51 protein-coding genes, 1 tRNA gene and 1 pseudogene (1 of these 53 cut by a window edge) are annotated in these 55,321 nt (G+C 67.3%); 24 read left to right on the top strand and 29 right to left on the bottom strand.

The window, feature by feature from the left end; genetic code table 11:
* From ACOMG5_RS03615 to ACOMG5_RS03575, 9 genes and pseudogenes are all read left to right on the top strand, one after another.
* Positions 1 to 1,088: the 3' portion of a glycosyltransferase family 2 protein gene (locus tag ACOMG5_RS03615; RefSeq protein WP_420342416.1), read on the top strand. The gene continues 805 nt to the left of window position 1, outside the view; 1,088 of the gene's 1,893 nt are visible here — the last part of the coding sequence; its start codon lies beyond the left edge, outside the window; it ends in the stop codon at positions 1,086 to 1,088.
* Positions 1,085 to 1,957 (top strand): hypothetical protein, encoded by an 873-nt coding sequence (locus ACOMG5_RS03610; RefSeq protein ID WP_420342415.1) that lies wholly within the window; start codon positions 1,085 to 1,087, stop codon positions 1,955 to 1,957. Before ACOMG5_RS03615 ends, ACOMG5_RS03610 begins: the two co-directional genes overlap by 4 nt.
* 186 nt (positions 1,958 to 2,143) lie before the next feature.
* Positions 2,144 to 3,037, top strand: a complete 894-nt coding sequence (gene galU / locus ACOMG5_RS03605) for a UTP--glucose-1-phosphate uridylyltransferase GalU (protein WP_420342414.1) — start codon at positions 2,144 to 2,146, stop codon at positions 3,035 to 3,037.
* Between the two features lie 6 nt (positions 3,038 to 3,043).
* Positions 3,044 to 4,030, top strand: a complete 987-nt coding sequence (gene galE / locus ACOMG5_RS03600; RefSeq protein ID WP_420342413.1) for a UDP-glucose 4-epimerase GalE — start codon at positions 3,044 to 3,046, stop codon at positions 4,028 to 4,030.
* A gap of 1 nt (position 4,031) precedes the next feature.
* Positions 4,032 to 4,163: a hypothetical protein gene (locus tag ACOMG5_RS03595; RefSeq protein ID WP_420342412.1), complete on the top strand. Its 132-nt coding sequence runs from the start codon at positions 4,032 to 4,034 to the stop codon at positions 4,161 to 4,163.
* Positions 4,164 to 4,184: 21 nt separating this feature from the next.
* Entirely contained in the window at positions 4,185 to 5,051 is an 867-nt protein-coding gene (locus tag ACOMG5_RS03590) for a glycosyltransferase family 2 protein (protein ID WP_420342424.1), read from the top strand.
* 139 nt (positions 5,052 to 5,190) lie between these two features.
* A pseudogene (locus tag ACOMG5_RS03585) lies at positions 5,191 to 6,135 on the top strand (glycosyltransferase family 2 protein).
* Positions 6,132 to 7,787, top strand: a complete 1,656-nt coding sequence (locus ACOMG5_RS03580; RefSeq protein WP_420342411.1) for a beta-1,6-N-acetylglucosaminyltransferase — start codon at positions 6,132 to 6,134, stop codon at positions 7,785 to 7,787. The pseudogene ACOMG5_RS03585 and the gene ACOMG5_RS03580 overlap by 4 nt, the downstream one beginning before the upstream one ends.
* Positions 7,788 to 7,794: 7 nt before the next feature.
* Positions 7,795 to 9,162, top strand: a complete 1,368-nt coding sequence (locus ACOMG5_RS03575) for a nodulation protein NodH (protein ID WP_420342410.1) — start codon at positions 7,795 to 7,797, stop codon at positions 9,160 to 9,162.
* Here the strand turns inward: ACOMG5_RS03575 and ACOMG5_RS03570 are convergent.
* The 7 genes from ACOMG5_RS03570 to ACOMG5_RS03540 form a co-directional block, all read right to left on the bottom strand.
* The gene (locus tag ACOMG5_RS03570; RefSeq protein ID WP_420342423.1) at positions 9,150 to 9,617 is read right to left on the bottom strand and encodes a PTS sugar transporter subunit IIA; all 468 of its coding nucleotides are present in this window, start codon (positions 9,615 to 9,617) and stop codon (positions 9,150 to 9,152) included. The genes ACOMG5_RS03575 and ACOMG5_RS03570 overlap by 13 nt on opposite strands.
* A 33-nt stretch (positions 9,618 to 9,650) precedes the next feature.
* Entirely contained in the window at positions 9,651 to 10,226 is a 576-nt protein-coding gene (gene hpf, locus ACOMG5_RS03565) for a ribosome hibernation-promoting factor, HPF/YfiA family (protein WP_420342409.1), read from the bottom strand.
* 216 nt (positions 10,227 to 10,442) lie between these two features.
* Positions 10,443 to 11,177, bottom strand: a complete 735-nt coding sequence (gene lptB / locus ACOMG5_RS03560; RefSeq protein ID WP_420342408.1) for an LPS export ABC transporter ATP-binding protein — start codon at positions 11,175 to 11,177, stop codon at positions 10,443 to 10,445.
* Positions 11,174 to 11,659 carry a lipopolysaccharide transport periplasmic protein LptA gene (gene lptA / locus ACOMG5_RS03555; RefSeq protein ID WP_420342407.1) on the bottom strand — a complete coding sequence of 162 codons (486 nt, stop codon included), beginning with the start codon at positions 11,657 to 11,659 and terminating at the stop codon, positions 11,174 to 11,176. Before lptA ends, lptB begins: the two co-directional genes overlap by 4 nt.
* A 7-nt stretch (positions 11,660 to 11,666) precedes the next feature.
* Positions 11,667 to 12,266 carry a hypothetical protein gene (locus ACOMG5_RS03550; RefSeq protein WP_420342406.1) on the bottom strand — a complete coding sequence of 200 codons (600 nt, stop codon included), beginning with the start codon at positions 12,264 to 12,266 and terminating at the stop codon, positions 11,667 to 11,669.
* Positions 12,266 to 13,225 (bottom strand): KpsF/GutQ family sugar-phosphate isomerase, encoded by a 960-nt coding sequence (locus ACOMG5_RS03545; protein WP_420342405.1) that lies wholly within the window; start codon positions 13,223 to 13,225, stop codon positions 12,266 to 12,268. Before ACOMG5_RS03545 ends, ACOMG5_RS03550 begins: the two co-directional genes overlap by 1 nt.
* Entirely contained in the window at positions 13,206 to 13,820 is a 615-nt protein-coding gene (locus ACOMG5_RS03540) for a ribonuclease D (RefSeq protein ID WP_420342404.1), read from the bottom strand. Before ACOMG5_RS03540 ends, ACOMG5_RS03545 begins: the two co-directional genes overlap by 20 nt.
* Before the next feature lie 120 nt (positions 13,821 to 13,940).
* Here ACOMG5_RS03540 and msrB point away from each other — a divergent pair, with 120 nt between their 5' ends.
* Positions 13,941 to 14,390, top strand: a complete 450-nt coding sequence (gene msrB / locus ACOMG5_RS03535; RefSeq protein WP_420342403.1) for a peptide-methionine (R)-S-oxide reductase MsrB — start codon at positions 13,941 to 13,943, stop codon at positions 14,388 to 14,390.
* Positions 14,387 to 14,890, top strand: a complete 504-nt coding sequence (msrA, locus tag ACOMG5_RS03530) for a peptide-methionine (S)-S-oxide reductase MsrA (protein ID WP_420342402.1) — start codon at positions 14,387 to 14,389, stop codon at positions 14,888 to 14,890. The genes msrB and msrA overlap by 4 nt, the downstream gene beginning before the upstream one ends.
* Positions 14,891 to 14,959: 69 nt before the next feature.
* On the opposite strand, the gene ACOMG5_RS03525 is transcribed toward msrA, so the two are convergent.
* The 7 genes from ACOMG5_RS03525 to ACOMG5_RS03495 form a co-directional block, all read right to left on the bottom strand.
* On the bottom strand, positions 14,960 to 15,313 hold the full coding sequence (locus ACOMG5_RS03525; RefSeq protein WP_420342401.1) for an MliC family protein: 354 nt from the start codon (positions 15,311 to 15,313) through the stop codon (positions 14,960 to 14,962).
* A gap of 11 nt (positions 15,314 to 15,324) precedes the next feature.
* Positions 15,325 to 16,065 (bottom strand): monofunctional biosynthetic peptidoglycan transglycosylase, encoded by a 741-nt coding sequence (gene mtgA, locus ACOMG5_RS03520; RefSeq protein WP_420342400.1) that lies wholly within the window; start codon positions 16,063 to 16,065, stop codon positions 15,325 to 15,327.
* Positions 16,066 to 16,142: 77 nt separating this feature from the next.
* Positions 16,143 to 20,681 (bottom strand): glutamate synthase large subunit, encoded by a 4,539-nt coding sequence (gltB, locus tag ACOMG5_RS03515; RefSeq protein WP_420342399.1) that lies wholly within the window; start codon positions 20,679 to 20,681, stop codon positions 16,143 to 16,145.
* 12 nt (positions 20,682 to 20,693) lie between these two features.
* On the bottom strand, positions 20,694 to 21,410 hold the full coding sequence (locus tag ACOMG5_RS03510) for a hypothetical protein (RefSeq protein ID WP_420342398.1): 717 nt from the start codon (positions 21,408 to 21,410) through the stop codon (positions 20,694 to 20,696).
* 8 nt (positions 21,411 to 21,418) lie between these two features.
* Positions 21,419 to 22,852 carry an NAD(P)-dependent oxidoreductase gene (locus ACOMG5_RS03505; protein ID WP_420342397.1) on the bottom strand — a complete coding sequence of 478 codons (1,434 nt, stop codon included), beginning with the start codon at positions 22,850 to 22,852 and terminating at the stop codon, positions 21,419 to 21,421.
* A 161-nt stretch (positions 22,853 to 23,013) separates the two neighbouring features.
* Positions 23,014 to 23,814, bottom strand: coding sequence for an undecaprenyl-diphosphate phosphatase (locus tag ACOMG5_RS03500; RefSeq protein WP_420342396.1), 801 nt, complete (start codon positions 23,812 to 23,814; stop codon positions 23,014 to 23,016).
* Between the two features lies 1 nt (position 23,815).
* The gene (locus ACOMG5_RS03495) at positions 23,816 to 24,802 is read right to left on the bottom strand and encodes a complex I NDUFA9 subunit family protein (protein WP_420342395.1); all 987 of its coding nucleotides are present in this window, start codon (positions 24,800 to 24,802) and stop codon (positions 23,816 to 23,818) included.
* Positions 24,803 to 24,983: 181 nt separating this feature from the next.
* On the opposite strand from ACOMG5_RS03495, the gene ACOMG5_RS03490 reads away from it, so the two are divergent.
* Positions 24,984 to 25,068 (top strand) — tRNA-Leu (locus ACOMG5_RS03490).
* 65 nt (positions 25,069 to 25,133) lie between these two features.
* On the opposite strand, the gene ACOMG5_RS03485 is transcribed toward ACOMG5_RS03490, so the two are convergent.
* From ACOMG5_RS03485 to ade, 5 genes are all read right to left on the bottom strand, one after another.
* Positions 25,134 to 25,658: a methylated-DNA--[protein]-cysteine S-methyltransferase gene (locus tag ACOMG5_RS03485; protein ID WP_420342394.1), complete on the bottom strand. Its 525-nt coding sequence runs from the start codon at positions 25,656 to 25,658 to the stop codon at positions 25,134 to 25,136.
* Positions 25,655 to 26,695, bottom strand: a complete 1,041-nt coding sequence (gene ada / locus ACOMG5_RS03480) for a bifunctional DNA-binding transcriptional regulator/O6-methylguanine-DNA methyltransferase Ada (RefSeq protein ID WP_420342393.1) — start codon at positions 26,693 to 26,695, stop codon at positions 25,655 to 25,657. The genes ACOMG5_RS03485 and ada overlap by 4 nt, the downstream gene beginning before the upstream one ends.
* 140 nt (positions 26,696 to 26,835) lie before the next feature.
* Positions 26,836 to 27,123, bottom strand: a complete 288-nt coding sequence (locus ACOMG5_RS03475; protein ID WP_420342422.1) for an HU family DNA-binding protein — start codon at positions 27,121 to 27,123, stop codon at positions 26,836 to 26,838.
* 140 nt (positions 27,124 to 27,263) lie between these two features.
* Entirely contained in the window at positions 27,264 to 28,739 is a 1,476-nt protein-coding gene (locus ACOMG5_RS03470) for an AMP nucleosidase (RefSeq protein ID WP_420342392.1), read from the bottom strand.
* Positions 28,736 to 30,538 (bottom strand): adenine deaminase, encoded by a 1,803-nt coding sequence (gene ade / locus ACOMG5_RS03465; protein ID WP_420342391.1) that lies wholly within the window; start codon positions 30,536 to 30,538, stop codon positions 28,736 to 28,738. The genes ACOMG5_RS03470 and ade overlap by 4 nt, the downstream gene beginning before the upstream one ends.
* A 75-nt stretch (positions 30,539 to 30,613) precedes the next feature.
* On the opposite strand from ade, the gene ACOMG5_RS03460 reads away from it, so the two are divergent.
* Complete coding sequence (locus tag ACOMG5_RS03460) at positions 30,614 to 30,898, top strand: SelT/SelW/SelH family protein (protein WP_420342390.1); 285 nt, start codon at positions 30,614 to 30,616, stop codon at positions 30,896 to 30,898.
* Complete coding sequence (locus ACOMG5_RS03455) at positions 30,895 to 31,743, top strand: SDR family oxidoreductase (protein WP_420342389.1); 849 nt, start codon at positions 30,895 to 30,897, stop codon at positions 31,741 to 31,743. Before ACOMG5_RS03460 ends, ACOMG5_RS03455 begins: the two co-directional genes overlap by 4 nt.
* Here the strand turns inward: ACOMG5_RS03455 and ACOMG5_RS03450 are convergent.
* Complete coding sequence (locus ACOMG5_RS03450; protein WP_420342388.1) at positions 31,680 to 32,933, bottom strand: MFS transporter; 1,254 nt, start codon at positions 32,931 to 32,933, stop codon at positions 31,680 to 31,682. The two genes, ACOMG5_RS03455 and ACOMG5_RS03450, sit on opposite strands and share 64 nt — an antisense overlap.
* Before the next feature lie 146 nt (positions 32,934 to 33,079).
* Here ACOMG5_RS03450 and ACOMG5_RS03445 point away from each other — a divergent pair, with 146 nt between their 5' ends.
* Positions 33,080 to 34,138: a dipeptidase gene (locus ACOMG5_RS03445; protein ID WP_420342387.1), complete on the top strand. Its 1,059-nt coding sequence runs from the start codon at positions 33,080 to 33,082 to the stop codon at positions 34,136 to 34,138.
* A 15-nt stretch (positions 34,139 to 34,153) separates the two neighbouring features.
* Here the strand turns inward: ACOMG5_RS03445 and ACOMG5_RS03440 are convergent, their stop codons facing one another.
* The 5 genes from ACOMG5_RS03440 to ACOMG5_RS03420 form a co-directional block, all read right to left on the bottom strand.
* On the bottom strand, positions 34,154 to 35,335 hold the full coding sequence (locus ACOMG5_RS03440) for a TIGR03862 family flavoprotein (RefSeq protein WP_420342386.1): 1,182 nt from the start codon (positions 35,333 to 35,335) through the stop codon (positions 34,154 to 34,156).
* Positions 35,332 to 36,357, bottom strand: coding sequence for a DNA polymerase III subunit delta (gene holA / locus ACOMG5_RS03435; protein ID WP_420342385.1), 1,026 nt, complete (start codon positions 36,355 to 36,357; stop codon positions 35,332 to 35,334). The genes ACOMG5_RS03440 and holA overlap by 4 nt, the downstream gene beginning before the upstream one ends.
* Entirely contained in the window at positions 36,354 to 36,824 is a 471-nt protein-coding gene (lptE, locus tag ACOMG5_RS03430) for an LPS assembly lipoprotein LptE (protein ID WP_420342384.1), read from the bottom strand. The genes holA and lptE overlap by 4 nt, the downstream gene beginning before the upstream one ends.
* Positions 36,825 to 36,834: 10 nt before the next feature.
* The gene (gene leuS / locus ACOMG5_RS03425; RefSeq protein ID WP_420342383.1) at positions 36,835 to 39,375 is read right to left on the bottom strand and encodes a leucine--tRNA ligase; all 2,541 of its coding nucleotides are present in this window, start codon (positions 39,373 to 39,375) and stop codon (positions 36,835 to 36,837) included.
* A gap of 74 nt (positions 39,376 to 39,449) precedes the next feature.
* A complete protein-coding gene (locus ACOMG5_RS03420) occupies positions 39,450 to 39,893 on the bottom strand; it encodes a DUF3576 domain-containing protein (RefSeq protein ID WP_420342382.1) in 444 nt (147 codons plus the stop codon).
* 268 nt (positions 39,894 to 40,161) lie between these two features.
* Here ACOMG5_RS03420 and ACOMG5_RS03415 point away from each other — a divergent pair, with 268 nt between their 5' ends.
* Together ACOMG5_RS03415 and ACOMG5_RS03410 are read left to right on the top strand one after the other, a co-directional pair.
* Entirely contained in the window at positions 40,162 to 41,133 is a 972-nt protein-coding gene (locus tag ACOMG5_RS03415) for a porin (RefSeq protein WP_420342381.1), read from the top strand.
* Between the two features lie 98 nt (positions 41,134 to 41,231).
* Positions 41,232 to 41,894 carry a YggS family pyridoxal phosphate-dependent enzyme gene (locus ACOMG5_RS03410; RefSeq protein ID WP_420342380.1) on the top strand — a complete coding sequence of 221 codons (663 nt, stop codon included), beginning with the start codon at positions 41,232 to 41,234 and terminating at the stop codon, positions 41,892 to 41,894.
* Here ACOMG5_RS03410 and ACOMG5_RS03405 read toward each other — a convergent pair whose 3' ends face one another.
* Positions 41,895 to 42,425, bottom strand: coding sequence for a L,D-transpeptidase family protein (locus tag ACOMG5_RS03405; RefSeq protein ID WP_420342379.1), 531 nt, complete (start codon positions 42,423 to 42,425; stop codon positions 41,895 to 41,897). It abuts the gene before it with no gap.
* Positions 42,422 to 43,489 (bottom strand): GTP cyclohydrolase II, encoded by a 1,068-nt coding sequence (ribA, locus tag ACOMG5_RS03400; protein ID WP_420342378.1) that lies wholly within the window; start codon positions 43,487 to 43,489, stop codon positions 42,422 to 42,424. The genes ACOMG5_RS03405 and ribA overlap by 4 nt, the downstream gene beginning before the upstream one ends.
* Before the next feature lie 142 nt (positions 43,490 to 43,631).
* Between ribA and ACOMG5_RS03395 the strand changes: the two genes are divergently transcribed.
* The 7 genes from ACOMG5_RS03395 to ACOMG5_RS03365 all read left to right on the top strand — a co-directional run bounded on the left by ACOMG5_RS03395 (position 43,632) and on the right by ACOMG5_RS03365 (position 52,805).
* Positions 43,632 to 44,318 carry a response regulator transcription factor gene (locus tag ACOMG5_RS03395; RefSeq protein WP_420342377.1) on the top strand — a complete coding sequence of 229 codons (687 nt, stop codon included), beginning with the start codon at positions 43,632 to 43,634 and terminating at the stop codon, positions 44,316 to 44,318.
* A gap of 376 nt (positions 44,319 to 44,694) precedes the next feature.
* A complete protein-coding gene (locus ACOMG5_RS03390; protein WP_420342376.1) occupies positions 44,695 to 45,141 on the top strand; it encodes a molybdopterin-dependent oxidoreductase in 447 nt (148 codons plus the stop codon).
* The gene (locus ACOMG5_RS03385) at positions 45,138 to 46,499 is read left to right on the top strand and encodes a sensor histidine kinase (RefSeq protein WP_420342375.1); all 1,362 of its coding nucleotides are present in this window, start codon (positions 45,138 to 45,140) and stop codon (positions 46,497 to 46,499) included. Before ACOMG5_RS03390 ends, ACOMG5_RS03385 begins: the two co-directional genes overlap by 4 nt.
* Positions 46,499 to 47,149, top strand: a complete 651-nt coding sequence (locus tag ACOMG5_RS03380; protein ID WP_420342374.1) for a response regulator transcription factor — start codon at positions 46,499 to 46,501, stop codon at positions 47,147 to 47,149. The genes ACOMG5_RS03385 and ACOMG5_RS03380 overlap by 1 nt, the downstream gene beginning before the upstream one ends.
* A gap of 63 nt (positions 47,150 to 47,212) precedes the next feature.
* Positions 47,213 to 48,721, top strand: a complete 1,509-nt coding sequence (locus ACOMG5_RS03375) for a VOC family protein (RefSeq protein WP_420342373.1) — start codon at positions 47,213 to 47,215, stop codon at positions 48,719 to 48,721.
* A 140-nt stretch (positions 48,722 to 48,861) separates the two neighbouring features.
* Entirely contained in the window at positions 48,862 to 51,453 is a 2,592-nt protein-coding gene (gene mprF / locus ACOMG5_RS03370; protein WP_420342372.1) for a bifunctional lysylphosphatidylglycerol flippase/synthetase MprF, read from the top strand.
* The gene (locus ACOMG5_RS03365) at positions 51,450 to 52,805 is read left to right on the top strand and encodes an AcvB/VirJ family lysyl-phosphatidylglycerol hydrolase (RefSeq protein ID WP_420342371.1); all 1,356 of its coding nucleotides are present in this window, start codon (positions 51,450 to 51,452) and stop codon (positions 52,803 to 52,805) included. The genes mprF and ACOMG5_RS03365 overlap by 4 nt, the downstream gene beginning before the upstream one ends.
* A gap of 128 nt (positions 52,806 to 52,933) precedes the next feature.
* On the opposite strand, the gene ACOMG5_RS03360 is transcribed toward ACOMG5_RS03365, so the two are convergent.
* The gene (locus ACOMG5_RS03360) at positions 52,934 to 54,169 is read right to left on the bottom strand and encodes a saccharopine dehydrogenase family protein (protein ID WP_420342370.1); all 1,236 of its coding nucleotides are present in this window, start codon (positions 54,167 to 54,169) and stop codon (positions 52,934 to 52,936) included.
* A gap of 48 nt (positions 54,170 to 54,217) precedes the next feature.
* On the bottom strand, positions 54,218 to 55,312 hold the full coding sequence (locus tag ACOMG5_RS03355; RefSeq protein WP_420342369.1) for a carboxynorspermidine decarboxylase: 1,095 nt from the start codon (positions 55,310 to 55,312) through the stop codon (positions 54,218 to 54,220).
* Positions 55,313 to 55,321 lie beyond the last annotated feature (9 nt).

The raw sequence follows: 55,321 nt of genomic DNA, 5'->3' as shown, positions 1-55,321 counted from the left end.
GCCTTCTGCCCGCGCCCCCCGATCCGCTGGAGCCGCTCGCGCGGCGCCGCGCCCGGGTGCCGGGCGGCGCGAACCGCTCGCGCCATGGCCGGGTGACGATCGTCACCATGGCCAAGGATGAGGGGCCCTATGTGCTGGAATGGGTGGCCTGGCACCATCTGCTCGGCTTCACCGATATCCTCGTTTATACCAACGACTGCACCGACGGCACCGACGAGCTGCTGGAGGCGCTGGCCGCGCATGGCCTGCTGACGCGCTGTGACAATCCGCCCTGGAAGGACCGCCCGCCGCAATCGCGCGCGCTGCACTGGGCGCAGGAGCATCCGCTGGTGCGCGCATCGGACTGGCTTCTGGTGATGGATTTCGACGAGTTCCTGACCATCCGGGGCGGCGGCGTGGATGCGCTGATCGACCGGGTGGAGGCGCAGGGCGCCAGCGGGATCTGCTGCACCTGGCGGTTCTTCGGCTCGGGCGGGCAGGTGGCTTTCGACCCTGCGCCGGTGACCGGGCGCCTGACGCGCGCCGCCCCCGACCGCTTCGGCAAGGGCCATGGCATCAAGACGCTCTACCGCAACGATCCGAACCTGGTGATGGCCATCCACCGGCCCTATCTGCGCATGCGCTTCGCGCGCAGCCCGGAGGGGCGGGCCTATCCGCTGCACTGGCTGAACGGCAGCGGCGCCGCGCTGGATGGGCGTGCGGTGCGCTGGAAGCTCTCGGTGCCCGAGGTGGGCTACGATCTGGTGCAGCTGAACCATTATGGGGTGAAATCGCGCGAGGAATATCTGCTGCGGCGGCTGCGGGGCGATGTGCTCGATAACCATTCGAAATATGATGCCGAGTATTTCGGCCTGTTCGACCGGAACGAGGAAGAGGACCCTCCCGCGCCGGAGATGGCCTTGCGCCTGCGCGCCTTCATGGAGCGGCTGCGGGCGCTGCCGGAAGTGGCCGCGGCCTGCGATCTGGTGGCCGCGCGGCAGGAGGCCAGGCTCGCCCGGCTGCGGGCGCAGCCGGACTATGCCGCGCAGATGGCGGCGCTGCAACCCTATGATTTCAGGCACGCCGCCCGGCTGAAGCGGGCGAAATGAGCGCGGACCTGGCCCTGCTGCGCGCGACGCGCTTCGGCCCGGCGGAGGCGGCGCTGGCTGCGCGGCTGGAGGCCGTATTCGGGCCGGGGAACGTGGTGATCTGTGCCGATGAAAGCCGGGGGCGGGTGGAGACCGGCCTCTGGCCGAAAGCGTCGCTGACGCGGGCCCGGGCCGAGGCGCTGGCTGGCGGGCCGGTGCCGGCGGACTGGGGCTGGCGGATGGGGGATCTGTGCCATCTGGCCGTGGCCGAGGCGTTCGGGCCGCGCCCGCGACAATGGCTGATCGAGAACGACGTGCATCTGCCGCAAGATGCGGCGGCGGCCTTCGCGCGGATGGCAGCGACAGAGGCGGATTTCATGGCCTGCGACCTGGCGCCGCGGCCGGTGAAGCCGATTGCGGAGGCGATGACGGCGGTTCTGCCGCGGGCGGACTGGGGCTGCATCTTCGCCTTCAATAGGCTGAATGGCGTGCGCATTCCGGAGCTGCGCGCCCTGCGCCGGGCGCTGGTTCTGGCGCTGCAGGGAACCCGGCGCAAGATGCCGAACGACGAGGCCGTGCTGGCCAATCTGGGCGCGGTGCGGGGCTGGAAGATGGTCGATCTCTATGCCGCGCTGCCCGATGTGTTCGATAAGGCCTGGTTTGCCACCAACCCGCCGATGCTGCGCGAGGCCTGGGCGCAGACCGAGGGACGGATCGCCCATCCGGTTCTGAGCCAGGGCGAAATCATGGAGCGTATCCGTGACGGGAGCGCTTCCGGCCATCCGCAACCCTACAGTGAAGGGCGGCTGCGGCGCGTGCTCGCGGCACTTCCGCCGGAGCAGGCGGAGGCGCTGCGCTTTGCGCTGTCCGGAAAAGCCGAAAACATCTGAATCCATCCGCGAATCGCGAAAAATGCAGCCAATGGCAGATATTTTCCCTGATCCTCTCGGCATATTTGCGCCGTTTTAAACAGAAGCTTTACCTGCCCGAGGGACCCTCCTTGAGCCGGCTGCGTTTTCGGAGGAAGATGGCGTCCGCCAAAATCGAGCCCGTTGGCTCTAATCAAAAGGTGCTTTATGAAACGCAAGGTCACGAAAGCGATTTTCCCCGTCGCCGGTCTCGGGACCCGATTCCTTCCGGCCACCAAGGCGATCCCGAAAGAGATCCTGACCCTGGTGGACCGCCCGCTGATCCAATATGCGATTGACGAAGCTCGGGCAGCGGGGATCACTGATTTTATCTTTGTGACGTCGCGTGGAAAATCCGCTCTCGAAGATTATTTCGATGATGCGCCGGAACTCGAGGCCGCCCTCAACAAACCGTCGAAAGCCCATCTTCTGAAGCTTCTCGAAGCCACCAAGATGCATTCGGGCGAGATCGCCTATGTGCGGCAGAACCGTCCGCTCGGCCTCGGCCATGCGGTGTGGTGCGCGCGCAAGCTGATCGGAGACGAGCCCTTCGCGGTGCTTCTGACCGACGATGTGATCGCGGCCGAGAAGCCCTGCCTGAAGCAGATGATGGAAGCCTATGAGGAAACCGGCGGCAATATCGTCGCCGCCATGGAAGTGCCGCGCGAGCGGACCTCGTCCTACGGCATTCTTGACATCGAGAAGGATATGGGCGCGCTGGTCTCGGTGAAGGGCATGGTCGAGAAGCCGCAGGCCGAGGATGCGCCCTCGAATCTGGCGGTGATCGGCCGCTATATCCTGACCAACAGCGTCATGGAGAACCTCAACCAGCTGAAGCTCGGCGCCGGCGGTGAGATCCAGCTGACCGATGCGATCGCCGAAGAGCTGACGAAGGGCCATGACGTCTATGGCTGCCGCTTCCGCGGCCAGCGCTACGATTGTGGCTCCAAGGCCGGGTTCCTGCAGGCGACAGTGGCCTTCGGCCTGGCGCGTGACGATCTGCGTGAAGAGTTCGAGAATTTCCTCGGCGATATCATGGCGATGCGCTCGGCAGCGGAATAGGGGACAATGGAGAAATACGTTCTGGTGACGGGAGGTGCGGGCTATATCGGCTCGCACGCCTGCAAAGCATTGAAAAAAGCGGGATACACGCCCGTTACCTTCGATAATTTCAGCACTGGCTGGCGCGAGGCCGTGAAGTTCGGCCCGGTCGAGGAGGGCGATCTTCACGATCGCGCACGCCTCGACGAGGTCTTCGCCAAGTGGAAGCCTGTTTCGGTGATGCATTTCGCGGCGCTGAGCCTCGTCGGCGAATCGATGAAGGATCCCGGGAAGTACTGGCGCACCAACGTGCTCTGCGCGCTGAACCTGATCGAAGCGGCGCTCGATGCGGGATGCAAGAACTTCGTCTTCTCCTCGACCTGCGCCACCTATGGCGATCAGGACGGTGTGGTTCTGGACGAGAACACCCGGCAGATGCCGATCAACGCCTATGGCGGCTCGAAACGCGCGATCGAGGATATGCTGCGCGATTTCGGGGCCAGTCACGGCCTGAATTCGGTGATTTTCCGCTATTTCAACGTCGCTGGCTGTGACCCGGATGCCGAGGTGGGCGAATTCCACCAGCCCGAGACGCATCTGATTCCGCTGATGCTGGACGCCATCGATGGCCGCCGCCCGGCGCTGACCGTCTATGGATCCGATTATCCCACGGAGGACGGCACCTGTATCCGCGACTATGTCCATGTGTCGGATCTGGTCGATGCGCATGTGCTTGGCCTCGAATCGCTGCTGGCGGGCAAGGGGTCGGATGTCTTCTGTCTCGGGACGGGTTCGGGCTTCTCCGTGCGCGAGGTGATTGCCAAGTCGCGGAAGGTCACGAATCGCGAAGTGCCGATCGTCGAAGGTGATCGCCGCCCCGGCGATGCTGCCGTTCTGGTCTGCGGATCGACCAAGGCCGTGGAAAAGCTCGGCTGGGTTCCCAAGCGGCCGGAGCTCGACACGATGATCGCCGATGCCTGGCGCTGGCACCAGACCGGGCATTTCGACAGCTGACATGCGGCAAGCGGCGCAGTGGCGGGCGCGCTATCTGCTGCGCCGCAAGCGGCAATTGCTGCTGCTGCGCGCGTTCCGCCGCCGCCGGGAGTTGACCTCCGTGGCCGATCGCACTGCGGCGATCCGGCCCTAGGATATCTTGCTGTTCGCCTGCATGCGCAACGAAGCCGCACGCCTGCCATTCTTCCTCACGCATTACAGGCGCTTGGGCGTGCGGCACTTCCTCATCGTCAGCAACGACAGCACCGATGACAGTGTGACGCTGCTGCGCGGGGCGGCCGATGTATCGCTGTGGACAACCAGCCACAGCTATCGCGGGTCGCGCTTCGGCATGGACTGGGTGAACGGGCTGCTCGCGCGCTACGGGCATGGCCATTGGTGCCTGACTGTGGATGCGGACGAGCTGCTGCTTCTGCCGCATCACCAAACGCGTGGTTTGCCCGGGCTCACCGCCTGGCTGGATGGCCGCGGCGCACCGGCGATGGCCGCGCTGATGCTGGATCTCTATCCGCGCGGGCCGCTGTCGCAGGCGCAACGTGCACCGGATCGCGACCCGACAGAGGTGCTCGGCTGGTTCGATCCCGCGGGCTACGATTGGCAGCGCCAGCCCCGGTTCCAGAGCATCTCGATCCGCGGCGGCCCTAGGCAGCGCGTCTTTTTCGGCGATACGCCGCAGCAGGCGCCGCATCTGCACAAGATCCCGCTGATCCGCTGGCACTGGCGCTACGCCTATCTGAGCTCGACCCATCTCGCGCTGCCGCCCCGCCTGAATCAGGGGTTTGACGCGCGGTTGAACCTGCCGAGCGGGATCTTGCTGCACACAAAGTTCCTCGATCAGGCGATCGACAAGGCACGCGAAGATCAGCAACGGCGCGCCCATTTCACCCATGCGGAGGATTATGGCCGCTATTACGCGCGGCTGATTGCCGATCCCGTGCTCTGGACGCCGGAGTCCGCCGCCCTGCAGGGCTGGGAGCAGCTGGAAACCCTCGGCCTGATGACGCGTGGCGACTGGCGCTGATTGACCCGCGTTAGCGGTTTGTTTACTTCACTTCCAGAAAACCCCTCATCCGCCGGCATCCCAGAAGAGACCGCCCGTGAGCCTGACCACGCGATTTCGCCTGAGGAGAGAGCGCCGGCGCCAGCAGCTGCGCGGGTTGATGCGCCGCCATCAGTTGCGCCTGATCGCGGATCGCCGGGCCCGGATCGGGGCGGGCGCGATCCTCGCCTGCGTCACCCTGCGCAACGAGGCGATCCGGCTGCCCTACTTCCTCGAATATTACCGCCGCCTTGGCATCGGCCACTTCCTGATGATCGACAACCAGTCCGACGACGGCTCCGCCGATTATCTCAGCCGCCAGCCCGATGTGACTTTGTGGTCCGCCCGCGGCAGCTACCGTGCGGCGCAGTTCGGGGTGGATTGGCAGAACCATATCCTGCGCCACACGGCCGCCGGGCATTGGGTCCTGACCGTCGACCCGGATGAATTCCTGGTCTACCCGCATTGCGATACCAGGCCGCTTGCCGCCCTGACCGGCTGGCTGGACAATACCGAGCGGCGCTCTTTCCCGGCCATGCTGCTCGATATGTACCCCAAAGGGCCGGTCGATGCGCAGCCCTATGCCGCCGGGCGCGATCCGTTCGAAATTGCCTGCTGGTTCGATGCGGGCAATTACATGATCAGCCGCAATCCCTGGCTGCGGAACCTGTGGATCCAGGGCGGCCCGCGGGCGCGGATGTTCTTCGCCGAAGATCCCTGGTCCGCCCCCTCGCTGAACAAGATCCCGCTGGTGCGGTAGGAGCGGGGCTTCGTCTACCGCTCCTCCACCCACATGCTGCTGCCGCGGCAGCTGAACGTCACCTATGATGAATGGGGCGGGGAGATGGCGTCGGGCTGCCTGCTCCATGCAAAATTCCTGTCTCCCCTTACGCTGAAGGTCGCGGAGGAAATGCAGCGCGGTGAGCATTATGCCGGGTCGCGGGAATACCGCGCCTATCAGGGGCTGGCCGCGCAGCCGGATCTCTGGACCCCGCATTCCAGCCGCTATGCCGGCTGGCGGCAGCTCGAAGAGATGGAGCTGATCTCTGCGGGGGGCTGGGCATGAGCTTCGGCGTCGTCCTGCTATGCCACACCGCGCTTGAGCGTGCTGCGCAGGCTGCGCGCTTCTGGGCGGCGGGCGGCGCCCCGGTGGTGATCCATGTCGATGCGCGCGTGCCGCAGGCGGAGCTATCCCTGATGCAGGCGGGGCTGGCGGACCTGCCCGATATTTCCTTCTGCCGGCGCCGGAAATGCCATTGGGGCAGCTGGTCGCTGGTTGCGGCCACGCAGGAGGCGGCCGCGCAGCTGATCGCGCGCCATCCCGGCTTCGGCCATGTGCTGCTCGCCTCCGGCGCCTGCCTGCCGCTGCGGCCGGTGGCGGATCTCGCGGCCTATCTGGATGCGCGGCCCGATACCGATTTCATCGAGAGCGTCACCTGCGCCGAGGCGGACTGGGCCATCGGCGGCCTCGGGATGGAGCGTTTCACCCTGCGCTTCCCGTTCCGCTGGCAGACGCAGCGCGCGCTGTTCGATGCCTGGGTCGCGCTGCAGTGGCGCGCCGGGCTGCGCCGCAGCCTGCCGGCCGGTCTCGCGCCGCATCTGGGCAGCCAGTGGTGGTGCCTCACCCGCGCCACGCTGGAGGCGATCTTGCAAGACCCGCGCCGGCCGATGCTCGAGCGCTTTTTCCGCCGGGTCTGGATCCCGGACGAGAGCTATTTCCAGACCCTGGCACGCAGCCATTCCCGCCGGCTTGAGAGCCGCTCGCTGACCTTCAGCCGGTTCGATGACAAGGGCCGTCCGCAGCTCTTCTTCGACGATCATGCGGAGGTGCTGCGCGCCTCGGGCTGCTTCGTTGCGCGCAAGATCTGGCCCGGGGCAGCGGGGCTCTATGAGGCGTTCCTTGCGCCAGGCCCCGGCCTCGGCGCGGCGGAGCCCGGGCCGCAGCCCCTGCAGTACCTGTTCGACGGTGCCGCGCGCCGCCGCCGCACCGGCCGGGCGGGGCTGGTGATGCAGAGCCGCTTCCCCCGGATGGACCATGAAAACGGCAAGACCCGCGGCCCCTATACCATCCACCAGGGTTTCACCGACCTCTTTTGCGATTACCCCGGCTGGCTGGCGCGGCAGGTGCCGGGCGTGGTGCATGGCCATCTGTTCGCGGCCGGGCGCGCCGAATTTGCCGGGGGCGGCGGCGTGGGCCCCGGCGGGCTCCGCGATGCGATCGGGCTGCGCAACTACAATCCGCGCGGCTTCCTGACGAGCCTTCTTTGGAGCGCGGGTGGCGTGCCGCAGAGCTTCATGTACAGCCCGCGCGACCTGCCCGCGTTGGACTGGTTCGTGGCGAGCGATCCGAATGCCCGCATCGCGATCATCACCGGCGCCTGGGCGCTGGTGCTTCATCGCGCTGGCCTGCCAGTGGCGGAGCTGCGGGCGGAGGCCGCGCGGCTGCACCGGCTGGAGGCGGAGGAGCTGGAGATGCTGCGCTCGCCGCATGTGCGCGCGCAGGTCTCCGTCTGGAGCCTGGCCGAGGCGGCGATGGATCCGGCGCGGGTCCTGCGTGCGGTGGCGGGGCAGGCTGCTTCCCTGCCCGCGCTGCAAGACCTCACCGGGCTGTGCCGCTTCCTGCAGGACATGCGCGACGCGGGCCTGCCGCTGCGCCTCGCCGGGGAATTCCCCCCGGAGCCGGATGCCGTTAGGCTCGCCGCACGTCGGGCCGGGTGAGGGGACCATGCCACGGTTTGAGAGCTTCGTTCTGCTTGCGGAAATGCGTACCGGCTCCAACCTGCTGGAGGCGGCGCTGAACGCCCTGCCGGGGGTTTGCTGCCATGGCGAGGCATTCAACCCGGCGCTGCTCGGCTATCCGAAACAGACCGAGCTTCTGGGCATGACCCGATCCGCGCGCGATGCGGATCCGCTGGCGCTGCGCGCGCGGATCGTGGCGGCGCCGGGGCTCAATGGCTGCCGCTATTTCCACGACCACGACCCCCGGGTGCTGGCGCCGATGCTGGCCGACCCTGCCTGCGCCAAGATCATCCTTACCCGCAATCCGGCCGAGAGCTATGTGAGCCTGCAAATTGCGCGGGCGACCGGGCAATGGAAATTGGGCGATGCGCGCCACCGCAAGGCGATCCGCGCGGAATTCGAGGAGGCGGGCTTCGCCGCGCATCTGGAGGCGATCCAGGACTTTCAGATCCGGCTGATGCATGCGCTGCAGGTGAGCGGCCAGACGGCCTTCTATGTGGATTACGAGGATCTGCAGGATCTGGCGGTGCTGAACGGGCTTGCGGCCTGGCTCGGGGTCGAGGGGCGGCTGGCGGCGCTGCCCGATACGCTGGTGGTGCAGAACCCGGAGCCGCTGGAGGCGAAGGTCGCGAATTTCCGCGAGATGGAGCGGGCGCTGTCGCGGCTGGACCGGTTCAACCTGGCGCGCACGCCGAATTTCGAGCCGCGCCGCGGGCCGGGGGTGCCCGGGTTTCTGGCGGCGGGGGGGCTCCTCTATATGCCGCTGCGCCCCGATGTGCCGGGCGTGGCGGACTGGCTCGCGCGGCTCGGCCCAGTGGAGAGGCCGTTTTCGCAAAAGAGCCTGCGGCAATGGAAGCGCCAGCATCCGGGGCATCGCAGCTTCACCGTTCTGCGCCATCCGCTCCTGCGCGCGCATCTGGCGCTGCATGCCGTGCTCTCGCGCGAGGGGCTGGCGCCGGTGCGTGCCGTGCTGCGCGAGAGCTACGGCCTGCCGCTGCCTGCCACCCCCACGGCCGAAAGCTGGGCCCCGGCGCTGGAGGCCTTCCTCGGCTGGATGAAGGCCAACCTGAACGGCCAGACCAGCCTCGCGGCCCTGCCGCTCTGGGCGAGCCAGTCGGCGCTTTTGCAGGGGATCGGGCAATTCGCCCTGCCCGACCTGATCGCGCGGGAGGAGCGGCTTGCGCAGGATCTGGCCTGGCTCGCGCCCGGCGCGCCTGCCTTCGTGGCTGAGCCCGATCCGGTGCCGGTGCCGCTGGCCGCAATCTGCACCCCGTCCATGCAAAAAGCCGCGCGGGAGGCTTATCCGCGCGACTTCATGCAATTCGGGTTCTCGGATTGGGCTCAGGCCGCCTGAACGCCGCCCGTCGCCGCCGTCAGCACCGCATGCAGCGCAGCCGGATCGGTATTGGCGCGCAGCTTGGCGCAGACCTCGGGGTTGCGCATGGTGCGCGACACCAGCGCAAGCGCCTTCAGGTGATCCACGCCCGAATCCTTCGGCGCGAACAGCGCGAAGACCAGATCCACCGGCAGCCGGTCCACCGCATCGAAATCCAACGGCTTTTCCAGCCGCAGGAACACGCCCACGACCGATTTCAGCCCATGCAGGCGCGCATGCGGCAGCGCCACGCCATGGCCCACGCCGGTGGGCCCGAGCGCTTCGCGCTCCTGCAGGGCATCAACGGTCTGGATCGCATCCAGCCCGTAGGCTGAATGCGCAATGTCGCCAAGGTCCTGAAACAGACGCTTCTTGCTGGTAACGGTGGAGAGTACCTTCACCGCATCCGGCTTGAGCAGGTTGGAAAGATCCATCTGTCCTTTTTCCGCGTCCGCCATATCAGACGCTCACTTGCTGTTGCGCGGGTCGATCCAGCCGACGTTTCCGTCGTCGCGGCTGTAGACCACGTTCACCCCGCCATGTTTCTCGTTGCGGAAGACGAGCAGCGGCTTGCCGGCCAGTTCCATCTGCATCACCGCCTCGCCAACCGAGAGCGTGGGGACCCGGGTCTCCATCTCGGCCACGATTACGGGCGCGAGGCTGTCGCCGTCGACCTCGGTCTCGTCTTCTTCCGCGGCGAGCACATACAGGTCGGCCGAGGCGAATTCAACAGGCTGTGAACGTTCGCGCGAATGGTCCTTCAGGCGGCGCTTGTGGCGGCGCAGCTGCTTGTCCATCTTCTCGCGGCAGGCCTCGAAGGCCGGGTAGACATCGCCCGCGCGGCCGGAGGCCGAGGCGGTCAGCCCGGTGGACAGGTGCACGGTGGCTTCGCAGATATATTCATGCGCATTCTTGGAGAAAGTGACGGTGGCGTCGGTCGGGCGCTGCATGTACTTGTCGACCGTTGCGCCGAGCTCGGTTTTCACATGGCTTTGAAGAGCCTCACCGATGTCGAGCTGTTTCCCGCTGATCTGGTAACGCATGATTGCTCCTTCGCATCAGAGACCGGCCGCGCGGATCACCGCACGGCTGGCAGGTTGACCCTTTCGGGGATGGGCCGTGCGCGCCGCCACGGGACGACGGGGCCACAAAGGCTGCGGCGGCGTCGCTCGGAGGAGGAGGCGGTGTGTACGCATGCTTCCAATTTGGGAACGGATCGGCGCCGCTGTCAACGGGGGACAGTTGCTGCACTGCGGCACTCAGCCGATGCGGAAGTTTTCGCCGAGGTAGACGCGCCGCACATTGGGGTCGTTCACGACCTCCTCCGCCGTGCCCGACATCAGCACCTGCCCATCGTGCAGGATATAGGCGCGGTCCACGATATCGAGCGTCTCGCGCACGTTGTGGTCGGTGATCAGCACGCCGATACCGCGCTCCTTCAGGTGGCTGACGAGCGTACGGATCTCGTTCACGGCGATCGGGTCGACGCCTGCGAAGGGCTCGTCGAGCAGCAGGTATTTCGGATCAGCGGCGAGGCAGCGGGCGATTTCCACCCGGCGCCGCTCCCCGCCCGAAAGGGCGAGCGCGGGCGCCTGGCGCAGATAGGCGATGGAGAAATCGCCCAGGAGCTCCTCCAGCCGCTCGCGGCGGCGGTGCGGGTCCGGCGTCGAGATCTCCAGAATCGCCATGATGTTCTGCTCAACGGAGAGCCCGCGGAAGATCGAGGCCTCCTGCGGCAGATAGCCGATGCCCAGCCGCGCGCGGCGGTACATCGGCAGGCCGGTGGCCTCCACCCCGTCGATCAGCACCTGCCCGGCGTCGGGCTGGATCAGCCCGGCGATGGCATAGAAGCAGGTGGTCTTGCCCGAGCCGTTCGGCCCGAGCAGCGCCACGACCTCACCGCGCTCGAGGCGCAGCGAGACGTCGCGCAGCACCATGCGCTTCTTGTAGCTCTTGCGCAGGCGGCTGACGCCGAGCCCGGTGGCCTCGGTCATTTCTGCGTTCCCGGCTGCAGGATGGTGCGCACACGGCCGTCCATCTGCCCGGTGCCCGAGCGCAGGTTCACGCTCAGCTTCTGGCCCGACATCACGCTTTCGCCCTGCGTCAGCAGCACGTCGCCGGTCATCACCACCGTCCCGGCCGCGACGTCATAGACCGCCTCTTTCGATTCGGCCGCCTCCGTGGGCGAGACCAGCGTCACCCCGCCGGTGGCATGCAGGGTCTGGATCTTGCTGCGGTCGCCCGGCGCATAGCCGACATCGACCTGCGCCGCCTGCATGCGCAGCCCGCCCTGCACCACGAGCACATTGCCCTTGAACACGGCCGAGCCATCGCTCTGGTTCACGGAGAGGCTGTCGGAGGTGACCTCCACCGGCGCATTCGCATCCGCCTTCAGGCCGCCGAAAGCGACTTCCTGCGAAAGCGCGGGGCCGGCGGCCAGGGCGATCAGGGCGGCGATAACTGGGGAGAAGCGCATGAAACCCTCATTCCTCCGGCTGATATATCAGCTTCACGCCGCCATTGAAGACCAGATCGTAGGGGGCATCGGCGGACGGGCGGGAAAGTTCCATATTCCCGGCGTCGATCCGGCCGAGCGGGCTTTCGCCATGGACGGATTCCGGCGCTGTCACCCGGCTGCGATCGGTGGCCAGCGCCATTTCGGCAGAGCTCATCCGGTAGCCGGTCGAGGTCTGCATTGCGACCCCGCCGCGCAGCAGGATCTGGCCCTGCGACGGGTCGATCCGGCCGGTTTTCGCGGTGATATCGGCCACGAGCCCATCCTTCGCCTCGATCTTGGCGACCATGTCCTGCGCTGTGGCGCCGGTGTTGTTCGGGTCCGGCGTGGCGGCGGTGGCGCGCACCATCACCGCGGCGCCGTCCTCGGTCATCCCGGCATATTGCGGCGTGCCGATGCGCGGCTCCCGCGCGAGTTCTTCCACATTCACATTGGCATAGAGCGAGGCGGTCGAGGGATCGACCCGCTCCGACACCAGAAACAGCGTCGACAACAGCACCAGAGCCGCGAGCGGCAGCGCCACCTTGGCGAGCGCGACCACACGCGAATGGCGGTTGTCATAGCCCATCAGACGACCCCGGCGCGCAGGCAGTCGTGGATGTGCAGAATACCCACCGGGCGGCCATCGGCCACCGCGAACAGGCAGGTGATCTTGTAGCGGTTCATCTCGGCCACGGCGGCTTCGGCCAGGGCGCCGGGCGCAATGCCATGCGGATTGCGGGTCATCACTTCGGCCGCGGTATGGGAGAGCAGCCCGTCCATGTGGCGGCGCAGGTCGCCGTCGGTGATCACGCCGATCAGCAGGCCCGCGGCATCGGTCACGCCGACGACGCCGAAGCCCTTCTGGCTGATCACCAGCAGCGCCTCCGACATCGGCGCCTCCGCGGCCACCAGCGGCATGTCGTCATGCATCAGATCGGCGACCTTGGAGAGCCGCGCGCCGAGCTTGCCGCCGGGGTGGAAGGTGCGGAAATCCTCGGGGGTGAACTTGCGGTGTCGCATCAGCGCCACGGCCAGCGCATCGCCGAGCGCGAGGGTCATGGTGGTGGAGGTGGTGGGCACCACGCCGGAGCCATCGGCCTCGGGCGCCTGCGGCAGCACCAGCGCCACATCCGCCTGCCGCAGCAGGGTGGAATCGGGGCGCGAGGCCACACCGATCATCGGAATTTCAAAGCGGCGGGTATGCGCGATCAGATCCGCGAGCTCGGGCGTCTCCCCGGAATTCGACAGCACCAGCGCCACGTCATCCTGGGTGACCATTCCGAGGTCGCCGTGGCTCGCCTCCGCCGGATGGACGAATTGCGCGGGCGTGCCGGTGGAGGCGAAGGTCGCGGCGATCTTGCGCGCGATATGGCCGGATTTGCCCATGCCGGAGACGATGACCCGGCCGCGGGCGCCCAGGATCGTCTCCACCGCGGCGACGAAGCTGTTGCCCAGGCCCTCGCGCAGCAGGCGCAGGCCGGTCTCCTCATCCGCGATCACGCGGGCGGCGGTCTCGAGATAATTTTCAGTGATGGAAGATGTCATTCGGTTCCTCCCAACCCAGCAGGTCAAGCTGTGCCCGTGCGGGCAGGAAATCAAAACAGGCCCGCGCGAGCTCTGTCCGGCCCTCGCGTGCCAGACGCTCCACGAGAACCGCGCGCGCGCGGTGCAGATAAAGCACATCGGAGGCGGCATATTCCAGCTGCGCCTGGGTCAGCTCCGCCGCGCCCCAGTCCGAGGTCTGCTGCTGCTTCGAGATATCGACGCCGACCAGCTCCGAGAGCAGGTATTTCAGCCCGTGCCGGTCGGTGAAGGTGCGGATCATCTTCGAGGCGATCTTGGTGCAGAACACCGGCGCGGTGACCACGCCGAAGGCATTGTACAGCGCCGCCACATCGAAGCGGGCGAAATGGAACAGCTTCTCGGTGGCCGGATCGGCCAGCATCCGGCACAGGTTCGGCGCCGCGCTCTGCCCGCGCGCGATCTGGACCAGATGGGCATCGCCATCGCCTGCGGAGAGCTGCACGAGGCAGAGCCGGTCGCGGCGCGGGTCGAGGCCCATCGTCTCCGTGTCGATCGCGACGATCGGGCCCAGGTCGAGCCCTTCGGGCAGGTCGCCCCTGTGCAGTTGGATGGCCACGCAGGTTCCTTTCCTTCAGCTTTGCCCCCGATATACGCGCATCGCCCGGGCTGCGCCACCATCTGGATTTTTCCGCACGACACGCCATTTACTGTGACAGGAATCTGACGGAGACGCACGATGGCCAAGAGCTATGCGAAAACCCCCGAGGCGCTGGCGAAGCTGACGCCCGAACAATATCACGTCACCCAGGAGAGCGGCACCGAGCGGGCGTTCACCGGCGCCTATACCGACAATCACGACGCCGGGATCTATGTGGATATCGTTTCGGGCGAGCCGCTGTTCACCTCCGCCGACAAGTTCGACAGCCATTGCGGCTGGCCTTCCTTCACCCGGCCGATCGAGCAGGAGATGATCACCGCGTATCGCGACACGAGCCATGGCATGGACCGGATCGAGGTGCGCTCCAAATTCGCGGACAGCCACCTCGGCCATGTCTTCCCCGATGGCCCGCGCGATCGGGGCGGGCTGCGCTACTGCATCAATTCGGCCTCGCTGCGCTTCATCCCGAAGGACCGGATGGAGGCGGAAGGCTACGGCGATTATCTGGCTCAGCTGGAGGACAAATGATGGAAAAGGCGATTCTGGCCGGTGGCTGCTTCTGGGGCATGCAGGACCTGATCCGCAAGCTGCCCGGCGTGCAGGCGACGCGCGTGGGCTATACCGGCGGCGATGTCGCGCATGCGACCTACCGCAATCACGGCACCCATGCCGAGGCGATCGAGATCCTGTTCGACCCGGCGACGATCAGCTACCGGCGGCTGCTGGAGTTCTTCTTCCAGATCCACGATCCGACCACGCTGAACCGGCAGGGCAATGATATGGGCCTCTCCTACCGCTCCGCGATCTATTATACGGATGCGGCGCAGAAGGCGGTGGCCGAGGATACGATCGCGGATGTGAACGCCTCCGGGCTCTGGCCGGGCAAGGTGGTCACCGAAGTGGCGGCGGCCGGGCCGTTCTGGGAAGCGGAGCCCGAGCACCAGGATTATCTGGAGCGCTATCCGAACGGCTACACCTGCCACCGGATCCGCCCCGATTGGGTGCTGCCGAAGCGCGAGACGGTCTGAGCGGGGGCGGCGCCAAGGCGGATGGTTACACCTGCCACAGGATCCGCCCAAGCCCAGTCTGAGCGGGGCTCAGGGGCGGGCGGTGCAGCTTCGGGGCTGACCTTCGGTCATGAGCTCGCTCAGCGTGGCGTCCGCGCCCTTCGTCCACCATTCGTAGGGGCCGGAAACATAGCGCGCGCCGGAGCCGGCGGTCACGCCGACGAAGATCCGCTCCGCGCCGTCCAGCGTCAGGATCGCGAGGCTGTTCGCCTCGGTGTTGATGTATTGCACCGCGATCGCATCGCCGTCGCAGCTGTAGGCCAGGCGGGTGACGCTGGCCTCCGCGCCCATCGGCAGCGGGATCGAAAGCACCGCCTCGGCCTGAGCCGTGCCCGCGAGGGCGATCAGGGGGGCGATCAAAATGGGCAGGCTGCGCAGGATCATCGGCATCTCCCTCAGAAACATGTGGCGCGGCCGTCGGCGCGGATCGTCGCGGCCCCGTCCTGAATGGCATTGGCGCGCCGGTTCACGAAGCCTGAGGGCTTCGAGGCCGAACGCCCTTTCGGGTCGGGCAGGATCGCGGCCAGCAGTGCCGCCTGGCGCGGCGTGAGTTTGTCGGGCGAGGTCTTGAAATAGTGATAGGCGGCGGCATCCACGCCAAACACGCCCTCGGCGAATTCGGCGATGTTCAGATAGACTTCCAGGATCCGCCGCTTCGGCCAGACCAGCTCCACCACCGGCGTCAGCGCGGCCTCGACCGCCTTGCGCGGCCAGCTGCGGCCCTGCCACAGGAACACGTTCTTCACCACCTGCTGGGTGATGGTGGAGGCGCCGCGCTCGCCGCCGGCCTCCATCGCCTTACGGATCGCGACCATGTCGAAGCCCCAGTGGCGGCAGAAATTCGCATCCTCCGCCGCCACGACCGAGCGCGCCATCACCGGGGCGATGTCTTCCATCGCCACCCAGTTCTGATCGACGCCATCGAGGCGGCGCCCCTCGCTCCACATGTAGTAATTGGTCGGCGGGTTGATGAAGCGGAACAGCACCACCAGCGCCAGCAGGAAGGCCAGCGCGATCAGCCCGGCCCGCGCCAGCCGCCGGATGAGCCAGCGCCACGGGGCCGCTGCGCCACGCGCCGCCGCCGCGCCGGCCGCGCGGGTCCTGGTGGGGGAGGAGGGGGTCTTGCGCTCTGCCATGCGGCCATAAGTCATGCCGGGCCGCACAGGTCAAGCGGCCCGGAAAAAGGCGGAGCCTTGCGGCTCCGCCGGATGGGTCATTCCGCCGGCATCGCCTGCGGCTCGTCCGAGAGCGGATAGGGCAGGTGCTGCAGCATTTCCTTCGGGCAGACCTGCAGGAAGTTCGCCCGCTCGGTCTCCCAGTTCTGCAAGATGTCCTGCGCGCGCCGCGAGCCGGTTTCGGCCGCGTGGCGTTCGATCAGGCCCTTCAGCTGCGCCTCCCAATGCGGGTGGCCGATCCCTGCGGTGACGATGCTTTCGAGGTTCATGTAGTCCTCGGCCACGCCGTCCGGGTCGTAGAGATAGGCCATGCCGCCGGTCATGCCCGCGCCGAAGTTCGCGCCGATCCGCCCGAGGATCACCGCAATGCCGCCGGTCATGTATTCGCAGCCGTTGGTGCCGCAGCCCTCGATCACCACTTTGGCGCCCGAGTTGCGCACGCCGAAGCGCTCGCCCGCGCGGCCCGCCGCGAACAGGTAGCCATCGGTCGCACCATAGAGCACCGTATTGCCGATGATCGTGTTGTCGGAGGCCACCAGCGGCGAGGACATCGCCGGGCGCACCACGATCGTCCCGCCCGAGAGGCCCTTGCCGACATAGTCGTTGGCGTCGCCCGAGACCTCGATCTTCAGCCCCGGAGCCGCGAAGGCGCCCAGAGATTGCCCCGCAGAGCCGGTGAGCTTCACCGTCAGATGGTCAGGCTGCAGCGCGTTGCGCATCCCGAAGTTCTTGACGATATGGCTCGAGGCGCGCGTGCCGATGGTGCGCGAGGTGTTGCGCACGGCATAGGAGAGCTGCATCTTCTCGCCGTCCTCGAAGAAGCGGGCGCCGTCCTTGACGATCTCCGCATCCAGCGTGTCGGGCACGAAGTTGCGCGGCTTCGAGCGGTCGTAGACGATCTTGTCCCAGCCATCGACGGTGATCAGCAGCGGGTTCAGGTCGAGGTCATCCAGATGCGCGGAGCCACGGCTGACCTGCGTGAGCAGGTCCGCCCGGCCGATGATCTCGTCCATCGAGCGTGCGCCGATGGAGGCGAGGATCTCGCGCACTTCCTGGGCGTAGAAGGTGATCAGGTTCACCACCTTGTCCGCCGAACCGGTGAACTTCGCCCGCAGGACCGGGTCCTGCACGCACACGCCCACCGGGCAGGTGTTGGACTGGCACTGGCGCACCATGATGCAGCCCATCGCGATCAGCGCGGCGGTACCGATGCCGTATTCCTCGGCGCCCATCATCGCGGCCATGACGATGTCGCGCCCGGTGCGCAGCCCGCCATCCGTGCGCAGCGTGACCCGCTCGCGCAGCTTGTTCATCGCCAGAACCTGATGCGCTTCGGTCAGCCCCATTTCCCAGGGCAGGCCCGCATATTTGATCGAGGTCGCAGGCGATGCCCCGGTGCCGCCGTTGTGGCCCGAGATCAGGATGATATCGGCCTTGGCCTTCGCCACCCCGGCCGCAATGGTGCCCACGCCCGAGGACGACACCAGCTTCACCGTCACCTTGGCGCGCGGGTTGATCTGCTTCAGGTCATAGATCAGCTGCGCGAGGTCTTCGATCGAGTAGATGTCGTGGTGCGGCGGCGGGCTGATCAGGGTCACGCCCTTGGTCGAATGGCGCAGTCGCGCGATCAGCTCGGTCACCTTCATGCCGGGCAGCTGGCCGCCTTCGCCGGGCTTCGCGCCCTGAGCGACCTTGATCTCCAGCTCCTCGCAGTGGTTCAGGTATTCGGCGGTGACGCCGAAGCGGCCCGAAGCCACCTGCTTGATCTTCGCCGAGGGGTTGTCGCCGTTGGGCTCGGGCACGAAATGCGCCGGATCCTCGCCGCCCTCGCCGCTGTCGGACTTGGCGCCGATGCGGTTCATCGCGACGTTCAGCGTCTTGTGCGCCTCCGGGCTCAGCGCGCCCAGAGACATCCCCGGCGTGACGAAGCGCTTGCGGATCGAGGTGATCGATTCCACCTCCTCGATCGGCACCGGCTTGCCCAGCGGTTTGATGTCCAGCAGGTCACGGATGTGGATCGGCGGATTGGCCCGCATCAGCGTGGAATACTGCTTCCACAGGTCATAGCTCGCCCGGTCGCAGGCCGCCTGCAGCAGGTGCATGGTCTGCGCTTCCCAGGCGTGCTTCTCGCCGGTGCGCCGCGCCTTGTAGAAGCCGCCGATCGGGAGCACGTCCTGCCCGCCCTTCCAGCCCTTGGCATGCACTTCCTCCAGCTTGTGCTGGATGCCGTGCACGCCGATGCCGGAGATGCGCGAATGCATGCCGGGGAAATATTCGGCGACCATGGCGCGGCTCAGGCCCACCGCTTCGAAGTTCAGCCCGCCGCGATAGGAGGAGATGATGGAGATCCCCATCTTCGCCATGATCTTCAGCAGGCCCGCGTCGATCGCGTCGCGGTAGCGGCGCATGTTGTCCACCAGCGAGCCCGGCAGCAGGCCGCGCTCGATCCGGTCGGCGATGGAATCCTGCGCCAGATAGGGGTTCACCGTGGTCGCGCCCGAGCCGATCAGCACCGCGAAGTAATGCGCGTCGATGCATTCGGCCGCGCGCACGTTGATCGAGGTGAAGGTGCGCAGGCCCTTGCGCGTCAGCCACGAATGCACCGCGCTGGTCGCGAGGATCATCGGCATCGCCACCTTCTCGGGCGATTGCATCTCATCGGTCAGCACGATGTGCCCCGCGCCCGAGCGCACGGCATCCTCGGCCTCGGCGCGGATCCGCTCCAGCCCGCGGTGCAGCGCCTCCTGATCCTCCCCGGCGGGGAAGGTGCAGTCGATCACCGTCACCGAATCGCCGAAGACCTTCAGCATCTGCTCGTATTCCGCCGTGGCGATGAACGGGCTTTCCAGTATCAGAATCTCGGTCTGGCTGCTGTCTTCGTCGAGCACGTTCTTCAGGTTGCCGAACCGCGTCTTGAGCGACATCACCCGGCTTTCGCGCAGGGAGTCGATCGGCGGGTTGGTCACCTGGCTGAAGTTCTGCCGAAAGAAGTGGCTCAGCGGGCGGTACTGCTTCGAGAGCACCGCGGGCGGCGTGTCGTCGCCCATCGAGGCCACCGCCTCCTTGCCGTCCTCCGCCATCGGCGCGAGGATCTGCTCCAGCTCCTCGACCGAATAGCCCGCCGCAATCTGCCGCTTGCGCAGATCGCCGCCGTGGAACAGCGCCTTCTCCGGCATGTCGCGCATGATGGCGTTCAGGTCGATCACCTTCTCGACCCATTCACCGAAGGGCTGGCTGTTGGCCAAGCGGTCCTTGATCTCCTTGTCGTGGTAGAGCTTGCCGTCCTTCATATCGACGGCAATCATCTGCCCCGGCCCGAGCGCGCCCTTTTCGCGCACGTTCATCTCGTCCACCGGGACCATGCCCGCCTCCGACCCCGCGATCAGCAGCCCGTCGCCGGTGACCACATAGCGCATCGGGCGCAGGCCGTTGCGATCGAGCCCGCCGCAGACCCAGCGGCCATCCGTCATCGCCAGGGCGGCCGGGCCATCCCAGGGCTCCATCACCGAATTGCAGTAGGCATACATGTCCTGCCACTTCTTCGGCATGTCGGTCGTGGCCTTGGACCAGGCCTCGGGCACCAGCATCGTCTTGGTCATCGGGGCGCTGCGGCCCGAGCGCACCATCACCTCGAACACCGCATCGAGCGCGCCCGTATCCGACGAGCCCGAGGGGATGATCGGCTTGATGTCCTCGGCCATGTCGCCGAAGGCGCTCGAGGCCATGCGGATCTCGTGCGATTTCATCCAGTTGGTGTTGCCGCGCAGGGTGTTGATCTCGCCGTTGTGGGCAAGCATGCGGAACGGCTGCGCCAGCCACCATTGCGGGAAGGTGTTGGTGGAATAGCGCTGGTGATAGATCGCGAAGGCCGATTCAAAGCGCTCGTCCTTCAGGTCCGGATAGAATTCCGAGACGTGCTCGGCCAGCATCATCCCCTTGTAGATGATGCTGCGGCAGCTCAGCGAGCACATGTACAGCCCCGAGATCTGCGCCGCGATCGCGGCCTTCTCGATCCGGCGGCGGATGATGTAGAGCTCGCGCTCGAACTGCTCGTCGGTGATGTCCTTCTCGCAGCGGATCAGGATCTGCTCGATTTCGGGCCGCGTGGCATTGGCCTTCTCGCCCAGCACATCGGTGTTCACCGGGACGTGGCGCCAGCCATAGATATAGTGGCCCATCCGCAGCACTTCGGTTTCCACGATCGTGCGGCAGCGCTCCTGGGCGCCGAAATCGGTGCGCGGCAGGAACACCTGGCCCACGGCGATCAGCTTCGCCATATCGGGCTCGTGGCCGGTGCGGCGCACCTGGTCGTAGAAGAAGGGCACCGGGATCTGCACATGGATGCCCGCGCCGTCGCCGGTCTTGCCATCGGCATCGACCGCGCCGCGGTGCCAGATCGCGCGCAGCGCCTCGATCCCGGCGGCCACGACCTTGCGGCTGGACTTGCCGTTCAGCGCCACCACCAGGCCCACGCCGCAGGAGGCGTGCTCATCTTCTTCGCGGAACAGCGAATTCTCGGCCATCCACTTGCGCTTGGCTTCCTCTGCGGCGACCCAGGCCTCGTCGTACTTCGTCATGTCAGTGCCTCCTCAGAGAGTGGGTTGCATCGGGATGGGCGACATGTTGGTCATCATCATGTCGCAATCATATTCGGGTTTCGTGGCGCCGAAGCCCTTGTCGCCCGGGAAGGCGAAGGTCACCGGCGCCTCGAAGCTGGAGGCGCTGTCGCCCTGCGCATTGGCAAAGGTCTCGCGGTCCGAGAAGAACAGCCGCATGTCCCGGTTGATGAACTGGCTGCCCTTGCGGGTGGCGATCAGCTTGCCCTCGGCGTCGAGGATGCGCAGCTCGAACTCCGTCTGCTCAAGCGGCACGTTGTCGATGGTCTGGACCCGGCCGGTGAGCTTGTCGTAGCCGATGTAGCGCCGCGATTCCCCGGTATTGGACAGGGTGACGAAGTCGTAGTCGTCGCGCCCGGTCGAGAGCAGGGCCGAGAACGAGGCCTGATCGGCGGAGCTGGCGGTATCGAGCATGTCGACGGCGCCGTCCTCAAGGTCGAAACTCTCGATCCAGCGCGTCTCGCTGTCGATCCGGCTCAGGAAATACTCGGCCTTGCCATCCGCATAGGAGACCCAGCGGTCGCCCACCGGATCCGCCGCGCAGCGGAAATGGTTCGCCACCTGGCAGGAATGGATCTGCACCGTCATATCCAGCGTGCAGCCCTTCGGCGGCTGATACACCGCCCCCGCACCCGCCGGCGCGGCGATCCATCCCGTCAGAAGCGCAACCAGTGCCCTTTGAACACCCATCGCCATCCTCACTCGGCCGCGACGCGCCCCGCGCCGTCGAGATATTTCACGATCTCCGCCCCGGCTTCGCGGCCGTCGCGGATTGCCCAGACCACCAGCGAGGCGCCGCGCACGATATCGCCCACGGCATAGACGGCGGGCAGCGAGGTCGCATGGGTGCCGAAGCCGGCCTTTACCGTGCCCCAGCGGGTGGTTTCGAGCGCGCTCGTGCCCCACATTTCGGGCAGGTTCTCGGGCTCGAAGCCGAGCGCCTTGATCACCAGATCGGCCTCTTCCTCGTAGATCCCGCCTTCGATCGGCTCGGGCGACTGACGCCCGGAGGCATCGGGCGCGCCGAGGCGCATCTTCTGGATCGACACCTTCGCGACGGGGTTGCCGCTGAAGCCCTTGGGCGCCGCCAGCCAGACGAATTCCACGCCCTCTTCCTCGGCGTTCTGCACCTCGCGCTGCGAGCCGGGCATGTTCGCCCGGTCGCGGCGATAGAGGCATTTCACCGAGGTCGCGCCCTGGCGGATCGCCGTGCGCACACAGTCCATCGCCGTGTCGCCGCCGCCGATCACCAGCACGCGCTTGCCATCGGCGTTCAGGGTGCCGTCCTCGAATTCCGGCACGTCATCGCCGAAGCTCTTCTTGTTCGACGCGGTGAGATAGTCGATCGAGCGCACGATCCCGGCCGCATCCGCGCCCGGATCGGTGAGCTCGCGGGTCTTGTAGACGCCGGTCGCAATCAGAACCGCATCATGCTTGCCGCGGATCGCATCGAAGGACAGGTCGCGGCCCACATCGCAGTTCAGCACGAATTCGACGCCGCCATCCTCGAGCTGCTTCACGCGGCTCATGACGATGTCCTTCTCCAGCTTGAAGCCGGGGATGCCATAGGTCAGCAGCCCGCCCGCGCGGTCCGACCGCTCATACACGGTGACCTGCACGCCCGCGCGGCGCAGCGCATCGGCCGCCGCCAGCCCGCCCGGGCCCGCCCCGATGATCCCCACGCTCTCGCTGCGCTCATGGGCGGGCTGAACCGGTTTCACCCAGCCCTTTTCCCAGGCGGTATCGGTGATGTATTTCTCGATCGCGCCGATCGTCACCGTGCCATGGCCGGATTGTTCGATCACGCAATTGCCTTCGCACAGGCGGTCCTGCGGGCAGATGCGGCCGCAGATCTCCGGGAAGGTGTTGGTAGCCTGACTGATGGCATAGGCCTCCTCGAGCCGCCCTTCGGCGGTCAGGCGCAGCCAGTCCGGGATGTTGTTGTGCAGCGGGCAGTGCGAATGGCAGTAGGGCACGCCGCATTGGCTGCACCGGCTGGCCTGTTCGGCGGCCTTGGCATCGGCATATTCGCGATAGATTTCCGCGAAATCGTGGGAGCGCGCCGACGCGTCGCGCTTCTCGGGGGTTTCCCGCGACGTGTGGACGAATTTGAGCATGCGTTGCTGAGCCATGGCTGCGCCTCCCAGGGTGTCTTTGTGGGTGCGTCTGGCCTACACCGCTTTACAGCGGATTAAAAGTCAGCAGTACTTACCTAAATGGCGGAATTTTCGGGGCGCGCGTCGGAATTTACATCTCGCGCCCCGAAAATAGGGCAGCTTGTATTACCTATCCCTCAGAAGCCTGCCAGCAGCGCGATCAAGGCCACCGTTCCCACGATGATTCGCCACCAGCCAAACAGGCCGTAGCCGTGGCGGCTGACGAAGCCGAGGAGCCCCTTCACCACGAAGATCGCCGCGATGAAGGCTGCGACGAAGCCGACCGCGATCAGGTTCAGGTCATCCGCGCTCAGTGCATCACGGTTCTTGTAGAGGTCATAGGCGAAAGCGCCCGCCATCGTCGGCATCGACAGGAAGAAGCTGAATTCGGCGGCGGCGCGCTTCGAGACGCCCAAAAGCATGGCGCCGACGATGGTCGAGCCCGAGCGCGACACGCCGGGGATCATCGCGAGGCACTGGCAGAAGCCGATCTTGACCGCGGTCGCGATCGGCAGGCGCATCGCGTCGTCGTGGCGCACGGTGAGCTTCAGCCGGTCCACCCAGAGCAGAATGACGCCCCCGAGGATCAGCATGATTGCGATCAGCAGCGGGGTCTCGAACAGGACCCGTTTGATGAAGCCATGCGCCATCACCCCGATCACGACGGCGGGCAGGAAGGCGAGGAAGATCGACAGGATGAACCGGCGCGAGGCGGGATTGCGCGGCGCGGTGGCAAAGACCGTGACCAGCCGCGACGCATAGACCCCGAGGATCGCGAGGATCGCCCCGAGCTGGATCACCACTTCGAAGGCCTTGCCGGTGGAGTGGAAGCCAAGAAAATGACCGGCCAGGAGGATGTGGCCGGTCGACGAAACGGGGATGAATTCGGTGAGGCCTTCGAGAAGCCCCAGAATTCCCGCGATGATGGTATCGTTCATGTCAGAGCGTCTTGCGCAGGTTCTTGGCGGAGGCCTTGATCGCGTCGTATTGGCCGCTCTTGCGGAAGCGCCACAGGTAATCGGGCAGGACCGCGCCCATCGCCACCGGGGCGATGCCGAGATCGGCGAAGCCCTTCGCGCCCGGCGAGACGACGTTGTCGGTCTTCAGGCTGCGCAGCTGGTCGAGCGTGACGAGCCCGTTGCGCACCAGCCCGAGCGAGGCGCCCTGCACCACATCGCCGATCGTGGCGATGATGCCCGACACAAAGCCCGGCAGGCCGATCACCAGGCGGCGGCGGCCGATGATGGCAAGCGTGCGATCGACGATCTGGCGCATGCTTTCCACATCGGGGCCGCCGAGCTCATAAGTGCCCGGAGCGGCGCCTTCCACGGCCTTCACCGCGGCCAGCGCGACGTCATCGACATAGACCGGCTGCAGCTTCGTTCCCGAGGAGATCACTGCCATCACCGGGCCGAGCCGCGACAGCGAGGCGAGCTTGTTGAAGAAATTGTCTTCGGTGCCGAACATGGCCGAGGGGCGCAGGATCACCGCGGCGGGGAAGGCTGCGCGCACGGCGGCCTCGCCCTCGGCCTTGGTGCGGCCATACTGGCTGGCGCCATTCGCATCGGCCCCAAGCGCGGAGATATGCACCAGCCGCGAGACGCCGGTCTCGGCCGCGACTTTCGCGATGGTGCGGGCGGCGGCGACATGGATCGAATCGAAGGTGTTCTTGCCGGCGTGGCTCAGGATGCCCACGCAGTTCACCACGGCATCGGCGCCCCGCATGGCCGCCCGCACGCTGGCTTCGTCGCGCACGTTGCACAGGATCGGTTCGACCTGGCCAACGGCGCCATAGGGTTTCGTGAACAACGCCTCGTTCGGACGGCGGCAGGCGATGCGGATGCGCCAGCCCTCCTTGGCCAGACGGCGCGCGATGTAACGGCCGAGGAACCCGGAGCCGCCATAGATCGTGACAAGTTTGGACATCGGTTTCGGCCCTTCGGTCGCCAAAAATCGCTTCCTGATTACCGCCAACCCCCTGTTGGAACAAGGGGGCAGGGACAATTCGGCGGCGAGCGTTTCAGAAATGCGAAGCGAATGTGCAGAAAATGTTTCGAGGCCTGTTGACACTCCCGAGTCGCCTCGGTAAACCCCGCCTCACGAAGACGCCCAGATGGCGGAATTGGTAGACGCGCACGGTTCAGGTCCGTGTGCCGCAAGGCGTGGAGGTTCGAGTCCTCTTCTGGGCACCATTCCAAAAAGCCCCGTAAGCTGAACAGCTTGCGGGGCTTTTGAGTTTTTCGGGCCCGGTTTCGGATCACGCGAACAGCTCTGCCTGTGGGCTCTGGCGGGCCTCATGGCGCAGTAGCCAGCGCTTCCGGGGCAGGCCTCCGGCATAGCCCGTCAGCTTGCCACCGGCGCCGATCACCCGGTGGCAGGGCACCACGATTTCGAACGGATTTGCGCCATTCGCGAGGCCGACAGCGCGGGCCGCACCCGGGTGCCCCAGCCGTGCCGCGAGCTGGCCATAGGTCTCGGTGGCACCGGCGGGAATCTCGCGCAGCGCGGCCCAGACGGCGTTCTGAAAGGCCGAGCCGGAAAATACCACCGGCACCGATGCGAGCGCCGCGCCATCGCCCGCGAAATAGGCCGCCATCGCGGCGGCCAGCGCGGGCGGCGCAGCACCGGGCAGGAGCCGCACGGCGCCAAGCCGCCGCGCCAGAAGGCGGTGCAGCCGCGGCTCCAGATCGGCATATTCGCTGGCATGCAGCCGCCCCTGCGCATCGCTTACCACCAGAAACCCGCCGAGCGGCGTCTCCAGCCGGGCCAGCGTGAGGATCATGCCCCGGCCTCGCGCGCGAGCAGTGCGGCCTTGCGCGCCACGCCCCAGCGGTAGCCCGAGAGCGCGCCATCGCTGCGCACCACGCGGTGGCAGGGGATCGCCACCGCCACCGGGTTCGCGCCACAGGCCTGGGCCACGGCGCGCATGGCCCGCGGCATGCCGATGGCGCGGGCAATCTCGGCGTAGCTCGCCGTCTGGCCGGGCGGGATCTGGCGCAGCGCCTGCCAGACGCGCTGCTGGAAGGCCGTTCCGCGCAGATCGAGCGGCAGGTCGAGCCCGATCCCGGGCGCCTCCACCAGCCCCACGACCTGCGCCACCAGCGTCTCGAAGCCCGCATCGCCGCCAATCAACCGCGCCTGCGGGAAGCGGTCTTCCAAGTCGTGCAGCAGCGCCTCGGGCGCGTCGCCCAAGGTGATCGCGCAGATGCCGCGCGTGCTCTGAGCCACCAGAATCGCGCCCAGGCTGCACTGGCCGATGGCGAAGCGGATTTCGGTGTCGCGGCCACCGGCGCGATAGGCGCGCGGCGTCATGCCAAGGGCCGCATCCGCGCCTTCATAGAACCGGCTCGCGGTATTGAACCCGGCATCATAGATCGCCTCGGTCACGCTTGCGGCCGCCGCCAGCCCGCCGCGCAGCCGCTCCGCCCGGCAGGCAGCGGCATAGGCGCGCGGCGTGAGCCCGGTGAGCGCCTTGAACCGGCGGTGGAAATGCGAGGGGCTGAGCCCCGCGGCCGCGGCCAGTGTATCGAGGGCGGGAATATCCTCCGCCGCCTCCATCGCCCGGCAGGCGGCCGCGATCGCCGCGGCATGGGCGGGCGGCTGCCCGGGGCGGCAGCGCTGGCAGGGGCGAAAGCCCGCCGCTTCCGCCTCTGCCGGCGTATCGTAGAAGCGGACGTTTTCCGGCCGTGCCGCGCGCGCGGCGCAGGAGGGGCGGCAATAGACCCCGGTCGTGCGCACCGCATAGACGAAGCGGCCGTCGGCGGCCGGGTCGCGGGCGCGCAGCTGCGCCCAGCGGGGATCCTGTTCGGTGAGCATCATCGGCACCTCCTGGCCCGAAGATAGGGCAGGCGGCGCCCCGGTTCATCCCGCTCCTTGCCCTGCAATCCCGCGGAACGCGAAAAATGCAAAGGCCGCCGCGCTTGCGCGCCGGCGGCCCGAAAGGTCGAAGCCCCGCAGGATCAGACGTTGACGCTGTCCTTCAGCGCCTTCGCCACGGTCACCTTGACCTGCTTGTCGGCCGGCTTGGTCATGGTTTCGCCGGTGGCCGGGTTGCGGACCTGGCGCTCCGGACGGGCCTTGCACGAGACCTTGCCGATGCCCGGCAGGGTGACGGCGCCGCCCAGGGCGACTTCCTTGGTCACGACTTCGGCGATGGCGTCGAGCGCGGCGTTCGCGGTCTTCTTGTCCGAGCCCATGGTCTCGGCGAGAGCCGCCACGAGTTGGGTCTTCGTCATCGGTTTCGACATCTCAAATCCTCTCATCCGCCCCGGTGGCCCGGGGTCATTGTCCGCCAGTGCGGTTTTCAGACTGCCTTCTAACACACGCTTTTTTTCAGCAAGGCAAGAGGCCTCGTGAACAATTGCCGCGGGATGGCGGGTTTTCGGCGCTACAGGAACGCAGTCTCCTCAAAGCTGCGCAATTTGCGGCTGTGGATCCGTTCGAGAGGCATGTCGCGCAGCTTCTCCATGGCGCGAATCCCGATCAGCAGATGGTTCGCGACCTGGGTGCGGTAGAACTCCGTGGCCATGCCGGGCAGCTTCAGCTCGCCATGCAGCGGCTTGTCGGAGACGCACAGCAGCGTGCCGTAGGGCACCCGGAAGCGGAAGCCGTTGGCCGCGATCGTGGCGCTCTCCATATCCAGCGCCACCGCCCGCGACAGGCTGAGCCGGTGCACCGGGCCGGACTGGTCGCGCAACTCCCAGTTGCGGTTCGCGATGGTGGCGACGGTGCCGGTGCGCATGATCCGCTTCAGCTCGTAGCCATCGAGCTGCGTGACCTCGGCCACCGCCTCCTGCAGCGCGATCTGGATCTCCGCCAGCGCCGGGATCGGCACCCAGACCGGCAGGTCGTCATCGAGCACATGGTCCTCGCGCAGATAGGCATGGGCCAGCACGAAATCGCCCAGAGACTGCGAATTGCGCAGCCCCGCGCAATGCCCGACCATCATCCAGGCATGCGGGCGCAGCACGGCGATATGGTCGGTCGCGGTCTTGGCATTGGAGGGGCCGACGCCGATGTTCACCAGCGTGATCCCGTTCCCGTCCGGCCGCTTCAGGTGATAGGTCGGCATCTGCGGCAGCTTCGCCAGTGGCGGGATCGGGGCGTCGGGGGCGCTGATCTCCACATTGCCGGGCGCGACGAAGCTCGTATAGCCCGAAGCCGGGTCAGCCAGCATCGCGCGGCCCACCTTCTCGAACTCGTCCACATAGAACTGGTAGTTCGTGAACAGCACATGGTTCTGGAAATGCTCCGCCCGGGTGGCGGTATAATGCTGCAGACGGGCCAGCGAATAATCCACCCGCTGCGCGGTGAAGGGCGCCAGATGCCCGGAGCCATCCGGGTTCGGCCCCGCGGTGCCGTTCACGATATCGTCGTTCATCGTCGACAGATCGGGCACGTCGAACACGTCGCGCAGGCTGAAATCCAGCACGCCCTCCTGCGGCACCGTCACTTCCGGATGCGCGGCCACGGCGAAATGCACCGGGATCGGGGTGGTGGAGGGGCCGATGGTCACCGGGATCTGGTGGTTCTTCATCAGAAGGCCGATCTGCTGCACGAGGTAATTTTGGAACAGGTCGGGGCGGGTGATCGTGGCCACATAGGTGCCGGGCACGGCGACATGGCCGAAGCTCAGGCGGCTGTCGGCCTTGATATGCGAGGGCACGGTGATGCGCACCTTGGGGTAATAGGCGCGGTAGCGCGCACTGGCGCGGCCCTCGGCCAGCACCGCGTTGAACTGCGCCAGCAGATAGCCCGTCGCCTCCTCATAGAGCTGTTCCAGCCGGGCGACGGCGGCTTCGGCATCGGTGAACAGCTCCGGCCCCTCTGTGGCCGGGCTGTGGGTCGAAAGCGGTTCGTTCATTCAAAGAGTTCCGTGAGTTCGAAGCGCGTCACATCCACCAGCCCGAGGTCGGAGATCCGGATCTCCGGGATCACGACCAGGGCCAGAAGCGAATGCTGCATGTAAGCATTGTTGAGCGTGCATCCACAATCCGCCATCGCGCGCACCATTGCCGCTGCGCGATCGGCTACGTCGGCCGCTGGGTCGTCCGACATCAGCCCGGCGATGGGCAGCGGCACGCAGGCGATCTCGGCGCCGTCCTTCCACACGGTGATGCCGCCCCCGAGCGCGCCCAGCCGGTTTGCGGCGGCGGCCATCATCTCGCGGTCGGTGCCGACGACGATCATGTGGTGGCTGTCATGCGCGACCGTCGAGCCGATCGCCATCCGGCCGCTATAGCCGAAGCCGGAGACGAAGCCGTTCACCACGCCGCCGGTGCCCCGATGCCGCTCCACCAGCGCGATCTGCGCGAGGTCGCGGCCGGTATCTGCGGGTACGAGCCCGTCGGCCACATCCATCTCCGCGGTCAGCGCCTTCGTCGGTGCCTGGTTCTCGATCACGCCGATCACCCGGGCGGTGACGGTATTGGCACCCTCGGGCGCGCGGATCGCGAAATCATCGGGGGTGAGGGCGCGGCCCAGGGTCACCGTGCGCCGGGCGGCATCGGGCCAGGCGTAATGCGGGCAGTCCACCAGCAGCGCGCCATCCTTCGCCACCGTGCGCCCGCGCGCGATCACATGCTCCACCGGCAGGGTGTTCAGATCCGAGGTCAGAATCAGATCCGCCCGCCGCCCCGGCGCGATGGAGCCGAGCTCCCGCTCCAGCCCGAAATGCGTCGCGGTGTTCACCGTGCACATCTGCAGCGCCACCAGCGGATCGCAGCCGCAGGCCACCGCATGGCGGTAGACGCGGTTCATGTGGCCCTCGTGCACCAGCGTGCCGGAGTGGCAATCGTCGGTGCACAGGATGAAATTGCGCGGATCGAGGCCCTTTTGCGTGATCGCGGTGATCTGGGTCTCCACGTCGTACCAGGCCGAGCCGAGCCGCAGCATCGCGCGCATGCCCTGGCGGACGCGGGCGATGGCATCGGCCTCGCAGGTGCCCTCGTGGTCGTCGGCGGGGCCGCCCGCGGCATAGGCGCGGAACGGCGCGCCGAGGTCGGGGCTGGCGTAATGGCCGCCCACCGTCTTGCCCGCGCGCTGCGTGGCGGCGATTTCCGCCAGCATCTGCGGATCGCCCTGGATCACGCCGGGGAAATTCATCATCTCGCCCAGGCCGATGATGCCGGGCCAGGTCATCGCCTCGGCCACGTCCTCGGCGCTGATCGCATAGCCCGTGGTCTCCAGCCCCGGCGCCGAGGGCGCACAGGAGGGCATCTGGGTATAGATATTGACGGGCTGCATCAGCGCCTCGTCATGCATCATCCGCACGCCGGGCAGGCCCAGCACATTGGCGATCTCATGCGGGTCGGTGAACATGGTGGTGGTGCCATGCGGGATCACGGCGGCGGCGAATTCCGCGGGCGTGAGCATGCCCGATTCCACATGCATGTGGCCGTCGCACAGGCCCGGGATCATGTAGCGGCCATTGGCCTCGATCACTTCCGTTCCGGGGCCGATCGCGGCAGAGAGATCGGGCGCGATGGCCGCGAAGCGGCCCTCGGCCACGGCAATGTCGTGGCCCTCCAGAATTTCGCGGCTGTGGACATTGACCCAGCGGCCGCCGCGGATCACGAGATCGGCCGGCGCGCGCCCCGCGGCGACGGCGATCAGGCGCGCCGCGGCCTCGGGCCATGATTTCAACGTGTTGCTCTTTTCCATGGCTCAGGGTGCCACCGCCCGCGCGGCCTTGCAAGTGACGTTGTGATGAAGCCCGGGGGGCGTTATCGTGGCGCCATGGAAAACGCCGCCAAACCCCGCATCACGATCAGCTATTGCACCGGATGCAACTGGCTCCTGCGCGCCGGATGGATGGCGCAGGAGCTGCTGCAGACCTTCACCGAGGATCTGGGGGAGGTCGCGCTGATCCCGGGCCATGGCGGCATCTACGAGATCCGGCTGGGCGAGGCGCTGCTGTGGGAGCGCAAGCGCGACGGCGGCTTCCCGGAGCCGAAGGAGATCAAGAAACGCATCCGCGACCTGATCGAACCGGGCCGCGACCTTGGGCATATCGACCGATGATCCTGCTCTCGGTCGGCCATGGCTATTCGGCGCAGGCGCTGGCGCGGGTGCTTTTGCCGCAGGGCTGGCGCATCATCGCCACGACCCGCTCGGCCTCGAAGGCCGCCGCACTTGCCGAAACCGGGGTGGAGCCGCTCCTTTGGCCGGGCGCGGATCTGCCCGTGGAGCAGGCGACGCATCTGCTCTCCTCGGTCGCGCCCGATGCGGAGGGGGATCCGCTGCTGCGGGCTTTGGGGCCGAGGATCGCCGCGCGGCCGTGGGGCTGGATCGGCTATCTCTCCACCGTGGGGGTCTATGGCGATACCGGCGGCGCCTGGGTCGATGAGGACACCCCGCCCGATCCGGGGACCCGGCGCGGCGCGGAGCGCGCGGCGGCGGAGCAGGAATGGCTGCGGCTTGGTGCGCAGGTGTTCCGGCTCGCGGGCATCTATGGCCCCGGGCGGGGGCCATTCGAGAAGGTGCTCTCGGGGCAGGCGCGGCGGATCATCAAGCCCGGGCAGGTGTTCTCGCGCATCCATGTGGAGGATATTGCGCAGGTGCTGGCCGCCTCGATCGCGCGGCCGGATCCGGGCCGGATCTATAATGTGTGCGACGATGAACCGGCGCCGCCCGAGGACGTGCTGGCCCATGCGGCGGCCCTGCTCGGCCTGCCGCCGCCGCCCGAAGTGGCCTTTGAGGAGGCCGAGATGAGCCCGATGGCGCGCAGCTTCTATGCCGCGAACCGCCGCGTGCGCAACGACCGGATCAAGCAGGAGCTGGACGTGCGGCTGCGCTACCCGGATTACCGGGCAGGGCTCGCCGCGCTCAGCCCCGACCCGGCGGGGCGCTCGCGCACCGGCAGGTGAATGATCGCCGAGAAGGCGCCGACAGCCACGCCCACCCACCACACGGCGGTATAATTGCCGTAAAGGTCATAGAGCCGCCCGCCGAGCCAGACGCCGAGGAAGGCGCCGATCTGATGGCTGAGGAACACGAAGCCATAAAGCGTGCCCATGTAGCGCAGCCCATAGATATAGGCCACGAGGCCCGAGGTGAGCGGCACCGTCGCGAGCCAGAGCGCGCCCATCACCAGCGAGAAGATCAGCACGCTCGCAGGCGTCATCGGCAGCAGGATGAAGGCCGCCGCGGCGATGGTACGCAGCACATAGATGCCAGCGAGCAGGTATTTCTTCGTCCAGCGCTTGCCGGCCCAGCCCGACAGGATAGAGCCCGCGATATTGGCGAGCCCGATCACCGAAATCGCCGCCGCGCCCAGAGCCGATTGGGTGCGGATGCCAAGCTCCGCGAGCATGCCCGAAGGGTCGATCGCGCCGCACATCTCCGTCACCATGGCCGGGAAATGCGCGGTGATGAAGCCCAGCTGATAGCCGCAGGAGAAGAAGCCGAGGAAGATGAAGGTATAGGAAGGGTCGCGGAAGGCGCGGGCCAGCACGGTGCCCATGCTCTCGGCCAGCTCGGCGCGGCTCACATGGCCGGTGCCGCGCAGGAGCGGCAGTGCCAGCAGGCTCGCCAGGATGACACCCGCGAAGATCACGAACACGCCCTGCCACGGGAACTGCCCGAGCAGAAGCTCCGCCACGGGGGCGCCGAAGACCTGGCCGGCCGATCCGGCCGCGGTGGCGATGCCGAGCGCGAGCGAGCGGTTTTCATCCGAAGCCGCGCGCCCGATCACCGCCAGCACCACGCCAAAGCCGGTGCCCGCGATGCCGAAGCCCACCAGAACCTCCAGCAGGTCGTGCTGCCAAGGCTGCACCGCCAGCGCCGAAAGGACCAGCCCCGCCGCATAGAGCAGGGCGCCGAGGATGATGGCGCGGCGGTCGCCGAAGCGCTCCGCAAGGGCGCCGAAAATCGGCTGGCCGATCCCCCAGGCCAGGTTCTGGATCGCGATCGCGAGGCTGAATTCCGCGCGCGGCCAGCCGAATTCCTGCGCGATCGGGATTTGGAACACCCCGAAAGAGGCGCGGATCGCGAAGTTCAGCAGCAAGATGATGCAGCCACCGATCAGGATCGGGGTGAACAGGCGGGTGGTGGACATGGGGTCTCCTTCGGCGCAGGCGATCAATTCGCCACAGCGCGGGGGCCTGCGTCAATCACGGCTTTGTGCCGGGCACAATCCCGTGACTTGCACCCGCCGGGCCGAAGTGGTCCTGTCGGCCCCGGGCAACGCGCGAGAGGCATCCGATGAGCACGCCGGTTCCCGTCTTCGACGGACACAACGATTTTCTTCTGCGCCTTCTGAAGGCGCCCGAGCGGCGCGAGCAGCTCTGGCTTCAGGGCACGCAGGAAGGCCAGATGGACCTGCCGCGGATGCGCGCGGGCGGCTTTGCGGGCGGGTTCTTTGCGATCTGGGTGCCCTCGCCGGGCCCGGCGAATCTCGCGGATCTCGAGGTGATGATGCGCAATCCGCCCTTCGCCATGCCGCTGCCCGAGCCGGTGCCGCAGGCCGAGGCGCTGCAGGTGGCGATGGCCGAAGCCGGGCATCTGTTCTGGATGGAGCGCACCGGGGCGCTGAGCATCTGCCGCTCCGTCGCCGATATTCGGGCCGCGATGGCCGCGGGGCGTATCGCCGCGATCCTGCATATGGAGGGCGCGGAGGCGATTGGGCCGGATCTGGACGCGCTGCATCTGTGGCATGCGATGGGGCTGCGCTCGCTCGGGCCGCTTTGGTCGCGCCCGACGGCCTTCGGCCATGGCGTGCCCTTCGCCTTCCCCTCCGCCCCCGATACCGGCGAGGGCCTCACGCCCGCGGGCAAGGATCTGATCCGGGAGTGCAACCGGCTGAAGATCATGGTCGATCTGAGCCATCTGAACGAGAAGGGCTTCGACGATGTCGCGGCGCTTTCGGACGCGCCGCTGGTGGCGACCCATTCCAACGCCCATGCGGTGACGCCCTCGTCGCGCAACCTGACCGACCGGCAGCTGGACCTGATCCGCGAGCGCGACGGCATGGTCGGGCTGAACTATGCGGTGGGCTTCCTGCGGCCCGATGGAATCGGCGCGGCCTTCCAAGGCTGGGATCCGGTGCTGCGCCACCTCGACCATCTGATCGGACGCCTGGGCGAAGACCGCGTCGGGCTCGGCTCGGATTTCGACGGCGCCGAAATGCCGGCGGATCTGGGCGATGTGGCGGGGCTGCCGCGGCTGATCGATGCGCTGCGCGCGCATGGCTTCGGCGACGAGCTGGTGCAGAAGATCGCCTGGAAGAACTGGCTCGCGGTGCTGGAGCGCAGCTGGGGCTGAAGCGGGGCTGAGCGCTCAGCCCAGCCGCCGCGCCGCCGCCCGCCCGGCGTGGCGGCCGGTGGCAAGGCATCCGGTGAGCAGGTAGCCGCCCGTGGGCGCTTCCCAGTCCAGCATCTCCCCGGCGACGAAGGTGCCGGGGAGGGCTGTCAGCTCCAGATCCTCCGTCACAGCGGCGGCCGTGATGCCCCCTGCCGAAGAGATCGCCTCCGCCAGCGGCCGCGGCCCGCCATGGGGCACGCTCAGCGCCTTCAGCCGCCGCGCGAGCGCGAGCGAATCCGTCGGCAGCGGGCGCCCGAGTTCGTTCAGCAGCGCGACCTTCGCCGCATCGAGGCGCAACGCCTTGCGCAGCCGGTTGCCCAGACTGTCGCGCGGGGAGGTGCGCGAGAGCCTGCGCGCGATCTCGTCCACCCGCAGGTCGGGGGCGAGGTCGAGCGTCAGCGGGCTGCCATCGCGCACATCGGCGGCAATGGCATAGACGCCGCCCCCCTCGATGCCCGAGCCCGAGATCACGAATTCCCCGCGCGAGGCGGCCTCCGGCGTGAGCAGCGCCGCGCCCTTCACCGGGGCGCCGAAATGCTCGGCCATATGGCTCGACCAGCTCATGCGGAAGCCCATGTTGGCGGGCTGGAAGGGCGTGATTTCGACCCCTTTCGCGCGCAGCCAGGGCACCCAGGCCGCATTTGAGCCGAGGCGCGGCCAGCTCGCCCCGCCAAGCGCCAGCACGGTCACATCGGGGCGGCCCTCGGAGCGGCCATTCGGGGTCTCGAACACCAGCGACTCGCCCGAGTAGCCGATCCAGCGCCAACTGGTGCGCAGCTCCACCCCCAGCTCCGCGAGCCGCCGCAGCCAGGCGCGCAGCATCGGCGAGGCCTTCATGCCGACCGGAAACACGCGGCCAGTGGAGCCGGTGAACAGTTCCACGCCCAAGCCGCGGGCGAAGGCCATCACCTCCGCCGGGCCGAATTCGGAGACGATCCCGGCGATGCGTTCGCCGCGATAGGCGGCAAGGAAGGCGGCCGGGTCCTCGTCGCGGGTCAGATTCAGGCCGGATTTTCCCGCCATCAGGAATTTGCGCGCGGCCGTCGGCTTCGCTTCGGCGATCACGACCCGGTGCCCGGCGCGGGCCAATTCTTCGGCCGCCATCAGCCCGGCGGGGCCTGCCCCGATCACCATTGCCAGCGTGTCGCGATCCGTCATCCGTGCCTTGCCATCATTGCGAGGCGCATCAGCGCCCGTTCCATCACCGCCATCTGCGGCGCTTTCGAGGCCGAGCGCAGCGTGAGGTCGGTCTCCACCAGCACCTTCAGCGCATCTTCCAGCCGGAACATGCCCCATTTCGCGGCCTGCGCCTGCATCCGGTCGCGCCGCGGGCCAAAAACCGGCGGGCGCAGCCGCGCCATGCCCGCCCCCGCCCCACCCGGATCCGACGCCGCCACATGCAGCGACCGGAAATGCCGCAGCGCCGAGATCGCCAGCGCCACCGGCTGCACGCCCTGGCCCTCGATCCTGCGCATCATCGGACCCAGCTCCTGCGCCTTGCCCTCGGCCACGATATTGAGCACATCGTCCAGATCGGCCTCGATCGTGACGGGCGCATTCGCCGCCACCTCGGCCGAGCGCAACGGCGTGCCATCGCCCCATTTGTAGAGCGCGATCTTCTCCACCGTCTGGCGGAAATCGCCCGGATCCAGGCTGCGCGCCAGCGCGAGCAGGTCGGTCATCGCCGCCGGGTCGATTGCGCGCAGCCCGGCGCGCTGCAGGATCTCCTCGATCTCCTCGCGGCTGGGCGGGTCATCATAGATGCCGATCGCATAGGCGTTGGGATGCGCCTCGAACAGCTTGCGCAGCGCGGATTTCGCGGTCAGCGATCCGGCCGTGACCACGACCTGCGCATCGCCCGGGCGCCAGTCCTTCAGCGCGGCGGTCACGGCGGGGGCGGCGGTATCCGTCGCCTCCTCCACGAAGGCCACGCGCGGCCCCGGGAAAAAGCCCACGGCCTTCACCGCATCGCCGAGCTGCGCCGGATCCTTGCGCAGATCGGATCCTGGCATCCGGGTCAGGCGCATCTCCGCCTCGCCCTCGGGCCCGATCAGCGCCGCGATCACCTCCTGGCGCCGGAGCGCCACCCGCATCGCATCGGCGCCGAAGATCAGCAGGCCGGCGCGGTCCGGATCTGGCCGCGCGAAATAGCGGCTGGCGGCGACGCCTGCGAGCTTCATTGCGGCAGGGAACCCGCTTGGGCGGTCAGTTTGGTCACGATCTGATCGGCGAGGATGACCATGAGCCGGCGATGCGCATCCTCCTCGGCGGCATTGGAGGCCACGACCGTGCCCGAGGCCGACCACGAGGTGAAGGAGGCAGCCCGCCCCGTCAGCAGCACCGCATCCGTTGCGATATCATGGAGCGTATAATCCACGTTGCCCGAGAGCGAGTAGCGGGTGGTGGCGTTCTCGGGCGTGATCGCCTGGCCGATGGCCCGCGTCGTCACCTTGTAGGAGAGCCGGTAGCGTGCGCTTTCGACCGGGCCGAAGCGCTCGCTCAGCCGCCGCGTCAGCGCGAAATCGTCCCGCGTTTTCGGGTCGTCGGTCTGCACCCCGCCCAGCAGCTTCGCCGCCCCGCCCGAAGGCGCATAGGCCGGGGTGAAGCCGCATCCCGCCAGCGCGGCCAGCGCGACGAGACGCAGCAAGGTTCTCCGGTCAGATGACCACATTGACGATACGCCCCGGCACGACGATGAGTTTTTTCGGCTGGCCTCCCGCCAGCACCTTGACCACAGTCTCATCCGCCAGCACCAGCTTTTCAACCTCTGTGGCAGGCATATCTTTCGGAACCGTTACCTCGGACCGCTTCTTGCCGTTGATCTGGATGGGCAGGATCACCGAATCCTCGGCCAGCAGCGCCGGATCCGCCTTCGGCCAGGGCGCGCGCACGACGAAGCCTTCGCCGCCCAGCAGCCGCCAGACATCCTCGGCCAGGTGCGGCACCATTGGCCCCATCAGCTGCGCCATCAGCTTCATCGCCTCGCGCCGCGCGGCATTCGAGGCCTGCGTGCGCGCGAGCGTATTGGCCAGGCCATAGATCGCCGCCACCGCCTTGTTGAAGGCGAAGCTGTCGATCGAGCGGGTGACATCGTCCACCGCCTTGTGCGCGGCCTTCAGCAGCGCCAGATCCTGGCCCGCATCGCCCTCAGCGCCTTCGGCGATCTCCGAGGCGATCCGCCAGACCCGGGCGAGGAACTTCGCCGTGGCTTCGGCCCCGGCCGCGGTCCATTCGATATCGCGCTCGGGCGGGCTGTCCGACATCACGAAGAACCGCGCCGTATCGGCCCCGAACGAGGCGATGATATTCATCGGATCGACGACGTTCTTCTTCGATTTCGACATCTTGGCCGAGGGGATCACTTCCACTGCGGTGCCATCGGCCAGCTTGCCGTCGGTCACGTCCTCGGGCAGGTGATAGACCGGGCGGCCATTCGCATCCCGGGTCATGTAGATCTCATGCGTGACCATGCCCTGGGTGAAGAGCGCATTGAACGGCTCGATCGCCTTCGCGGGCAGGTGGCCGGTCTTGTGCATCGCGCGGGCGAAGAAGCGCGAATAGAGCAGGTGCAGGATCGCATGCTCGATGCCGCCGATATACTGATCGACGTTCATCCAGTAATCGGTTTCCCCGGCGACGGTGGGCGTGGCCGCATGCGGGCTGGTGAAGCGCGCATAATACCACGACGAATCGACGAAGGTATCCATCGTATCGGTTTCACGCAGCGCCGCCGCCCCGCAGCAGGGGCAGGTGGTGTTGCGCCAGCTCGGGTGGCGGTCGAGCGGGTTGCCGGGCTTGTCGAAGGTCACGTCATCGGGCAGGCGCACCGGCAGGTTCGCCTTCTTCTCCGGCACCACGCCGCAGGCCGCGCAATGCACCACCGGGATCGGGCAGCCCCAGTAGCGCTGGCGGCTCAGGCCCCAGTCGCGCAGGCGGTAATTCGTCACGCCACGGCCGATGCCATTGGCTTCACAAAACGCGATGGCGGCGGCGATGGCTTCCTCGCCGGTCTGCTCCTCGGCGCCGGCGAAGCCGCGAATGTAGCAGACCTTCTCGGATTTCAGCGGCACGAACTCCGCGCCCGGCGCGGCATCGCCCGCGAGCGGCACGAAGACGCGATTGATTGGCAGTTCGTATTTGGTGGCGAATTCATGGTCGCGCGCGTCATGCGCCGGGCAGCCGAAAATGGCGCCGGTGCCGTAATCCATCAGGATGAAATTCGCGACATAGACCGGCAGCTCCCAGGCCTCGTCCAGCGGGTGGCGCACGCGGATGCCGGTGTCGCGGCCGAGCTTCTCGGCGGTCTCGATCGCCTCCTCGGTGGTGCCGCCCTTGCGGCATTCGGCGATGAAGGCCGCCATGTCCGGGTCCTGCGCCTCGAGCGCCCTGGCGATCGGGTGATCGGGCGAAATGCCCACGAAGCTCGCCCCCATCAGCGTGTCGGGGCGGGTGGTGTAGCATTCGATCCGGTCGAAGCCTTCGGGCGCATTCACCGTGCCGAAGGCGAATTGCAGCCCGCGCGACTGGCCGATCCAGTTCGCCTGCATCAGCCGCACCTTCTCCGGCCAGTCCTTCAGCCCGTCGAGCGCCTCCAGCAGCTCACCGGCGAAATCCGAAATCCGGAAGAACCACTGCGTCAGCTCCTTGCGCTCCACCAGCGCGCCGGAGCGCCAGCCGCGCCCGTCGATCACCTGTTCGTTCGCCAGAACCGTCATGTCGACCGGGTCCCAGTTCACCACCGCATTCTTGCGATAGACGAGGCCCGCCTCCAGCATGTCGAGGAACATCGCCTGCTGCTGGCCGTAATATTCGGGGTCGCAGGTGGCGAATTCGCGGCTCCAGTCGATGCTGAGACCCAGCGGCTTCATCTGCCCGCGCATGTCGGCGATATTGCCGTAGGTCCAGTCCTTCGGATGGCCGCCGCGCTCCATCGCTGCGTTTTCCGCAGGCATCCCGAACGCGTCCCAGCCCATCGGATGCAGCACCGAATAGCCGCAACTCATCTTGTAGCGCGCGACCACATCGCCCATCGTATAGTTGCGCACATGGCCCATGTGGATGCGCCCCGACGGATAGGGGAACATTTCCAGCACATAATATTTCGGCTTCGAGGGATCGTGCTTCGCGGTGAAGACACCGGCCTGGTCCCAGGCGGCTTGCCACGTCTGTTCGGTCTGTGCGGGTTGGTACGGCGTCATGGCGTCCCTCTGGCGGAATTCTGCGAGGGGCTTGCTACACCGTCAGGGGGCGCGAGGTCCAGCGCCCCCGCGCATCACAGGTTGGAATCGGCGATGCGCATCTGCCGGGCGCGGGTCAGGATCGCATCCTCCACCGCCTTCACCGTCTCGGGCGAGACCGCGCCGCCATTGCTCTCGAGTGCGACCTTCAGGCTGCGCGCATCGAGGGCGGGGTCGGTCACATGGATGGTGGCGCGGTAGGGGCGCCCGCCGCCGGGGGGCGTGCCGTAGCCGGTCACGATCAGGCCGGAGAACGGATCGACCGTCTGCACCGGCAGGAAATCGAGCACTTCGAGCGCCGCATTCCAGATATACTTGTTCACGCCGAGCGTGATGTTCGGGTCGTTGTTGCTGCCGAACAGGTCGCCGAAGGTGGATTCGCGATGCGCCGGCGCCGGGCTGTCCGAGCTGCCACATGCCGCCAGCGAGAGCGCCCCGAGAACCAGGACGCTGGCACGCAGAGTGTATCGGATCGTCATTGCAGCTGCCCTCGGGACTAGGTCTTTGCGTCGCACCGTCTCTAGCCCATGCCCCGCTGAGGAACAAGGACTTTCCCCGCGCGTGAGGCGGGCGCGGAGGCGGAAGCCCTCCGCGAAATGACTGTGGCAAGACTGCACCACGCTTGGGCTCAATCGGATGCCCCCGGGGGGATTCGATTGCAATGCGGGGCGGGCGGCGCGAAATATCGTCCATACCCAATTCGGATTCCCCTGAGTTGGGGCGACCTTATCGAAATGAGGGAAAACGATGAAAAAGGTTCTCTTCGCGACGACCGCGCTGGCTCTGTCGGCCGGCATCGCCGCTGCAGACGTCTCGCTGTCGGGCTACGGCCGCTTCGGCCTCGCCACCTACTCGGGCAACGATGGCGACGAGTCGAAAACTTGGACCGAGCAGCGTCTCCGTCTGAACATCACCGCCTCGACCCAGTCGGACAGCGGCGTTGAATTCGGTGCTAAGTTCCGTATCCAATACGACGACGGCGACGAAGGCGCTGGCGCGAACAACGCTCAGTTCTACTTCGTCTACGAAGGCCTGACCGTTCAAGTCGGCAACGTGACCACCGCGCTCGACGAAGACACCGCCGATGTGTTCTACGGTTCGGAACTGGGCCTGACCGACACGTCTTGGGGTGACTCGCGTTCGTCGTTCTTCGCTTACGGCTCCAAGGCCTATGATGGCGCGCGTTCGGGCATCTACGGCAAGTACGCGATCTCCGATTTCACCATCGAAGCGTCGTACATCGACCCGAACCAGTACTCGAAGGACAATCTGGTCGGCGGCGTTGATGTTGGCGTCAGCGAAGAAACCTCGCTCGTCCTGTCCTATGCTTCGGGCCCGATCACCCTGGCCACCGGCGCGACCTGGGATGGCGCTGGCGTCTCGGACAACAACATCTGGTATGTCGGCGGCGCCTATGCGTTCAGCGACATGTTCAAGGCTGGCCTGACCTACATCGACGAAGGTGAAGAAGGCGGCTACGACCTCGGCAAGACCATCACCCTGTACGGCTCCTATGCGACCGGCCCGGTTGAAGTCAAAGCCTATGTCGCTCAAATCAGCGACTACGACGACGTGTTCGATGCTGACTACACCACCGACACCGCCTTCGGTATCGGCGGCTCGTACGACCTCGGCGGCGGCGTCTCGCTGCTGGGCGGCGTGCACCGCGACTACGCCGAAGAAGGCTACGGCGAAATCGGTGTGAAGTTCAAATTCTGATTTCTTCGGAATTCAGTCAGAGAGAGCGGGCTTCGGCCCGCTCTTTTCTTTTGGGCCGGGGCGTGGCTTTGTGAATCCGGAGCAGGCAGGAGGCGCGGATGGCGTTGCAGGAAATCGTCGCCCGGATCGGGCAGGCCGAAGCCGCGGCGGGGCGCGCGCCGGGCGCGGTGCATCTGATCGCCGTATCGAAGGTGCAGCCCGCGGAGCGGGTTCTGGCGGTCCTGGGCGAAGGCCACCGGCTGTTTGGCGAGAACTATGTGCAGGAGGCTGCGGGCAAATGGCCGGCCTGGCGCGCCGCCTATCCGGAAGTGCGCGTGCATATGATCGGGCCGCTCCAGACCAACAAGGCGAAGCAGGCGGTAGAGCTGTTCGACGCGATCCATTCGGTCGATCGCCCCTCTCTGGCCGAGAAGCTCGCGCGGCTGGCGCAGGCGCGGGGCACGAGCCCGGATCTGTTCGTGCAGGTGAACACCGGCCGCGAGCCGCAGAAGGCGGGGGTCCTGCCCGAGGACGTGGATGCCTTCGTGGCCACTATGCGCGGCATGGATCTGCCGCTGGCCGGGCTGATGTGCATCCCGCCCGAAGGCGCCGATCCGGCGCCGCATTTCGCCGCGCTCGCGCAGATGGCCGCGCAGAACGGGCTCACCGGCCTGTCGATGGGCATGAGCTCGGATTTCGAAACGGCCATCGCACAGGGCGCGACCCATGTGCGGGTTGGCTCGGCCATTTTCGGCGCGCGCAGCTATCCGGCAAAGGCCTGATCAGACGGTGACATCGCGCCGCCGGGCGCCGCGGTGGCTCGCGAGCATTGGCACCTCGATGACATCGCCGGGGCGGAGCATCCGGGCCACGCGGATTAGATCTGCCCGCCGCAGGGCAATACAGCCCGCCGTCGGGAAGCCGAGCCGCCGCCGCTGGTGCACGAAGATCGCGGAGCCGCGCCCGGGTTTGGCATCCGGGAAATTCCAGTCGGTCAGCAGAACGATATCATAAAGCGGGTCGGCGCGGCGCATGCGCTCGTGGCTGGCGGGGAAGGGCGCGCGGACCGGATGGTTGTACTCCGGATGGCCGGAGGCATCGCACCACAGATCGCGCGGGCCGATGGCGCGGGCCCAGGGCGCCGGGCGCGGCAGCCGGTCCGCCCGCCACAGCAGCCCCACAATGCGCAGCGCCCCGACCGGCGTCGCGCCATCGCCCTCGCGCTTGTCGCGGCGCAGCCCGCTGCGCCCGATCTGCACCGGCATCCGCCGCCCGCCGATGACAAGCCCCGCAGGCGTCAGCCGCGCCTTCACAGGATATGCCCGGATTTCGCGGCTTTCGTCGCGAGGTAGGCGGCATTGTGGCGGCTCAGGCCCACCTTCAGCGGCACCCGCTCCACCACCTCGATGCCATGGGTCTCCAGCATCCGCACCTTGGCGGGGTTGTTCGTCAGCAGCCGGACGTGGCCGAACCCGAGCCGCCGCAGCAGCGCCGCGCCGATGCGGAAATCGCGCTCGTCGTCCTCGAAGCCCAGCCGGTGATTGGCCTCCACCGTATCGAAGCCCTGATCCTGCAGCGAATAGGCCCGCATCTTGTTGGCCAGCCCGATGCCGCGGCCCTCCTGATTGAGATAGAGCAGCACGCCCGCGCCCTCATGCCCCATCTGGGTCAGCGCGGCATCGAGCTGCGGCCCGCAATCGCATTTCAGGCTGCCGAGCACATCGCCGGTAAAACAGGCCGAATGCAGCCGCGCGAGCACCGGCTGGCTGCGATCGGGCGCGCCGATTTCCACGGCGTAATGCTCCTCGCCGCCATCATCGGGGCGGAAGATATGCAGCCGCCCGCGTTCGGCCGCGCGCATCGGCACCCGCGCCGCCGACACTGGCGCGAGCACCGCCTCGGCCGACATTTCGCGCAGGGCTTCGGCGGCATCGAGGCAGGTCAGCCCCTCGGGCGCAGGCCCCGCGAGCGGCACCAGCACCGCCGCAGGCAGCAGATGCGCCGTTTTCGCCAGCGCGATCGCCGCGCGCGCGACGGCCGCATCGCCCTCGCGCAGGCTCGCGAGCGGCCCTTTCATCGGTACGCGCAGGTCGTCCGCCGGATCCGCCAGCGCCCGCAGCCAGGCGAGATCGGCGTCCTCCGGCACGCGGATCCGCGCCAGGTCATTGTCATAGACCCGCGCCTTCAGCGTCTCGGCCCGCCAGGACGTCAGCGCCAGCATCGGCGCCCCCAGCCCGCGCAGCGCGCCCAGCCGCTCGGGCGAGAGCGTCTCCACCGCCACCGCCAGATGTCCGGAAAGCAGCACGGGCAAGCCCATGCGCAGGTCGGCGCGGGCGCGGTTGAGTCGTTCGACAGGGGTCGGGCCAAGCAGGTTCATGGCTCACAGATAGCGATGCCCGAAACAAATTGAAACATACCGCCGCTTTCCGACACGTCCGCGTGAGAAAGATTTCACCTGCCTTGCCGGGCCCGTGATCGCGTTCCAGCTTGGGATCACGCAAGAAACGGAGGCCACGATCATGGCTGGACTGAAGAAGATTCTGCTGGTGGATGATGACGATGACCTGCGCGAGGCCCTGGCCGAGCAACTGGTCGCGACCGAGGATTTCGAAGTGTTCGAGGCGGGCTCGGGCGCCGAGGCGGTAGAGAAGGCGAAGGCCGCGCTCTATGACATCGTGGTGCTCGATGTCGGCCTGCCCGATACCGACGGGCGCGAGCTGTGCAAGAAGCTGCGCAAGCAGGGCGTGAAATGCCCGATCGTGATGCTGACCGGCCACGACACCGATGCCGATACGATCCTCGGGCTGGATTCCGGCGCCAACGACTATATCACCAAGCCGTTCAAATTCCCGGTGCTGCTGGCGCGCCTGCGGGCGCAGCTGCGCACCCATGAGCAATCCGAGGATGCGGTGTTCCAGCTCGGGCCGTATACGTTCAAGCCGGCGATGAAGATGCTGATCGACGCGAAGGACCGCAAGATCCGCCTCACCGAAAAGGAAACCAACATCCTGAAATTCCTGTACCGGGCGACGGATGGTGTGGTGGCGCGCGATGTGCTGCTGCACGAGGTCTGGGGCTACAATGCCGGGGTCACGACCCATACGCTGGAAACCCATATCTACCGGCTGCGCCAGAAGATCGAGCCCGATCCGGCCAATGCCCGGCTGCTTGTCACGGAATCGGGCGGCTACCGGCTGGTGGCCTGACCGGCATCCCGGGCGGGGAGGTTCCCTTCGGGGACCTCCCTAGTTTTCGGGAATGGTCCTTTTGGTCAAGAATCGGCACTCTTTGGCTGGGTACAGGGGAGGGGGAAGCTCCGTTCACGGACATTGTCCGTGGTTTTCGGTCTCCTGAACCCACGAGAGTAACGAGTTTATTGGCCATTTGGCAATTTTTTTTCCGTACGTCCGGCGCGGATGCCCTGTGCATCCGCGCCACAGTCATATCCGCAGCCGCAGGTCGGTGTTGCCTGAACGTTCCGATCGGCGCTAGGCTTTGGCTCAGCAGCAGCCCATCGGGAGAAAATGGATGATGCGTGGATCTGGTCCTTCGCGGCGGGGCGTCCTGTGCGGATCTCTGGCCATGGCCCTGCCCCTCGGTGCCTGGGCGCAGGAGGCGGCGCTGCTGACGCTGGTCGCGCCGGATGGCCGCCGGATCGTGCTGGATGCCGCGGCAATGGATGCGCTGCCGCAGCAGGAGCTGCGCACCCGCACCGTCTGGACGGAGGGGCCGCAGACCTTCGGGGGCGTGGCGCTGCGCGACGTTCTGGCGCTGGCCGGCAGCGAGGCAGATCTGAAGCCGCGCACCCTCGTGCTGCATGCGCTGAACGATTACGAGATCACCGTTCCGGCCGCGGATGCCTGGTCCTTCCCCTGTATCATCGCGCGCAGTCAGAACGGCAGCCCGATCAGCCGCCGCGACAAGGGGCCGCTCTGGCTGGTGTATCCGCGCGATGCCGATCCTGTGCTGCAGGATCAGCGCTACGATCAGCGGTGGGTCTGGCAGCTTTCGGAAATCGTGATCGCGTGATCCGTTCGCGTGCGCTCATCCTGGCCGGGCTGCCGATCGCCTGCTTCGTGCTGATGTTCGCCTATGCGGTCTATCAGCTGGTGCAGATCGACCGGGCGTTCCGGTTCAACGTGGGCGAGAACATGCTCTGGGCCGTCACCCAGACCAACCGCGAAGCGCAGCGGGTATTGCTCTCGATCGCCCGGCACGACCCGCCCGAGACCTTGCAGCTGCGCATGGACATCCTGCACAGCCGGGTGGCGCTGCTCTATGACAACCCGCAGCGCGCCTATTACAACCGGATCGGTATCGGCATGGACGTCGATGAGGCGATGCGGCTGACGACGGAGGTGGATGCGCGGATCGCAGCCCCGGATTTCGCCTATTGGGACGACCCGGCGATTGCGAGCCTGGAGGCGCTGGACCGGGCGTTGCGCAAGCTGTCGAACGATACGGTGACGGCCGACCGCAACGAACGCGGCCTGCGCCACGACCTGCAGCGCGGCACGGTGCAACTCCTGCTGCTTTCGGTGCTGGGGGCGTTTGCATCGGGGGTCTTCATCGCCGGGCTGCTGGTGCGCAACGTGCGCCAGGCAATCCGCGCGCGCGAGGATCTGGAGCATCACCGCGCGATTCTGGAGGAGACGGTCGCGCGGCGCACGCAGGAGCTGCAGGAGGCGCTGGCGGTGGAGCGGCGGGCGAAGGAAGTGTACCGCAGCTTCATCATCACCGTGCCGCATCAGTTCCGCACGCCGCTCTCGATCATCCATATGGTGGCGCAGCGGCAGCTGCGCGACAGCCCGGCCGCGGACCCTGCGACACTGGAGAAGAAGTTCCGGCGGATCCTGGAATCGGCCGAGCGGCTGGAGCGGCTGGTGGCCGGGATCATGACCGTCGTCTCGATGGATGCGCGCGAGCTGACGCGGGGGCTGCTGGATCTGAACGCGGTGGCGGATCTGGCGCTGCGGCAGGTCCGCGATGCCCATGCCGAGCGCACGATCCTGGCCGAATGCACTTCGGAGCCGCTGATGACGGTGGGCGACGCGGTGCTGCTGGAGCAGGTGATCGTCAACCTGCTCAGCAATGCGGTGAAATATTCGCCCATCACCGCGCCGATCGTGCTGCGGACCTGGCGCGAAGGCGATACGGTGCGCTGCAGCGTGCAGGACCGCGGCATCGGCATTCCCGCGGCGGCGCAGGGCGCGATCTTCGAGCGCTTCTTCCGCGCGGCCAATGCGCATCATCATCCGGGCATGGGGGTCGGTCTCAGCTTGTCACGCGATATCGTCACGTTGCACGATGGGCAAATCGGGTTCGTGTCGGCGGAGGGGGGCGGATCGACCTTCACCGTCACATTGACCGCAGCGGGAGGGGAGTGATGCGGGGAGAGGCACCGGCCGCGACGATTCTATGCGTCGAGGACGAGGAGGCGCTGCTCGAGGAGCTGTGCGAGGAGCTGTCGGGCAAGGGCTACACTGTGCTGCCCGCGCGCGATTGCGCCGAGGCCGAGGCGCTGCTGCGGGCCGAGCGGCCCGATATCGTGCTTTGCGACGTAATGATCCCGGGCCAGACCGGCTTCGAGCTGCTGCAGGCGCTGCGCGAGAAGGGCCTGCTGCCGCGGACGACGGCCTTCATCTTCCTCACGGCAATGAACACCCGCGACATGCGCCTGAAGGGGCTGGGCATGGGCGCCGATGATTACCTGGCGAAGCCGGTCGATCTGGACCTTCTGCATCTCACGATCCAGAACCGGCTGGAGTTCGTGCGCCGGGTTCAGGCCGGCGCGGAACCCGAGGCGCCGCCGATCACGGCCAGGCTGTCTCCGCGCGAGGAGCAGGTGCTGACGCATCTGGGGCTGGGTGCGCGCACCACCAACATCGCCCATGCGCTGAGCATTTCCGAATATACGGTGAACCAGTACATCAAGGACATCTACCGCAAGCTGAGCATCAGCAACCGCGCCGATGCCGCCCGCGCCGCGATCCGGCTGGGGCTGGTGCGGCCCGATCAGCAGGGCGAGCCGCGGTAAGGCAGGAGGGCCTCTCATGAGCAGATCTCGCGCCGGGGCGCGGCCAGGACCGGGAGCCCGCGGATGACGACGGGGATCCATCACGTCACCGCGCTGACCGCCGATATTCAGGCCAATGTGGATTTCTACATCGGCTTTCTCGGGCTGCGGCTGGTGAAGCGCACCGCGGGCTTCGAGGATGCACAGCAGCTGCACCTCTTTTATGGCGATGCCGCTGGCTCGCCCGGATCGGTGCTGAGCTTTCTGGCCTGGGAGGGCGGGGCCTCGGGGCGGGTCGGTATCGGCCAGGTGTCGGAGATCGCCTTCGCGGTGCCGCCCGCCTCCATCGGCAGCTGGCTCACGCGGGCGCTCTCGGCGCGGGTGCCGGTCGAGGGGCCGATGCGGGAGCTGGGCGAGACGGTGCTGCGGCTGAAGGATCCGGATGGGATCATCGTGAAGCTGGTGGGGGCCGATCTGCCGAGCCCGGCGCCGCTCGGGGGCGATGCGCCGACGCGGATCCGGTCCGTTACCCTCCTCACGGATGACGAGGCCGCCTCGCAGCAGATGCTGGAGCGGTTCGGCTACCGCCCCGGCCCGCGCGCGGGCGCGATCCTGCGGATGGTCTCGGAGAGCGACGTGATCGATCTGCGCGCGGTTGCGGGCTATGTGCCGGGCATTCCGGGCGCGGGCACCTTCGATCATGTGGCGCTGCGGGCGCCGGATCGGGCGGCGGTGCAGGCCGCCGCAGCCACGCTTCCGGGCGAGGTCAACATGCATGACCGCACCTATTTCTATTCGCTCTATGTGCGCGATACGGCGGGGATCTTGTATGAATACGCCTCGGATACGCCCGGGTTCGCGGTGAACGAGGCGCCAGCCTTGCTGGGTACGACGCTGTTCATGCCGCCCGGTGCCTCCGAGGATCTGGAGGTCATGCTGCCGCAATTCGCGCTGCCGGATGCCGAACGCTGGCCGCGCCGCAAGTTGCTGTTCGCCCATCGGCTCTACACCCCCGATGCGCCCGACGACACGGTGCTGATCGCGCTGCACGGATCGGGCGGCAGCGAGACGAGCCTCTTGCCGCTCGCACACCGGATCGCGCCCCATGCCCGGCTGATCGGCCTGCGCGGGCGCGCGACGGAGGAGGGCGTGCCACGCTGGTTCCGCCGCTTCGGTTACCGCGAGTTCGATCAGGGCGACATCCGCGCCGAGGCTGCGGCCTTCGCGGCCTTCCTGCCGGATCTGGCGAAGCTCTACGCCTTCGATCTGGCGCAGGCGGTGTTCCTGGGCGATTCCAACGGGGCAAACTTCCTCGGCGCCGTGCTGCGGCTTCATCCGGGGCTGGTGCAGCGTGCGATCCTGCTGCGCGGGCAGGAGGTTCTGGCCGATGCGCCAGCGCAGGCCGCGGGCTCTGTGCTGATGGTGAATGGCCGGCTCGACCTGCTGGTCGGCCCGGCGGCCGGGGAGCTGGAAGCGGCGCTGCGCGCGGGTGGGGCCAGCGTGGAGGCGGTGACGGTTGCGGCCGGGCATGGCCTGGCGGAGGCGGATGCGACGGCGGCGCGGGCCTGGCTGGAGGCCCGGCGCGACAGTTGAGCAAGTCGTGACTTGCCGTTTGTCGCGGTTGCAAACACATTGCGCCCCGATTAGACGCCGCGGCCAGCCGGACGCGGCCGATGCGCGGGGCACAGCCCCGTGCAATCATGCCGGCGGGCCTCATTCGAGAACGCACCCTCGTGACAGACGCAGATCTCGCCCTGAAAACTCCCCTCGCGCGGCTGGCCGACTGGCTCCGCCGCAACCGGACGGCGGCCGTTGTCAGCCTGTCCTCGCTGGCCTTCGTGGCCGTCGCCTTCGCGATCTACCGGATCACGGAGGATGTGCGCTACGGCGCCGTGCTCGATGATCTGACGACGGTCTCCTGGGCCCGGCTCGGGCTCGCGGTCCTGTTCACCTTCCTCAGCTTCGGCTTCCTGATCTGCTACGACGTGAACGCCCTGCGCCACATCGGCCGCAAATTGCCGCTCGGGCAGGTGGTCATCGTCTCGTTCAGTGCCTATGCGGTGGGCAATACCGCGGGCTTCGGCCCGCTCAGCGGCGGCGCGATCCGCTATCGCGGCTATAGCCGGATGGGGCTGAGCGGCGAGGAAATCGCCCGGGTCATCGCCTTCGTCACAGTGGCCTTCGGCCTCGGGCTGGCGCTGCTGACCGGGGTCTCGGTGCTGTTCTATGCCGATCAGGTGGCGGGGGCGGCGGGCTATTCGCCGCTCGCCCTGCGCGGCATCGCGCTGGCGATTCTGGCCGCGCTGGTGGCGGGCGGGGCCTGGCTCTGGCATGCGCGGCGGCGCGAAGAGGTGGCGGCGCAGCTGCCGCCGCTGCGCGATTTCCTGATGCAGTTCCTCGTGACGGCCGGCGATGTCGCGGCCGCCGCGACCGTGCTCTATGTGCTCCTGCCCGCGGGGCTTCCGATCGGCTGGCCCGCTTTCGCGGCGCTGTTCTGCCTCGCCATCGGGCTCGGCGTGCTCAGCCATGTGCCGGCGGGGCTCGGTGTGTTCGAGGCGGTCATCCTCGCGGGGCTGGGCCCGGCGATGCCCACCGAGCAGGTCGTGGGCGCGGTGGTGCTCTACCGGCTCGTCTATCATGTGATGCCGCTGTTCCTGGCGGTGCTCGCCTTCACCGCGACCGAGCTTCTCGAATACCGCAACACTGTCGCTGCGATCTGGACCCGGCAGCTCAGCGCCGCGGTGATCCCGCCGCTGCTGTCGGTGCTGGCGCTGGTCACCGGGGTGATGCTGGTGTTCTCGGCCGTTCTGCCGACCCGGCCGGAGGCGCTCGAATGGATCTCGGCCCTCGTGCCGCTGCAGCTGCTGGAATCCGCGCATTTCCTGTCGAGCGTCCTCGGGCTCTTGCTGGTGGTGATCGCGCGCGGGCTGGTGCACCGGCTGGATGGCGCGTTCTGGGCCGGGCTGGTGGTGGCGGGCGTCGCGCTCGCGCTGTCCTTCCTGAAGGCGGTGACGCCCTATGAGGCGGTGTTCCTCGCCGTGCTGCTGGCGGGCCTGCTGCTGAACCGGCACAGCTTCTCGCGCCGCGCCTCGCTGCTGGCCGAGCCGCTCACGCCCGCCTGGATCGGGGCGCTGGCGGTGGTGGTCGCTGCGGCAGTGATGATCCTGTTCATCGTCTACCGCGATGTGGATTACGACAATCAGCTCTGGTGGCAGTTCACCTTCGATGGCGATGCGCCCCGCGGCCTGCGCGCGGCGGTCGCGGTGGCGCTGGTGGCGGCGGTGATCGCGCTGGCGAGCCTGTTGCGCCCCGCCCGCCATGGCATCGCGCCCGCCTCCGCCGAGGAGATCGCCCGCGCGGTCGACATTTGCGCCGGGCAAGACAACAGCGGCGGCAATCTGGTGCGGATGGCAGACAAGGCGCTGATGTTCTCGGGCGATGGCAGCGCCTTCCTGATGTATGATGTGCAGGGCAAATCCTGGATCAGCCTGTTCGGCCCGATCGGCGATCCGGAGGCGCGGGCGGAGCTCGTCTGGCGCTTCGTGGAGGCGGCGCGGGCATCGGGCGGGCGCCCGGTGTTCTATCAGGTGCCGCCGAGCCTGCTCGCGGCCTGCGCCGATGCGGGCCTGAGGGCACTGAAGCTCGGGGAAATGGCCGTCGTGGATCTGAGCGGCTTCGATCTCAAATCCAGCCGCTGGGGCGAGACGCGCCGCGCGCTCGCCCAGGGCGCGCGCGACGGCAAGGCGGTGGAGGTCCTGCTGCCGGCCGAAGTGCCTGCGGTGCTGGATGAGCTGGAGGCGATTTCCGACAGCTGGCTCGCCCATCACCAGGCCCGCGAGAAGGGCTTCGCCCTGGGCCGGTTCGAGCGCGATTTCGTCGCGAGCCAGCCGGTCGCGGTGCTGCGCTTCCAGGGCGAGATCGTGGCCTTCGCGACGCTCCTGCTCACCGATACCCATGCCGAGGCGACGGTCGATCTGATGCGCTTTGGCGCCGCCGCTCCGCGCGGGGCGATGGATTTCCTGTTCGGCGCGCTGATGGACTGGTCGAAGGCGCAGGGCTACCGCACCTTCAACCTCGGGATGGCGCCGCTGTCGGGCTTCAGTACCCATTCGACCGCGCCGATCTGGAACCATGTCGGCGAAGCGATCTTCACCCACGGCGAGAAATTCTACAACTTCAAGGGTCTGCGGGCCTTCAAGGCGAAATACAACCCGGATTGGGAGCCGCGCTATCTGGTCGTGGGCGGGGCGATGTCGCCCGTGGCCGCGCTGGTGGATGTGACGCTGCTGATCGGCGGGGGCATCAAGGGAGTGGTCGGCAAATGAGAACCGCAATCGCGCTGTGCTGCGCGCTGCTGCCCTGGGCCGCGCTGGCCGACGAGGCGCCGCAGGGCTTCGATGTGGGCATGATCCAGGGCCAGCACATCTATCGCCCCGACGGCCAGCCGAAGGGCGTGGTCGCGCTGATCTCCGATTCCGATGGCTGGGGCGCGGCGGACGATGCCCAGGCGAAGGCGCTGGTGGCGCGCAACGTGGCGGTGATCGGGCTCGACCTGCCGGGCTATCTGCGCGCGCTGGAGGCCCCGGGCGAGGATCAGGACTGTTCCTATGCGATTTCCGACATCGAGGAGATTTCGAAGCGCCTGCAGGCCGGAGATACCGGGGACTACCGCCTGCCGGTGATCGCCGGGCGTGGCGATGGCGGCGGGCTGGCGCTGGCGCTGGCGGCGCAGGTGCCGCCCTCCACGGTGGGGGCGACGATCGTGGTCGATCCTTCGGCCGGGGTCGCGCTGAAGGAGCCTTTGTGCACCGATGCCGGGCATGAGCAGGTCGCGGGCCGGGCGGTCTATGGCCTGATGCCGAACGGCGAGCTGAACGAGCCGGTCTCGGTGATCTTCACCAAGGCTGCGGCGGCGGATGCCGTGGCCCATGTCGCGGCGCTGGCGAAGGACTACAAGGGGATCAGCCAGAGCACCTCCGATGCCGCCCCCGCTGCGGCCCTGGCGCAGGAGCTGGAGACCCGGCTCGACGATCTGACCAGGGAGGGCCCGCTGAACCTGCCGATTTCGGCGATGCCGGTGGACAAGCCCGCGCATGATACGCTGGCGATCATCTATTCGGGCGATGGCGGCTGGCGCGATCTGGATCGCGAGATCGGCGAGAACCTGCAGAAGGAGGGGATCCCGGTCGTGGGCGTGGATGCGCTGCGCTACTTCTGGAACGAACGCCAGCCGCAGGAGACGGCGGATGATCTGGCGCGGATCATCGAGCATTACCGCGGCAAATGGGGGCTGCGGCACGTCCTGCTGATCGGCTATTCCTTCGGCGCCGATATCCTGCCCAACAGCTACAACCTGCTGCCGAAGGCAGACCGTGACAGCGTGGTGCAGATGACGCTGCTCGCGCTCTCGCACGAGCGCAATTACGAGATCAGGATGTCGGGCTGGCTCGGCATGTCGAGCGGCAGCAAGAACGACCCGGCCGAAGACCTGAAGCAGGTGCCGCCCGGGATCGTGCAATGCATCTTCGGCACGGATGACGAGGACGACGCCTGCCACGGGCTGACCGACCGCGGCTACGAGCTGATCGGGATCGAGGGCGGCCACCATTTCGATGAAGACTACCCGGCGCTGGCGGGCCGGATCGCGGCTTCGCTGAAAGCGCGCCTCGGCGGCTGAGGGGCACCGCCCGCGCGAGAGGGCCCTCATTGCGGAGCCGCCCGCCATGAGGGCGGCTCCGGCCGTTGGCCATTGTGCGAAGCCCGTGGCGCGCCATCGCCCGGCCGGGATGGACCCGGCCCGCAGGCTCAGATCGCGTGTTCGACCCCGTCCGCGTCGATGACGAAGGAGGGCAGGCCAATCTGGCCCAGCCGCTCCAGGAACGGCCGCGCGGGCAGCTCCTCGACATTGGCCATGGTCTTCACATCCCAGGGGCCCTCGGCCACCATCAGCGCGGCCGCCACCGCCGGAACGCCGGCCGTATAGCTGATGCCCTGCGAGCCCACTTCCTCATAGGCTTCCTTGTGATCGGCCACGTTGTAGACGAAAACCTCGATCTCGCGGCCGTCCTTCATGCCCTTCACATAATCCCCGATGCAGGTCTTGCCGCTATAGCCCGGCGCGAGCGAGGCCGGATCCGGCAGCACCGCCTTCACCACCTTCAGCGGGATCACCTCCAGCCCCTCGGCCGTCCGGACCGGCTGTTCGGAGAGCAGGCCGAGGTTCTTCAGCACGGTGAAGACATTGATGTAATGGTCGCCGAAGCCCATCCAGAAGCGGATATCGGCCTCCGGGTAATTCGCCGACAGGCTGTGCACCTCGTCATGGCCCGAAAGGTAGGCCTTCTGGCGACCCACCACCGGCAGGTCCCACTCGCGGCCCACTTCGAACATCCGGTTTTCCTGCCACTTGCCGCCCTGCCAGGAATAGACCGTGCCGGTGAATTCGCGGAAGTTGATCTCCGGGTCGAAGTTGGTGGCGAAATATTTGCCGTGCGAGCCTGCGTTGATATCGACGATATCCACCGCGGTCACCTTGTCCAGGTATTCATCGGCTGCGAAGCGCACATAGGCGTTCACCACACCCGGATCGAAGCCCGCGCCCAGAATCGCGGTCACGCCCTTTTCGGCGCAGAGGGCGCGCTTCTTCCATTCGTAGTTGCCATACCACGGCGGGGTCTCGCAGATCTTGTTCGGCTCTTCGTGGATCGCGGTGTCGATATAGGCCACGCCGGTCTCGATACAGGCATCGAGCACATATTTGTTGACGAAGGCCGAGCCCACGTTGATCACGATCTGCACGCCGGTGTCGCGGATCAGCGCGGCCACCGCGGCGGTGTCCATCGCATCCACCGCGTGGCTGTCGAACGTGCCCGGGACCTTCATCGCGCCCTTTTCATGGACGGAGGCGATGATCGCGTCGCATTTCGCCTTCGTGCGCGAGGCGATGTGCAGGTCACCCAGGATGTCGTTGTGCTGTGCGCATTTGTGGGCAACCACTTGCGCCACACCGCCGGCACCGATGATGAGCACGTTCTTTTTCACTTCAGCTGGCTCCTTTCACGAGCAAGGGGAAGGGGGGCTGCAAACCCCTCAGGACAGGGACGAGGCATAATCCTCATAGGTAAATTCGCGGATAAGCTCGACACGCCCATCCTGCCGCCGGATCGCGATGGAGGGCATGTTGACGCCGTTGAACCAGTTCTTCTTCACCATCGTGTAGCCCGCGGCATCGCGCACCGAGATCCGGTCGCCGACCTTCAGCGGCACGCGGAAGCGGGCATCGCCGAAGATATCGCCCGCGAGGCAGGATTTCCCGGCGATCTGGTAGGCATGGTCTCCCTCCTGCGGCAGCTTCGCGGATTCGCGATAGATCAGCAGGTCGAGCATATGCGCCTCGATGCTGGAATCAACGATGGCGAGCTGCTTGCCATTGTCGAGCAGGTCCAGCACCGAAACCTCGAGCGTGGTGGATTGGGTGATCGAGGCTTCGCCGGGCTCCAGATAGACCTGTACGCCGAACCGCTCCGAGAAGGCCTTCAGCCGCGCGGCAAGCGCCTCGATCGGATAGCCCTCGCCGGTGAAGTGGATCCCGCCGCCGAGGCTGACCCAGTCGAGCCGCTCCAGCAGGGGCGCGAATTCGCGCTCGATCCGGCCGAGCTGTTCGTCGAACAGGGCGAAATCGCGGTTCTCGCAATTGTAGTGGATCATCACCCCGGTGATCTGCGCGCTGATCTCCAGAAGCTTCGCCACGTCCCATTCGCCCAGCCGCGAGAACGGCCGGGCCGGGTCGGCGAGGTCGAAGCCCGAGGTGGAGAAGCGCGGGTTCAGCCGCACGCCGCGCTGGATCCCTGCGGATTGCGCCTCGAAGCGCTGCAGCTGGGCCACGGTGTTGAAGATGATCTTGTCGGCATAGCCGCAGGCCTCGTCGATCTCCCGGTCGGACCAGGCGACGGAATAGGCATGGGTCTCCTTGCCGAATTTCTCATGCCCGAGCCGGAGCTCGAACAGTGAGCTCGAGGTGGTGCCATCCATATAGGGGCGCATGATGTCGAAGGCGGACCAGGTGGCGAAGCATTTCAGCGCCAGGAGCGCCTTCGCCCCGGATGCCTCGCGCAGGAAGGCGATCTTGCGCATGTTCTGAAGCAAGGAGGCTTCGTCGATCAGGTAGAAGGGTGTCGGAATCATGGGCCCCCC

The sequence above is a fragment of the Paenirhodobacter sp. genome, assembly GCF_041916475.1.
In the GTDB taxonomy this organism is placed as follows: domain Bacteria; phylum Pseudomonadota; class Alphaproteobacteria; order Rhodobacterales; family Rhodobacteraceae; genus Rhodobacter.
The sequence above is the reverse complement of the archived record's forward strand: the minus strand, read 5'-3'. Positions and strand labels throughout refer to the sequence as shown.

Excerpts from the sequence above, each read along its gene's own strand:
- ACOMG5_RS03440 (WP_420342386.1), bottom strand. The coding sequence starts at position 35,335 with ATGACGGATCGCGACACGCTGGCAATGGTGATCGGGGCAGGCCCCGCC.
- ACOMG5_RS03450 (WP_420342388.1), bottom strand. The coding sequence starts at position 32,933 with ATGTCCACCACCCGCCTGTTCACCCCGATCCTGATCGGTGGCTGCATC.
- ACOMG5_RS03500 (WP_420342396.1), bottom strand. The coding sequence starts at position 23,814 with ATGAACGATACCATCATCGCGGGAATTCTGGGGCTTCTCGAAGGCCTC.
- ACOMG5_RS03410 (WP_420342380.1), top strand. The coding sequence starts at position 41,232 with ATGGCGTTGCAGGAAATCGTCGCCCGGATCGGGCAGGCCGAAGCCGCG.
- ACOMG5_RS03365 (WP_420342371.1), top strand. The coding sequence starts at position 51,450 with ATGAGAACCGCAATCGCGCTGTGCTGCGCGCTGCTGCCCTGGGCCGCG.
- ACOMG5_RS03355 (WP_420342369.1), bottom strand. The coding sequence starts at position 55,312 with ATGATTCCGACACCCTTCTACCTGATCGACGAAGCCTCCTTGCTTCAG.
- ribA (WP_420342378.1), bottom strand. The coding sequence starts at position 43,489 with ATGAACCTGCTTGGCCCGACCCCTGTCGAACGACTCAACCGCGCCCGC.
- ACOMG5_RS03505 (WP_420342397.1), bottom strand. The coding sequence starts at position 22,852 with ATGGCTCAGCAACGCATGCTCAAATTCGTCCACACGTCGCGGGAAACC.
- ada (WP_420342393.1), bottom strand. The coding sequence starts at position 26,695 with ATGATGCTCACCGAACAGGATCCCCGCTGGGCGCAGCTGCGCGCCCGC.
- galU (WP_420342414.1), top strand. The coding sequence starts at position 2,144 with ATGAAACGCAAGGTCACGAAAGCGATTTTCCCCGTCGCCGGTCTCGGG.
- leuS (WP_420342383.1), bottom strand. The coding sequence starts at position 39,375 with ATGACGCCGTACCAACCCGCACAGACCGAACAGACGTGGCAAGCCGCC.
- msrA (WP_420342402.1), top strand. The coding sequence starts at position 14,387 with ATGATGGAAAAGGCGATTCTGGCCGGTGGCTGCTTCTGGGGCATGCAG.
- hpf (WP_420342409.1), bottom strand. The coding sequence starts at position 10,226 with ATGCGTTACCAGATCAGCGGGAAACAGCTCGACATCGGTGAGGCTCTT.
- ACOMG5_RS03550 (WP_420342406.1), bottom strand. The coding sequence starts at position 12,266 with ATGGGCTATGACAACCGCCATTCGCGTGTGGTCGCGCTCGCCAAGGTG.
- ACOMG5_RS03420 (WP_420342382.1), bottom strand. The coding sequence starts at position 39,893 with ATGACGATCCGATACACTCTGCGTGCCAGCGTCCTGGTTCTCGGGGCG.
- galE (WP_420342413.1), top strand. The coding sequence starts at position 3,044 with ATGGAGAAATACGTTCTGGTGACGGGAGGTGCGGGCTATATCGGCTCG.
- ACOMG5_RS03375 (WP_420342373.1), top strand. The coding sequence starts at position 47,213 with ATGACGACGGGGATCCATCACGTCACCGCGCTGACCGCCGATATTCAG.
- ACOMG5_RS03590 (WP_420342424.1), top strand. The coding sequence starts at position 4,185 with ATGCGCAACGAAGCCGCACGCCTGCCATTCTTCCTCACGCATTACAGG.
- gltB (WP_420342399.1), bottom strand. The coding sequence starts at position 20,681 with ATGACGAAGTACGACGAGGCCTGGGTCGCCGCAGAGGAAGCCAAGCGC.
- ACOMG5_RS03580 (WP_420342411.1), top strand. The coding sequence starts at position 6,132 with ATGAGCTTCGGCGTCGTCCTGCTATGCCACACCGCGCTTGAGCGTGCT.
- ACOMG5_RS03380 (WP_420342374.1), top strand. The coding sequence starts at position 46,499 with ATGCGGGGAGAGGCACCGGCCGCGACGATTCTATGCGTCGAGGACGAG.
- ACOMG5_RS03445 (WP_420342387.1), top strand. The coding sequence starts at position 33,080 with ATGAGCACGCCGGTTCCCGTCTTCGACGGACACAACGATTTTCTTCTG.
- ACOMG5_RS03610 (WP_420342415.1), top strand. The coding sequence starts at position 1,085 with ATGAGCGCGGACCTGGCCCTGCTGCGCGCGACGCGCTTCGGCCCGGCG.
- ACOMG5_RS03470 (WP_420342392.1), bottom strand. The coding sequence starts at position 28,739 with ATGAACGAACCGCTTTCGACCCACAGCCCGGCCACAGAGGGGCCGGAG.
- mtgA (WP_420342400.1), bottom strand. The coding sequence starts at position 16,065 with ATGGCAGAGCGCAAGACCCCCTCCTCCCCCACCAGGACCCGCGCGGCC.
- ACOMG5_RS03455 (WP_420342389.1), top strand. The coding sequence starts at position 30,895 with ATGATCCTGCTCTCGGTCGGCCATGGCTATTCGGCGCAGGCGCTGGCG.
- lptB (WP_420342408.1), bottom strand. The coding sequence starts at position 11,177 with ATGACCGAGGCCACCGGGCTCGGCGTCAGCCGCCTGCGCAAGAGCTAC.
- ACOMG5_RS03485 (WP_420342394.1), bottom strand. The coding sequence starts at position 25,658 with ATGATCCTCACGCTGGCCCGGCTGGAGACGCCGCTCGGCGGGTTTCTG.
- msrB (WP_420342403.1), top strand. The coding sequence starts at position 13,941 with ATGGCCAAGAGCTATGCGAAAACCCCCGAGGCGCTGGCGAAGCTGACG.
- holA (WP_420342385.1), bottom strand. The coding sequence starts at position 36,357 with ATGAAGCTCGCAGGCGTCGCCGCCAGCCGCTATTTCGCGCGGCCAGAT.
- ACOMG5_RS03570 (WP_420342423.1), bottom strand. The coding sequence starts at position 9,617 with ATGGATCTTTCCAACCTGCTCAAGCCGGATGCGGTGAAGGTACTCTCC.
- ACOMG5_RS03395 (WP_420342377.1), top strand. The coding sequence starts at position 43,632 with ATGGCTGGACTGAAGAAGATTCTGCTGGTGGATGATGACGATGACCTG.
- ade (WP_420342391.1), bottom strand. The coding sequence starts at position 30,538 with ATGGAAAAGAGCAACACGTTGAAATCATGGCCCGAGGCCGCGGCGCGC.
- ACOMG5_RS03495 (WP_420342395.1), bottom strand. The coding sequence starts at position 24,802 with ATGTCCAAACTTGTCACGATCTATGGCGGCTCCGGGTTCCTCGGCCGT.
- ACOMG5_RS03460 (WP_420342390.1), top strand. The coding sequence starts at position 30,614 with ATGGAAAACGCCGCCAAACCCCGCATCACGATCAGCTATTGCACCGGA.
- ACOMG5_RS03415 (WP_420342381.1), top strand. The coding sequence starts at position 40,162 with ATGAAAAAGGTTCTCTTCGCGACGACCGCGCTGGCTCTGTCGGCCGGC.
- ACOMG5_RS03510 (WP_420342398.1), bottom strand. The coding sequence starts at position 21,410 with ATGGGTGTTCAAAGGGCACTGGTTGCGCTTCTGACGGGATGGATCGCC.
- ACOMG5_RS03390 (WP_420342376.1), top strand. The coding sequence starts at position 44,695 with ATGGCCCTGCCCCTCGGTGCCTGGGCGCAGGAGGCGGCGCTGCTGACG.
- ACOMG5_RS03575 (WP_420342410.1), top strand. The coding sequence starts at position 7,795 with ATGCCACGGTTTGAGAGCTTCGTTCTGCTTGCGGAAATGCGTACCGGC.
- ACOMG5_RS03525 (WP_420342401.1), bottom strand. The coding sequence starts at position 15,313 with ATGATCCTGCGCAGCCTGCCCATTTTGATCGCCCCCCTGATCGCCCTC.
- ACOMG5_RS03475 (WP_420342422.1), bottom strand. The coding sequence starts at position 27,123 with ATGTCGAAACCGATGACGAAGACCCAACTCGTGGCGGCTCTCGCCGAG.
- ACOMG5_RS03595 (WP_420342412.1), top strand. The coding sequence starts at position 4,032 with ATGCGGCAAGCGGCGCAGTGGCGGGCGCGCTATCTGCTGCGCCGCAAG.
- ACOMG5_RS03545 (WP_420342405.1), bottom strand. The coding sequence starts at position 13,225 with ATGACATCTTCCATCACTGAAAATTATCTCGAGACCGCCGCCCGCGTG.
- lptA (WP_420342407.1), bottom strand. The coding sequence starts at position 11,659 with ATGCGCTTCTCCCCAGTTATCGCCGCCCTGATCGCCCTGGCCGCCGGC.